At 54.6% G+C, this 47,732-nt stretch carries 43 protein-coding genes; 16 read left to right on the top strand and 27 right to left on the bottom strand.

Translation table 11 applies throughout. The annotated features are described in order from the left end of the window. Positions 1-311: 311 nt before the first annotated feature. Both tcmP and ACN0VM_RS14000 read right to left on the bottom strand, forming a co-directional pair. The gene (gene tcmP / locus ACN0VM_RS14005; protein WP_417451513.1) at positions 312-1,223 is read right to left on the bottom strand and encodes a three-Cys-motif partner protein TcmP; all 912 of its coding nucleotides are present in this window, start codon (positions 1,221-1,223) and stop codon (positions 312-314) included. Continuing rightward, a complete protein-coding gene (locus tag ACN0VM_RS14000; protein WP_417451512.1) occupies positions 1,220-1,975 on the bottom strand; it encodes a DUF5131 family protein in 756 nt (251 codons plus the stop codon). The genes tcmP and ACN0VM_RS14000 overlap by 4 nt, the downstream gene beginning before the upstream one ends. A 230-nt stretch (positions 1,976-2,205) precedes the next feature. On the opposite strand from ACN0VM_RS14000, the gene ACN0VM_RS13995 reads away from it, so the two are divergent. From ACN0VM_RS13995 to ACN0VM_RS13980, 4 genes are all read left to right on the top strand, one after another. Continuing rightward, positions 2,206-2,676: a MarR family winged helix-turn-helix transcriptional regulator gene (locus ACN0VM_RS13995; protein ID WP_417451511.1), complete on the top strand. Its 471-nt coding sequence runs from the start codon at positions 2,206-2,208 to the stop codon at positions 2,674-2,676. Positions 2,677-2,922: 246 nt separating this feature from the next. Further along, positions 2,923-3,348 carry an organic hydroperoxide resistance protein gene (locus ACN0VM_RS13990; RefSeq protein WP_417451510.1) on the top strand — a complete coding sequence of 142 codons (426 nt, stop codon included), beginning with the start codon at positions 2,923-2,925 and terminating at the stop codon, positions 3,346-3,348. Between the two features lie 385 nt (positions 3,349-3,733). Next, positions 3,734-4,663, top strand: coding sequence for an aldo/keto reductase (locus ACN0VM_RS13985; protein WP_417451509.1), 930 nt, complete (start codon positions 3,734-3,736; stop codon positions 4,661-4,663). Positions 4,664-4,764: 101 nt separating this feature from the next. Then, positions 4,765-5,631, top strand: coding sequence for an SMP-30/gluconolactonase/LRE family protein (locus ACN0VM_RS13980; RefSeq protein WP_417451508.1), 867 nt, complete (start codon positions 4,765-4,767; stop codon positions 5,629-5,631). A 172-nt stretch (positions 5,632-5,803) separates the two neighbouring features. Here ACN0VM_RS13980 and ACN0VM_RS13975 read toward each other — a convergent pair whose 3' ends face one another. Further along, the gene (locus ACN0VM_RS13975; protein WP_417451507.1) at positions 5,804-7,828 is read right to left on the bottom strand and encodes an ATP-binding protein; all 2,025 of its coding nucleotides are present in this window, start codon (positions 7,826-7,828) and stop codon (positions 5,804-5,806) included. 528 nt (positions 7,829-8,356) lie between these two features. Between ACN0VM_RS13975 and ACN0VM_RS13970 the strand changes: the two genes are divergently transcribed. Further along, positions 8,357-10,060 (top strand): peptidylprolyl isomerase, encoded by a 1,704-nt coding sequence (locus ACN0VM_RS13970; RefSeq protein ID WP_417451506.1) that lies wholly within the window; start codon positions 8,357-8,359, stop codon positions 10,058-10,060. Between the two features lie 2 nt (positions 10,061-10,062). On the opposite strand, the gene ACN0VM_RS13965 is transcribed toward ACN0VM_RS13970, so the two are convergent. Beyond that, positions 10,063-10,956 (bottom strand): LysR family transcriptional regulator, encoded by an 894-nt coding sequence (locus ACN0VM_RS13965; RefSeq protein WP_417451505.1) that lies wholly within the window; start codon positions 10,954-10,956, stop codon positions 10,063-10,065. Between the two features lie 113 nt (positions 10,957-11,069). Between ACN0VM_RS13965 and ACN0VM_RS13960 the strand changes: the two genes are divergently transcribed. After that, positions 11,070-11,369, top strand: a complete 300-nt coding sequence (locus tag ACN0VM_RS13960) for a hypothetical protein (RefSeq protein WP_417451504.1) — start codon at positions 11,070-11,072, stop codon at positions 11,367-11,369. Between the two features lie 13 nt (positions 11,370-11,382). Here the strand turns inward: ACN0VM_RS13960 and ACN0VM_RS13955 are convergent, their stop codons facing one another. The 5 genes from ACN0VM_RS13955 to ACN0VM_RS13935 form a co-directional block, all read right to left on the bottom strand. Next, a complete protein-coding gene (locus ACN0VM_RS13955; RefSeq protein WP_417451503.1) occupies positions 11,383-13,251 on the bottom strand; it encodes a methyl-accepting chemotaxis protein in 1,869 nt (622 codons plus the stop codon). A 202-nt stretch (positions 13,252-13,453) separates the two neighbouring features. Beyond that, on the bottom strand, positions 13,454-14,422 hold the full coding sequence (gene trxB, locus ACN0VM_RS13950) for a thioredoxin-disulfide reductase (RefSeq protein WP_417451502.1): 969 nt from the start codon (positions 14,420-14,422) through the stop codon (positions 13,454-13,456). 191 nt (positions 14,423-14,613) lie between these two features. Next, positions 14,614-15,447 (bottom strand): pyrroline-5-carboxylate reductase, encoded by an 834-nt coding sequence (gene proC / locus ACN0VM_RS13945; RefSeq protein ID WP_417451501.1) that lies wholly within the window; start codon positions 15,445-15,447, stop codon positions 14,614-14,616. A gap of 105 nt (positions 15,448-15,552) precedes the next feature. Next, complete coding sequence (locus tag ACN0VM_RS13940) at positions 15,553-16,068, bottom strand: YbjN domain-containing protein (protein ID WP_417451500.1); 516 nt, start codon at positions 16,066-16,068, stop codon at positions 15,553-15,555. Positions 16,069-16,375: 307 nt separating this feature from the next. Beyond that, entirely contained in the window at positions 16,376-16,627 is a 252-nt protein-coding gene (locus ACN0VM_RS13935; protein ID WP_417451499.1) for an accessory factor UbiK family protein, read from the bottom strand. A gap of 165 nt (positions 16,628-16,792) precedes the next feature. Here ACN0VM_RS13935 and lgt point away from each other — a divergent pair, with 165 nt between their 5' ends. The 7 genes from lgt (at position 16,793) to ychF (ending at position 23,490) form a co-directional block, all read left to right on the top strand. Further along, the gene (lgt, locus tag ACN0VM_RS13930; protein ID WP_417451498.1) at positions 16,793-17,617 is read left to right on the top strand and encodes a prolipoprotein diacylglyceryl transferase; all 825 of its coding nucleotides are present in this window, start codon (positions 16,793-16,795) and stop codon (positions 17,615-17,617) included. 4 nt (positions 17,618-17,621) lie between these two features. Next, positions 17,622-18,686, top strand: coding sequence for a class I SAM-dependent methyltransferase (locus ACN0VM_RS13925; protein ID WP_417451497.1), 1,065 nt, complete (start codon positions 17,622-17,624; stop codon positions 18,684-18,686). 155 nt (positions 18,687-18,841) lie between these two features. After that, on the top strand, positions 18,842-19,618 hold the full coding sequence (gene pgeF / locus ACN0VM_RS13920) for a peptidoglycan editing factor PgeF (RefSeq protein ID WP_417451496.1): 777 nt from the start codon (positions 18,842-18,844) through the stop codon (positions 19,616-19,618). 141 nt (positions 19,619-19,759) lie between these two features. Beyond that, a complete protein-coding gene (locus tag ACN0VM_RS13915) occupies positions 19,760-20,692 on the top strand; it encodes a ribose-phosphate pyrophosphokinase (protein WP_417451515.1) in 933 nt (310 codons plus the stop codon). Between the two features lie 282 nt (positions 20,693-20,974). Continuing rightward, the gene (locus tag ACN0VM_RS13910; RefSeq protein WP_417451495.1) at positions 20,975-21,613 is read left to right on the top strand and encodes a 50S ribosomal protein L25/general stress protein Ctc; all 639 of its coding nucleotides are present in this window, start codon (positions 20,975-20,977) and stop codon (positions 21,611-21,613) included. 54 nt (positions 21,614-21,667) lie between these two features. Continuing rightward, positions 21,668-22,387: an aminoacyl-tRNA hydrolase gene (gene pth, locus ACN0VM_RS13905; RefSeq protein WP_417451494.1), complete on the top strand. Its 720-nt coding sequence runs from the start codon at positions 21,668-21,670 to the stop codon at positions 22,385-22,387. Beyond that, entirely contained in the window at positions 22,387-23,490 is a 1,104-nt protein-coding gene (ychF, locus tag ACN0VM_RS13900) for a redox-regulated ATPase YchF (RefSeq protein WP_417451493.1), read from the top strand. Before pth ends, ychF begins: the two co-directional genes overlap by 1 nt. A 462-nt stretch (positions 23,491-23,952) precedes the next feature. Here ychF and ACN0VM_RS13895 read toward each other — a convergent pair whose 3' ends face one another. The 7 genes from ACN0VM_RS13895 to ACN0VM_RS13865 all read right to left on the bottom strand — a co-directional run bounded on the left by ACN0VM_RS13895 (position 23,953) and on the right by ACN0VM_RS13865 (position 30,342). Continuing rightward, entirely contained in the window at positions 23,953-24,585 is a 633-nt protein-coding gene (locus ACN0VM_RS13895; RefSeq protein ID WP_417451492.1) for a hypothetical protein, read from the bottom strand. Between the two features lie 56 nt (positions 24,586-24,641). Next, entirely contained in the window at positions 24,642-25,295 is a 654-nt protein-coding gene (locus tag ACN0VM_RS13890; protein WP_417451491.1) for a hypothetical protein, read from the bottom strand. Positions 25,296-25,362: 67 nt separating this feature from the next. Further along, positions 25,363-26,673, bottom strand: a complete 1,311-nt coding sequence (locus ACN0VM_RS13885) for an amidohydrolase family protein (protein ID WP_417451490.1) — start codon at positions 26,671-26,673, stop codon at positions 25,363-25,365. A gap of 96 nt (positions 26,674-26,769) precedes the next feature. Beyond that, a complete protein-coding gene (locus ACN0VM_RS13880; protein ID WP_417451489.1) occupies positions 26,770-27,657 on the bottom strand; it encodes a DUF3108 domain-containing protein in 888 nt (295 codons plus the stop codon). A gap of 66 nt (positions 27,658-27,723) precedes the next feature. Further along, a complete protein-coding gene (locus ACN0VM_RS13875) occupies positions 27,724-28,398 on the bottom strand; it encodes an LrgB family protein (protein WP_417451488.1) in 675 nt (224 codons plus the stop codon). After that, the gene (locus tag ACN0VM_RS13870; protein ID WP_417451487.1) at positions 28,398-28,793 is read right to left on the bottom strand and encodes a CidA/LrgA family protein; all 396 of its coding nucleotides are present in this window, start codon (positions 28,791-28,793) and stop codon (positions 28,398-28,400) included. Before ACN0VM_RS13870 ends, ACN0VM_RS13875 begins: the two co-directional genes overlap by 1 nt. Before the next feature lie 4 nt (positions 28,794-28,797). Beyond that, entirely contained in the window at positions 28,798-30,342 is a 1,545-nt protein-coding gene (locus ACN0VM_RS13865) for a methyl-accepting chemotaxis protein (RefSeq protein ID WP_417451486.1), read from the bottom strand. Between the two features lie 148 nt (positions 30,343-30,490). Here ACN0VM_RS13865 and ACN0VM_RS13860 point away from each other — a divergent pair, with 148 nt between their 5' ends. Continuing rightward, positions 30,491-30,943 carry a MaoC family dehydratase gene (locus tag ACN0VM_RS13860; RefSeq protein ID WP_417451485.1) on the top strand — a complete coding sequence of 151 codons (453 nt, stop codon included), beginning with the start codon at positions 30,491-30,493 and terminating at the stop codon, positions 30,941-30,943. 8 nt (positions 30,944-30,951) lie between these two features. Here the strand turns inward: ACN0VM_RS13860 and ACN0VM_RS13855 are convergent, their stop codons facing one another. Both ACN0VM_RS13855 and msrP read right to left on the bottom strand, forming a co-directional pair. Then, positions 30,952-31,581, bottom strand: a complete 630-nt coding sequence (locus ACN0VM_RS13855) for a sulfite oxidase heme-binding subunit YedZ (RefSeq protein ID WP_417451484.1) — start codon at positions 31,579-31,581, stop codon at positions 30,952-30,954. Further along, the gene (gene msrP, locus ACN0VM_RS13850) at positions 31,581-32,549 is read right to left on the bottom strand and encodes a protein-methionine-sulfoxide reductase catalytic subunit MsrP (RefSeq protein WP_417451483.1); all 969 of its coding nucleotides are present in this window, start codon (positions 32,547-32,549) and stop codon (positions 31,581-31,583) included. Before msrP ends, ACN0VM_RS13855 begins: the two co-directional genes overlap by 1 nt. Positions 32,550-32,897: 348 nt before the next feature. Between msrP and ACN0VM_RS13845 the strand changes: the two genes are divergently transcribed. Next, complete coding sequence (locus tag ACN0VM_RS13845) at positions 32,898-33,488, top strand: PAS domain-containing protein (protein ID WP_417451482.1); 591 nt, start codon at positions 32,898-32,900, stop codon at positions 33,486-33,488. A 21-nt stretch (positions 33,489-33,509) separates the two neighbouring features. Here ACN0VM_RS13845 and astB read toward each other — a convergent pair whose 3' ends face one another. The 4 genes from astB to ACN0VM_RS13825 all read right to left on the bottom strand — a co-directional run bounded on the left by astB (position 33,510) and on the right by ACN0VM_RS13825 (position 38,743). Further along, positions 33,510-34,844, bottom strand: a complete 1,335-nt coding sequence (gene astB, locus ACN0VM_RS13840; protein ID WP_417451481.1) for an N-succinylarginine dihydrolase — start codon at positions 34,842-34,844, stop codon at positions 33,510-33,512. Further along, a complete protein-coding gene (astD, locus tag ACN0VM_RS13835) occupies positions 34,844-36,319 on the bottom strand; it encodes a succinylglutamate-semialdehyde dehydrogenase (RefSeq protein WP_417451480.1) in 1,476 nt (491 codons plus the stop codon). The genes astB and astD overlap by 1 nt, the downstream gene beginning before the upstream one ends. Then, on the bottom strand, positions 36,316-37,374 hold the full coding sequence (locus tag ACN0VM_RS13830; RefSeq protein WP_417451479.1) for an arginine N-succinyltransferase: 1,059 nt from the start codon (positions 37,372-37,374) through the stop codon (positions 36,316-36,318). Before ACN0VM_RS13830 ends, astD begins: the two co-directional genes overlap by 4 nt. A gap of 109 nt (positions 37,375-37,483) precedes the next feature. After that, positions 37,484-38,743, bottom strand: coding sequence for a hydrolase (locus ACN0VM_RS13825; protein WP_417451478.1), 1,260 nt, complete (start codon positions 38,741-38,743; stop codon positions 37,484-37,486). A gap of 291 nt (positions 38,744-39,034) precedes the next feature. Between ACN0VM_RS13825 and ACN0VM_RS13820 the strand changes: the two genes are divergently transcribed. Continuing rightward, positions 39,035-39,757, top strand: a complete 723-nt coding sequence (locus tag ACN0VM_RS13820; protein ID WP_417451477.1) for a LuxR C-terminal-related transcriptional regulator — start codon at positions 39,035-39,037, stop codon at positions 39,755-39,757. Positions 39,758-39,824: 67 nt separating this feature from the next. Here ACN0VM_RS13820 and mmsB read toward each other — a convergent pair whose 3' ends face one another. The 5 genes from mmsB to ACN0VM_RS13795 form a co-directional block, all read right to left on the bottom strand. Beyond that, positions 39,825-40,748: a 3-hydroxyisobutyrate dehydrogenase gene (gene mmsB / locus ACN0VM_RS13815; protein ID WP_417451514.1), complete on the bottom strand. Its 924-nt coding sequence runs from the start codon at positions 40,746-40,748 to the stop codon at positions 39,825-39,827. Beyond that, positions 40,745-41,797 (bottom strand): enoyl-CoA hydratase/isomerase family protein, encoded by a 1,053-nt coding sequence (locus ACN0VM_RS13810; protein ID WP_417451476.1) that lies wholly within the window; start codon positions 41,795-41,797, stop codon positions 40,745-40,747. The genes mmsB and ACN0VM_RS13810 overlap by 4 nt, the downstream gene beginning before the upstream one ends. A 4-nt stretch (positions 41,798-41,801) precedes the next feature. Further along, on the bottom strand, positions 41,802-42,941 hold the full coding sequence (locus tag ACN0VM_RS13805) for an acyl-CoA dehydrogenase family protein (RefSeq protein WP_417451475.1): 1,140 nt from the start codon (positions 42,939-42,941) through the stop codon (positions 41,802-41,804). A gap of 92 nt (positions 42,942-43,033) precedes the next feature. Next, positions 43,034-45,841: a M16 family metallopeptidase gene (locus ACN0VM_RS13800; protein WP_417451474.1), complete on the bottom strand. Its 2,808-nt coding sequence runs from the start codon at positions 45,839-45,841 to the stop codon at positions 43,034-43,036. Positions 45,842-45,978: 137 nt separating this feature from the next. After that, positions 45,979-47,484 (bottom strand): CoA-acylating methylmalonate-semialdehyde dehydrogenase, encoded by a 1,506-nt coding sequence (locus ACN0VM_RS13795; RefSeq protein ID WP_417451473.1) that lies wholly within the window; start codon positions 47,482-47,484, stop codon positions 45,979-45,981. Positions 47,485-47,732: the final 248 nt, after the last annotated feature.

Raw genomic sequence — 47,732 nt, 5'->3', positions numbered from 1 at the left:
CCTCGTGCAGATGCCCGCCAGCCCGCTGAGCGTCGCCAGCGCCGCGCTGGCTGACATCAAGGTTCACGGCACCTGGATCGCAGGCCGCCCGACCGACCCCCGCAAAACCACCCGCCAAAACGCCGCGCTTTTGTGGCATATGCTGACGGCAATGTTTTAGCCGCAGCCTGCCCCAGTCAGCCGCGCGAACGCCTGTCATTCCCGCTTGGGCGGGAAGCAAGCCGTGATCACATCCAGCATGAGGGAAGCCCGCCTAGGCTCTCGCCTGCGCGGAAGCGACGGTTGTGGTGAGCACTGGCCTATCGGAGATGTCAGATGATCTCTCCTTGTCTCAGAACGTGCTCAGCGATACGCGCAGCAACCTTTTTAGGCCCCGCCCAAAGCAGATAATATAAATGAGCTCCCCGAGTATTTTTGATTAAACGGGGTTTAGGGCAATATCCATATTCAGCCCCCAACCTTTTTTGATACCATCTCGCCAGTTGTTCGCCAGAGTCACGCTTCTTCACAGTCTGGGTTCCAAAAAGGCTGGGCTGCTGCTCATAGACAATTTTTTCCCAAGCGCTAGACCCAAAATATTCATTTAGCATCAACTTATGTTTTGAAGAAAACTCTCCCGAATTTGGTAATAGCCTTTGAATCGCCATCCCAACTGGTAAATTTAAAATCAACTCTATCGCAGAAGTCCTGCCCAACAACTGCAACGTCTGCCATGGAACCTGCATGCCAAAGGGGTCCAAAAAAGCCACCGCTCTATGCGTTTCCCAATTATAATGACCGTTCTCAAAAAAATGAGATTTAATCAGCCTATTGGCATCCCCCTGCAAAATAGTAATATTTCGAGTATTTCCATATTGTTGCTTTAATTTCAGCAACTCTTCAATGCGGTTCGAGTTTTTTTCAATAAACACATACTCTGTGAAAGGGAAATCGACATCCAGTGCTACTCGAGGTGAGCCGATTACATATTGAGTGGCCTCAGTTTCTTCCTGCTGAACAAACTCAGCAACTTCGTCGAGGAGAGAAATACTTTCATCATCATTTGAATATGATCTGAGTGGCGCCTTACCTCCTCCGGCGAAAGCATCAACATATACATATCCGGAACACCATCGTGTCTGATTCTTCATTATTGTGGTGTATGCCTGCAGATAATCATGCAAACAGTCTAACTTTAGCTTAGCCCACGGACCAACGCTGCCGTCTGTTACATAACTAGTCAACCGGCAAGTACCCCACCTATATCAGGCTCTATAGGTTCAGGAAATTCATCCCAAATTCTGCCATCCAATTCGCGTCCACCCGTCTTGGGCCTGTACCCCCCCCACTGCTTAAAAAAGAAGGCAACACCTGCCCGGATGCATTCATCCCTTACCTCTCGCGCCCAATCTACACGCATTGGCCGATAGCCCGGACCACTTTCACCACCTACAATAACCCAGTGTATATCAGTCAGATCAAGTTTCCCGACAGGCCCGACAAGCGGCTCTACCGATAAAAACCTTACCAAAGCGTTGGTGTTTCTGAGATGTGCAACCCGTGACTTTCGTTTCCCGTCCTCAACAGAAACACCAAGCCAGATATGGGACGGCACGGGCTTATCAACGTATCTGGAATTAATGAACTTCTGCATCAAAGAGCTACGCTTAGTTAAAATCTGAAAAGTATGCCAATGCGCTTTTTCCATTGTGTCGAAAACACTATTGACGAACCCTGCAGGAACATCTTTGTGAAAAAGGTCACTCATGGAATTGACAAAGATCATTCTTGGGCGCTTCCATTGCAACGGCTGCTTAACCCGATCAGGGCGCAACATCAAATCGAAGCCGTATTCGAAAGGGTGCCCTTTCACCCCACGGAAACGTTCCGAAAAACGTTCTGCATAGCAATGGTCACAACCCGGACTGATCTTGGTACAACCTGTTACAGGGTTCCAAGTCGCGTTGGTCCATTCGATGCTAGTTTTGTCAGCCATGCAACCTCCATGAGAACAAATATAGTACATATCATCATGATACGCCATGATAAAAATCATGAAGGCTCAGCAAACTCAAGTAAGTGTAATGGGAAAAATTACCCGCCCCCGCGCGGGAGCGACATTACTGGCACAAGCTTTCGCGTCATCGCTTGCAATTACATCGTGCACGATTATATAAACTCACTACCGCTTGGCGTGATGCCCGGCACCAGAGAGAGGCAAAACAGATGGCGAAGCAGCCCGGTCAGCCCCAGCAACCAGAGACATTGTCTTTGAAGCTTGAAGACCAGCTTTGTTTTGCGCTCTATTCCGCCAGCAATGCGCTCAAGAAGGTGTATCGCCCCGCGCTCAGCACACTTGGCCTGACGTACCCGCAGTATCTGGTGATGATGGTGATGTGGCAGGATGACGGGCAAACCGTCAGCGACATTGGCGACAAGCTGTTCCTTGACAGCGCCACCCTCACGCCGCTGCTCAAACGCATGGAAGGCATGGGCCTGTTGTCGCGCAGGCGCGCACCGGAGGATGAACGGCAAGTGATTGTCAGCCTCACCGACAAGGGCAAGGCGCTTGAACAAGACGCGGGCATCGCCCCCCTTGAAGCCTTCCGTGCCACCGGCTGCACGCCCGATGAACTGATCGCGCTCAGGGACCAGCTCAAAAGCCTGCGGGCGCAGTTGATGCGCCACACGGCCTGAGCTGGCTCCGGCGCCCGGCTCATCGGCGGCTATACCACCCCGGGCCTGGCCGGGGCCTGACATTCGCTCGCCATACCCCTGCCACATAGGTCAGGCACCATAAAGTCGCACAGTGGGTGAACTGCCAAATGAGGTTCATAATGAGGTGCGGTGCTGTATACCTCTTGAACGAAATAAATCGTACACTATTTAATAGTAGACGATTTTAATGAAACACCCTGAGACGACAACCAAAGGAGACCATGCATGAAACTTGAGAAAACACTGTACACAGCCCATGCCACCGCCACTGGTGGCCGCGAAGGCAAGGCGTCATCAGACGACGGTGCACTTGATGTTAAACTCTCCACGCCCAAGGGCCTTGGCGGCGCGGGTGGTGACGGCAGCAATCCCGAGCAGCTTTTTGCCGCCGGTTACGCCGCCTGCTTCATCGGCGCGATGAAAGCGGTGGGCGGCAAAACCGGAATCAAGGTGCCGGACGATGTTTCCATCACTTCCAGCGTTGGCATTGGACCGATCCCATCAGGGTTTGGCATTGAGGTTGAACACAATATCTCGCTGCCCGGTCTCGACCGCGAGGTGGCCGAAAAACTTGTCGCCGCCGCGCACCAGGTTTGCCCCTACTCGAACGCGACACGCGGCAATATTGAGGTGACGCTGAACATCGTTTAGGGTATTATCAGGCATCTGCTGCGGCCCCCTGAGCCTGCGGCAGATGCCTGCCCAAGCGCTGCACAAATACTGCCCGGATTCTGCACAGACCGTTCACATATCCTGCACACAAATGGCGTTTTCCTGCACACCTCCTGCGCAGCTGTGCACGCACCGGACAACGGCGATATTCCTGCTTGGCACTGCTGCTGAAAGCCCACACCCGCCGCACATTCTGAGCCGCAATTCCACCTCTCAGCATCGCCATGTTTGACAGCGCTGTCAAATACGATGATACTCGCAGCCAAAGCGCCGCACCGCCGCAACGGCCCCATAAGGGGGTGGAAGATGATGCCTAACGCTTTGAAATATAATGTTAATTATTTAATTACGAGACCGGAATAAAATGCCAGAACCCTTGATGCAAGCCCGCCCGAAACATAACCTGGGCCAATCCGGCCTTTCGATCGGGCCTATCGCTTACGGATGCTGGCGTTTCGCCGGAAGCGACGTGGCGGCGGCGCAAAACAAGATAGAGACCGCCATTGCCTGCGGCATGAATCTCATTGATACCGCCGATATCTACGGCATAGACAATCCGGCGGGTTTCGGCAGTTCTGAAGCCCTGCTTGGCGACGTGTTCAAGGCGCAGCCAGCGCTCAGGTACGATATGGTTCTGGCCAGCAAGGGCGGGATTGAGCCCGGTGTGCCTTATAATTCCACCAAAACCTACCTGATGCGCGCCTGTGAAGCATCGCTCAAGCGGCTGCGCACCGACACCATTGATCTCTACCAGATTCATCGCCCCGACATGCTGGCGCCGTTTGAAGAAGTGGCCGATGCCCTCAGCACCCTGCGCGCCCAAGGCAAGATCCGTGAAGCAGGTGTCTCGAACTATAGCCCGAGCCAGTTTCGCGCGCTACAGGCCAACCTTGACGTTCCGCTGGCGTCGCACCAGCCGGAATTCTCCGCGCTGGAGCTTGGCCCCATGTTGGACGGCACCTTTGACCAGTGCCAGGAAACCGGTGCGCTGGCACTGGCGTGGTCACCGCTCGCCGGTGGCGCGCTGATCAACGGCAAGACCGACGATAAAGACCTTGCCACACGGCTCTATGCTGTTGCCGGCGTGCTGGACGCCATTGCAGCGCAGAACAGCGTGACCCGCGCAGCGGCAGCCCTCGCGTTCACCATGATGCACCCTGCCCGTGTTATTCCCATCGTGGGAACCCAGACGCCAGCCCGCATCAAGGAAGCCGCATCCGCGATCCGTGTCAAGATCACCCGGTCAGACTGGTACCGCGTTGTTGAGGCCAGCCTTGGCAGGCGATTACCCTGATCGCGTGACCCTGCCCGCTCATGCCACAACTGAGAAGGCGGCTTTTCAATTCGGGAGCGACCGCCTATGCTGGTGCACGGGAATCCAGTTTTGGGAAGATTATGTTTCGCTATATCTGCTTCGCGACGCTATGCGTCGCCTTATTCCTCGCGCCTCGCGCCGGGCTAAGCGCCGAGCAAGCCGTTATTCGCCACCTTTGGACCGTGAAAGAAGGTTTGTTTGAGCCAGAGTCCGTTGCGATAGATGAGGCGCGCGGCGTGATCTATGTCTCGAACGTCGTGGGCTACGGGTTAAACGGTCAAGGATACATAAGCCGGCTTTCCATGTCAGGCCGCATGATCGAGGAAAAATGGATGGAAGGCCTGAACGCCCCCACCGGCATGGCGCTTTATGGCGACACCCTTTATTTCGCGGACTTCAACCAACTGGTGGAGGCCGATGTCACCACTGGCAGGATCATCCGTCGGTACGAAGCCCCAGACGCCAGGCCATGCCTGAATGATGTTGCTGTCGCTACGGACGGCACTGTTTATGTATCAGCTAGTTGCCAAAACACGGTTTACTGGCTGGAGAGCGGCGTTTTAAAACCGTTGATCAACAATGCCCCGGCCCTCAATCTCGTCAATGGCCTATATGTCGCACGCGATATGCTGCTAACCGGTGGCTGGCAGATATGGATATGGGACCGCATCACCGGCCAAGCCCTTGCTGACGGGCCCGTCACCCGGCAAGATGCCATAAGGGATATCGATGGTGTTGCCTGGGATGGAGAGGCATTCATTTTTTCCATGGTGCATGACGACCGCATTTGGCGGCTGGATGCAAATGGAACAGCCACCCCCATATCTGCACAGACATTCAACGCTGTCGATTTCCAGTATGATTACCGCACGGGATTGCTGATTGTCCCGCGCATCCCGAAGGAAGGGGCCCACAAGGTATCGGCCTACCGCCTGACCTTCCAGTAAAACCCTAATGCCCCCACACATCTGAACGGAGCGTATCATGCGTATTTTTATCCTCGGTGCCATCATAAGGGCCTAGCGAGACACAATCAGCCTACAGGATAAAAGACGGTGAAATGCAGGGCTGGTCAAAGTTCAAGACCGACGGCAAGTGGGGCGAAAAAAGCGCGTTCCGCTATTCGGAAGCCCCCGACGCTGTGCCCGTGGTCGACTGAGCCGCCTGACGTGGATACACGATAGTGACGGTTGTTCCTACGCTGGGAATTGATTCAACCTGAAGCCTGCCGCCGACCCGAAGCAACAACTTGCTGACCAGCGGCAGCCCTACGCTCATACCAACGGAATGGTCGTCAGCAGTATAAGCGTCGCCCCGGCGGCCAAAAACGGACATAATCGCTTCGACATGCGCTTTTGACATACCAGCGCCGGTGTCCGTTATCCGGACAAAATACACATTTTCATCAGCCGTGCCACGAACGGTCACAACCCCATTCTCAGGGGCATATTTCACCGCATTTGCCAGCACCTTTATCACGGCCTGCCGCAGGATACGGATATCGCCTTCCATAACAGCGCTATCCGCCTGGACATCAAGAAACAGCTGCTTTTCGTGCGCCGCAGGTGCGAGCAGGTTCACGCTCATGCTGACAACGTCCTCCGGGGAGAATGTCTCATGCGCCACCTCGAACCGACCCGCGTCAAGGTCTGAAACGCTTAAGATGTCCGACATCAGAATGAGAAGCTCTTGTCCATTTCGCCGGATAAGCTGAAGGTAGTCGCGCACCTTCTGGCCATCAAGCGGGCTATGAGACTGGGAAATAAGCAAATCTGAAAAGCCGATGATCGCATTCAACGGTGTTCGTACCTCATGGCTTATATTGGCAAGAAAACTGGACTTTATCTGCAATGCTTCTTCGGCCCGAGCCTGCGCAATATCCAACTGTGTCGCGCGGGCTTCAAGTTCCGCGTTTGCTGCTTCCAAATGTGCCGAAAGCGCCAGCCGCTCCTTCTGTTCTTCGCGATAACGCATGGTGAAAAGCCACATCAATATCAACGCGAAGGAAACAGCAGCAACAGGTACGCTCTCAAGGCCCTCCAGAACTCCCGCTGCGGTAACAACAGCATCGGCAACCATCGCAGCAACAATTATAGACCAGCCAGCCACGGCGATACCCGCACCCGGCCGGCCACGAGATCGTGCACGCAGGAAAACCATCAGGACCATAATACCCGCGATACCCCCGACGACGATGTAAGCGTTGCGGGACGCGATCATCCAGTCAAGCGGCGCAAATAAAGCGACAAGTGCAAAAAGCCCACTTACCCCGGCCAGCGCGCCCACACTGCGTTTGCTTGCTTCTCGAGGAAAAAGGCCGTAGGCCAGCGCGTAAAACATGGTGACGATGACAAAAAACGTGAGGTATTCAAGTCGCAGCGATATCGCATAGGATAGATCTGGCAGGAAAAGCCATTCGTAGTCCTGCAGAAGGATGAGCCTTATCGCGATAACGACAAGTACAAAACCGCCACTGTAATAATAGCTCTCTCCGGCGTGCCAAAGGGCCAGCAAAACGGTATAGAGCCCCATTGCGATAAAAAGCCCGGCATATAGCATGACTGAGGCCAAACGACTGCTTTGGGCATCTGTCGCTTGGGACAGGTCCTGAACGCCAGGTGCTGTCAGCAACCCTCCCTGGAAATGGGAGGTGTTTGCAACATGTATCACCAACCAGAAGCGCTCTACGGGGGTGTGCACCCGCATGAGGCCTGGCGGGGCCATGGCATGCGCCTCCGGATCAGGCAAGGCGGGGTCCCCATTACCACCAAGCAGTTCGACACCATAACCGTCGGTACCATCAGGATATACCGCGTAATACCGGTAAACGCTGCGTATCTTGCCTGCAATCATGGCCCCGTTTTCATCCCAGCCACTTACGGCACGCACGTATGTCGTGGCGCCGAACGCCCCGTCTCCTCCTGCCTGACCGCGCATGAAGTCAGGCAGAGAAGCCACCTCGCGCCCATTGTCAAGGCGGGCGACGACGGAGGCGGGCGCTACGAGCTCTCCGTCAAACGCCACCCACCCATGGTCGAGACGTTGAACATTGTTCTGCCCGGAAATAAAGAACGTGAATGGCGAGATGACAGTCAGCACACCCAAGCCAAATACCAGTAAGAGCATAAGCCAAATTCTTGGCACGTTTTTCCCCTCGTTGCCTCGTGCTGAAAACTTATCGCGTACGCTAGTGAGGCACCAGCGTAAATGATGCTCAAGCTTTTCCCATGAAAGCAGATAAAAAAAGGCTCCGGCAATTTGCCTGAGCCTGAATAAAAAGTTTTTACCATAGGGAGGTTCGTGGTGTCTCTTCTCAAGAGAGAAAAGTAAAAGGGCCGGCCCCGGGGGGGAAGTGGGGGGAGGGGGGAGGAACCCCGGGACCGACCTTTATGACGGAAAACCGTCAAACTCTTTACTCTTCGCCGCCGAGCGCTGGCCTGGGGGGAGATCGGGGGGGAGTGATCAAGGCCCCGCTCGTTGGCGTTGATCGGTATATAGGCCTCGCCCGGTTTGTAGAAAACCCTTTTTTGTGTCGTGGCAGCTATGCGAAAAACGCATGTCACATAGCTGACACATGTTTGATTAACGAATGGCTCGTTGTGGCAAAAATATGTTACCGCGAGCCAAACCAAAAAGGCTATAGTCTACAAATAATTAGCGGGGGAGCTTACCATGAAACTCAAGTATGCTGCGGCGATTGCGCTGTTAACTTTCTCATGTCCATCGTTGTCATATACGCCGAAAAAAAATGCCAAGGTTAATAAAATTAACGCCCTTGAGGCGAGATTGCACATGGCAACGAACGCCCGCGACGGCCAGAATCCTGTTTTTGACGAAGCGCTGAACGCAGGAAATTATCAGGCGCTACTGATGCTGGGGCAAATTGGCGGCTTAGCCTGCCAAAAACTCATCCCCTACCTGACCGGCGAAGACAAAGCCCGCGCGGCAGCACGTGAAGGCGCCATGCTTTGCCACGACAAAAGCCTGAGCGATGCACTGATGACCTACACGGCGCCACTGCCTGCAAAACAGGGGCCTGACTATCTACTGCCTGCACTTGGGTTCTCCGGCGGGGACACCGCGCGGGCGTTTCTCATTGCACAGGTGAACGCCATAAAGCCTGGCAGACCCTTTAACGTCGGCTATCCCGATAACGCCCGCACGTTGCCGCTGTTTGGTCTGCTGCAGTCTGTTGTATATGACCGCCTGCCCCCGAGCGCAGTTGCCGGACTGGATTTCGACAACCTGCTCGCACTGACCGGAGAGATGGGGACGGCAGAGATGGCTGCATACCTGCTCACCCGCTTTAGCGACCTTGCCAGCGTGCTATCACAGGACAAGGTGGAGCATGCCATCGAAAGGGCAGACAATGACCCCGTCCGCATGTTGCTTGTGCGGGTGTTGCGACAGTTTGGCGATTCGGCCGCGCCAAAGATGATCGAGCTTGCGGAGGGCAAGGTGAAAGCCGTCGCGATTGAAGCCGTGCGTGCCATGGGGCAGTTCTCCGATGAGGCCACCTTGAAATATCTTGTGAAAGCAACAAGCCAGGGCGACGCGCACCGCCGCCAGGTTGCGCTGGCAGCTCTTGGAGGCCGTGATAAAGGCAGGCCAGTGGTGGTCAAAAAACTCAAGGAACTGGTGGCTGACCCTAATTCCTGGCTTGCCGCCACAGCGCTTGAAAGCCTTGTGTTTCATGCTAACAGTGAAGCGGTTCGCTTTGCGCAAGGTTGGCTCGCCTCAGACGAATATTACCGCGTTTTCAAAGCAATGGGCGTACTTTCTCGCTCGGATGAGGGCAAATCGGTGCTGCGGGCCTTCGCTGAGGAGAATGGGGGCACAGCGCACGGACGCGATGCCGCGATTGCGCTTGATCCATCGATTGAAGCTCAAACACCCCCGCGCGCAACGCCCGCCTTTGATAAGGCGCAGGCTTCCCTCAGCCGCGAACTCGTGCTTCAGACAACAAAGGGAACGATATGCATCGCACCTTCAGAGCAAGCGCGCTTTACCGCGCACAGTTTCATGGAACTAGCAGATGCAGGTAAAATGGACGGCATGATCTGGCTCCGGGTCATTCCTAACTTCGTTGCGCAGGGTGGGCTTGTGGCCGACACCTCAACCGATGACTGGGGTAGTATCCGCGAGGAATGGTTCGACAGCGACCACCGGATCGGCACGGTCGGACTGGCGACGGCGGGCAAAGACACCGGCAGCACGCAGTTCTTTATCAATACCGCAAACAATATTCATCTCAATAACCGGTATACTGTTTTTGGTCATGTGACGGGCGGGCTGGAAGTGGCATCTGCACTTGAAGAAGCCGATCTGATTGAAAAGGCCTGGACGACAGAAGCCCCTACCGCCGCTTGCAGGTAATCTCAGAGGATATTGCTCTCGGCCCTGATCTGACGGACCATGAAGTCGCGGAACAGGGCCACACGCAGCGAGCCCCTGAGTTCAGGTGCATAACAATAATAGGCATTAAACGGCGTGCCTTCGACCTTGGGCAGCACGCGCACAAGCTTTTTGCGGTCATGCACCAGATAATCCGGCAAGACGGCGATGCCCATACCAGCTTCCACGGCATGCAGTACGCCATAAAGGTTATCAATCTGCAGGCGCGGGATACGCGGTTTGCGCGGGTCACCGACAGTCAGCAACCAGTTAAGGCCGCGAATCGTGGGGACGTTGGTCAGACCAAAGGTAATCAGGTCGTGGCTATCGAGGTCATCGGTCGTGATTGGTGTGCCGCGCCGGTCCAGATACTCTGGGCTGGCGTAAATATGGCTGTGGAACGTCGCCAGCGGACGCTGGATAAGGTCGGCCTGCTCGGGCTCGTGCAGCCGGATGGCGGCATCGGCTTCACCAGCCGACAGGTCAAGGTCCGCATCGTCCAGAATCAGTTTGATATTGATGTCCGGGTATTCCGTCATGAATTGTTCAAGATGCGGAGTCAGCCAAACGGCGCCGAAGGTCACCATGGTAGTAACCCGCAAAAGGCCGGACGGCCGTTCGCGGCTTTCCATCAGGCTGCGTTCGGTTTCCTCGATCCTGAGCACAACCTCACGAGCGGTATTAAAAAGCTCCTGCCCTTCCTGGGTGAGGACAAGACCACGGGCGTGGCGGGTAAAAAGCGAGACATTCAGGCTTTCTTCCAAGGCCCTGATCTGCCGGCTAACGGCAGACTGACTGCAGTTCAGGCGTGCACCGGCGTTGGTGAAGCTGCCGCTTTCCGCCACTGTGTGAAATATCCGTAACCGGTCCCAGTCCATGCTGTCCCTCCCGCCTGCAGGGCTCATCGTAAATATTGCTGCAAGCCTTTGATTTGCATACTATATGATGCACCATAGGGAGCAAGCCCAGATTAAAGAAGCGGGAGCAAGCGGTGAGCAACAAGTCAATCCTTGAGCAGGCGTCGGCTTATTTCAAGAGCCATCACCCGGGGCTGACGGCAGAAGCTATTATATGCTTTCTGGTCATGATCGACCTTGGTGAACCGACGGTCGGCGAGGTGGGGCGTGCCGTGGGCATGACCGAACCGCAAGCCTATCAGCACATCTCCATGTTGACAGCGAGCGGCGCGGGGCTGATTACACTCGTCAATGCAGGCGACGGCAGAAACACCATTAGCCTGACCCCGCCGGGACAGGCTGCCAAGGCAGCGATTTTATCCGCCCTGGCCTGATTTTTCGGGAACTCTAGTGAACTTGGCTACGATAGAGGTTTATACCTTCCCGAGCGTGGTCGTCGGCAATACTGATATTATCCGACAAGTCTTTCAGGTTGTTGTTGATATCGGCAACAGCGCCAGCAGCCGTGTTCATATTGGCTGATATCTCGCGGGTTACGGCACTTTGCTCCTCAATCGCTCCGGCAATACCGGCCACGCTACCCTGTACGTTATTGACCGCACCATTGATCGATGTCAGGCGGGTTATCACATCTCCGGAGACATCCTGCATACGCGTAATCTCGCTTGATATCTGATTGGTTGCCGCCGCCACCTGACCAGCAAGGTTTTTCACTTCACTGGCCACCACAGCGAAGCCGCGCCCAGCTTCCCCTGCGCGCGCGGACTCAATCGTCGCGTTGAGGGCAAGAAGGTTGATCTGCGCGGCGATGTCATCAATCAGCGTGACGATCTGGTTCATGGCTTCTGCCGCCTCGCTCAGCGCCTTGGTTGATGTGTCTGCGGCGTTTGTTTCCTCAGCGGTTTTTTCCACTGCAGTTCGTGCCATACTGACGCTGCTGGCAATCTCCTGGAAAGAAGCGTCCAGTTCCTCAGCAGCCGCAGCAACGGTCTGAACCATAGCCTCCGTCTGGGTGGAGGCACTCGCTGCCGAACCCGACTTGAGGTTGGCCGCGCTGATGGACTGAACGATATTTTCCAACTTTTCATCTACGATGGACGCGATGCGCTCAGCCTCCAGACGGGACGTCACAGTATCGGTTATATTGGCAGCGAATTTAACAACCTTGAAAGGCTTGCCATTGGGGCCAATGATCGGATTGTAGGTTGCCTGCAACCAGACAGTATCGCCTTTTTTGCCAATGCGTTTATACTCGCCGCTCTGGAACTTGCCTTCACGCAGCGCTTTCCAGAACAGCTGGTATGCCTCACTTGCCTTCTCCTCTGCGGAAACAAAAACCTGGTGGTGTTTGCCGACAAGCTCGTCAAGCGAGTAACCAACGGCGCCAAGGAAGTTTTTGTTGGCGGTCAGGATATTGCCTTCAAGGTCAAATTCGATGATCGCCTGCGCTTTGTCCAGTGCAGCCAGTTTGCCAACAAAGTCGGCGTCACGAAGCTTGTCCGCGGTGATATCCGACGCAAACTTGACAACCTTTCGGGGCGTGCCATCGCGGTCGAGAACCGGGTTATAAGTCGCCTGCAACCACAGATCATCACCGTCCTTTTTCCTCCGGTGGTATTCACCGCTTTTGAACTCACCCTTCTTGAGGTCAGCCCAGAACTGTTTGTAGGCTGCTGCATTGGCCTCCTGGGGCTCGACAAAAATGCGGTGGTGTTTACCCGCGATCTCCTCGAGGCTATAACCAACAGCTTTCAGGAAGTTGTCATTAGCCGTGATGATGGTACCGTCCAGCTCAAATTCGATGATCGCCTGCGCCCGGTCAAGCGCCTTAAGCTTATTTTCCCCATCAATATTTTTGAGTTCGGTCGATGTCATGTCGGTGGCAAACTTGATCACCTTGCTGACATGGCCTGCCGAATCGGTGACCGGCACGTAGATAGCCTGCAGCCAATGCCGGTTGCCGCCTTTACCAAACCGGCGAAATACCCGTGACTGGAAAACACCTTTGCGAAGGCTCTCCCAGAACGTAGCGTACTCGGGGCTGTTTTTTTCCGCGTCCCCCACAAACATATTGTGGTGTTTGCCAATAATCTCACTGCGGGTGTACCCCATCAGGTCGAGAAACAGGTCATTGGCTGTGAGGATGGTGCCATCGGGCTTAAACTCAATCATCGCCTGTGATTGAGAAAGCGCCTTGATGGAAGCGTCAGCGCCGGAACCGGCACCGCGATTGATTTTTTTAATTGTGTCGAACACTGGCTTTTCTCCTATAGCGATAATTTTACAACCGCTTCATACACTTAGCCTGGTTCGACCCCCGTTCGTGAGCGCACGTTAGAACAAAAGTTCATAAAATGGCATTAATATTTATCTCAAATTTTAATGACTTTCCGACAGACATAAAAAAGGCGACCGTAGTCGCCTTGATAGTGTCTTGAACGCAATAATTGTATGTTGTTTACTCGGCAGCCTTCGCGGCACTGTGGTGAAGCTCCGCAATATATTTTTCCGCCTCAAGTGCTGCCATACAGCCCATGCCCGCAGCCGTTACGGCCTGACGGTAAACCTTGTCGGTCACATCACCTGCAGCATAGACGCCCGGGATATCGGTCTGGGTGCTGTCCGGTTTTTTGATCAGGTAACCCTCTTCATCCATCGGCAACTGGCCTTTGAACAATTCTGTCGACGGCGTGTGACCGATCGCGATAAAGACACCGTGAACGGCAAGGTCTTCAATTTCACCTGTTTTAACATTTTTCAGCTTCACACCGGTAACACCAAGTGGGTCTTCCGTCCCGACAACCTCGTCAAGAACTGTATCCCATTTCACTTCGACGTTTTTAGTTTCAAACAGACGTTCCTGAAGGATACGCTCCGCACGGAATTCATTGCGGCGATGGATCACGGTCACTTTGGAGCAGATGTTGGCCAGGTAAAGCGCTTCCTCCACAGCAGTATTGCCGCCGCCGACCACAACCACATCTTTACCACGGTAGAAAAAGCCGTCACATGTCGCACAAGCCGACACACCATATCCATTGAATTTATGCTCACTCTCAAGGCCAAGCCATTTGGCCTGTGCACCCGTTGAGATGACGATGGCATCGGCGGTGTATATAGTACCGCTGTCACCAACTGCACGCTTTGGTGTCGCCTTCAGGTCAACGTCGGTAATCAGGTCGTAAACAATCTCTGTGCCGACATTTTCAGCCTGCTGGCGCATGGCTTCCATCAACTCCGGGCCCTGAACGGCTTCTGCAAATCCGGGATAGTTTTCAACATCCGTCGTGATGGTCAGTTGTCCGCCAGCTTGCATGCCGGTCACAATCATAGGCGAAAGGCTGGCGCGAGCGGCATAAATTGCAGCGGTATAGCCCGCCGGGCCCGAACCGATAATAAGAAGGTTGGTGTGTTTTGTTTCAGCCATTTCTGGTCCCCTAAACATACTGGCGGGCAGCATCGCCCAGCGCAGGTTCAATCAACTCTTGGCCATTACATAAAAGCTGCGCCGGCTTTTGCCAAGCACAGGAAGTCCATTTATCAATGGAATGTTTCGATCGAATTGATCGGGAAAGCCAATAACAAACCCACACCATTCAGCCATAACCGGATTTAAACCTAACCGCCCAGTTCCTCGCTTCGGTCCCGGGCAGCGGTCATGGCCCTGACCATAAGGTCTACCAGTCCCCTATCGGGATTACGCAGCACCTTGAGCGCAGCTTCTGTGGTGCCGCCCGGGCTTGTCACCCTGCGGCGAAGTTCTGCCACGCTAACATCAGTTTCTTCGTCCATCAGCCGCGCCGCGCCAATAATCGTCTGTCTGGCGAGTTGCATTGAGACCTCGGCATCAAGCCCCAACTCCGCCCCGGCATACGCCATACATTCAGCCAGATGAAACACATAGGCTGGACCACTGCCCGACACAGCCGTGACGGCATTCATGTCGGCTTCATGTGCTATCCAGACAGTCTCGCCAACGGCATGGAGAAGTTCACGTGCCAGTGCCTTGTCTGCCTCCGCAATGTCATCCGCCGCCGTCAAGCCGGTGATCCCGGCACCAATCGCGGCTGGGGTGTTAGGCATCGCCCGCACATAGGTGGCATCCACGCCCATGCCTTCCTCCAGCACCCTGATCGGCACACCTGCGGCCACAGAGATCACCATGGTTTTATTGTCTGCAAAGGAAGACAGAAGGGGCAGTATGCCGCCCATGACTTGTGGTTTGACCGCAATCAGAATAACCCGCGCCTTGAGACCAGGCGGCAACTTGGCTGCATTTGTTACAAAGTGCCCATCGGCAACAGTCGGCACACAGCCAGGCTGTGCACCTGGGTCCACCACATACAAATGCTCAGGCGCTAGCCCGGCCCTGAGCCACCCCATAGCCAGCGCGTGGCCCATACGGCCACACCCCATAAGCAACAATGGTCTTTCTGCACTGAATCCCTGCACCGCCGGCCTCCTGCAACATATACGAAAACGGGAAGGACTCCCTCTCCCCGCATTCTAAGTCATAAGGCTATCACCGCCAAGGGGCACCAGAGGTGGTCGCTGAGATCAGGCCGAACCAGCACATTCAAGCATAGCGGCTTCGATGGCCTCCTCAGGCGACTGCCCACCCCACATTACAAATTGGAATACCGGATAGAAACGCTCACACTCCCCCACGGCGGTATCAACCATCGTGCTCATGTGATCTTCGCCAATCGCCCCCAGAAGTGGGTCATTCGCAAGGCTGGCATGACGGTATAGCAGCGCGTCCTCTTCGGCCCAATATTCAAAATGACCAATCCACATACGCTCGTTGATCAGTCCTATGGTGTGATAGATATCCGTGCGGCGCCCTTCAGGGACACGCAAGTCAAACAGGCAGGCAAATTGTAGTGTTTTGAAGTCCTCGCGCCAGAAGACCCGGAATTGCAGATCCGTATATTGGCCCGAGATGAACATCGTCAACTCGTCCTCACCGTGGCGTTCGACGCTCCATTCATTGGCGCCGGCCAGCTCTTCGGCGAGGTCAACCGGATTTTGGCTCAGAACTTCAGAATGCCCGGTGTTTAATGTCGTCGTCATCTCGTTTCCCCTTGAGATGAGACCGCCGAACTCATTTGAACCGGCGATCTCAGGTTTCGCCGGTTAGCGCTGTGGTCGTCTTAGTACCAGAATCACGAGATCTGGCTCCCTTAATCTGACTTAACACAAAATGTAGCGTGCCAAACACAGGACTCTGTGGCAAGGGCGAATTCAAGTTTTGGGGATATTTCTTGTCTATAGCCGTATGAAGCGACGTTCTAATATGGCGAATAATGCCCGCAAGACAGACCGTTAGTTTCCACTCTTCATGCAAATAATAGTTCGCAACATTGTTGCGTAAACGGAACTATTTTTTGACGGCCTTGCCTTTAAGCAGTTCAAGTTCGGCGCGCAGGTCCTCGTTTTCAGCCCGCGCCTTTTCCGCCATGTCGCGCACGGTCTCAAATTCTTCGCGGGTGACAAGGTCAAGGCCCGCCAACTGACGGTCAAGCCAAGCGCGAAAATGTTCTTCCATTTCGCCCTTAACACTGTGTGCTGCGCCGACGGCCCCGGTCGCCAGTTTCGCCATGTCGTCAAAGAATTTGTTGCTGGTCTGCATCTGCCGTTCCTTTGGTTTGGTGACTTTCATATGGGCGAAAACAGGCCTGATTGCAATGGGCGAGTTGCCGCATACTGTGTAGGCCCACATAAAGGCGCCTGCCTGTTGACTTGCGCGGCCAAGCGCGCCAAGCATGATGGCATATAACAGAATCAGGAATATTCCATGGCCTCTCTCGGCGCACTCGCGGTAATCGCCTACCCCGAAATCGACCCTATCCTCGTTGAGATAGGGCCACTTGCCATTCGTTGGTATAGCCTCGCCTATATTGCCGGGCTATTGTTTGGCTGGTGGTATATTCGTCGCCGCGCCGCTCGACCGGACGCGCCCATGTCGCCCGCCCATATGGACGACCTGCTTACCTGGGCCATCATTGGTGTGATCGCAGGTGGACGCCTGGGCTATGTCCTGTTTTATAACCTGCCAGCCTATATTGAAGAGCCGCTCGCCATTTTCCGGCTTTGGGATGGCGGCATGTCCTTCCATGGTGGTGCGCTGGGCGTGGTGCTTGCGATCATTCTGTTTTGCCGCAAGCACAAGCTAGACCTGATGCGCGTGGCTGACCTCGTCGCCATTGTTTCCCCCATTGGCTTGCTGACTGGGCGGATTGCCAATTTCATCAATGGTGAACTTTGGGGTCGCCCGACCGACGTGCCGTGGGCAATGGTTTTCCCTGCCGACCCACTGGGTTTACCGCGCCACCCCAGCCAGCTATATGAGGCATTCGGTGAGGGACTGGTGCTGTTCCTGATTCTGCAATTACTTTACCACAAAACACCGCTGGCCAAACGCGCACCCGGTGTCATCGCCGGGGTTTTCTTCCTCGGCTACGGACTTGCGCGCATTTTGGTTGAATTTGTCCGCGAACCGGACGCGCACCTTGGCCTCACAGCAGGCATTTCACGCGGCCAGATGTTAAGCGTTCCCCTGTTCCTGTTTGCCGCATGGCTGATATCAGTGGGTATACGCCGCGCACGGGCCAAAGACTGAACCTATGACCACACTAAAAGACATCCTGCTCAAGCGCATCGCGCATCAGGGGCCAATGAACATCGCCGACTATATGGCGGAATGCCTGATGCACCCCAAATATGGTTATTACCAGACCGCCAAGGTATTTGGCGCGGACGGTGACTTTATCACCGCGCCAGAGGTCAGCCAGATGTTCGGCGAAATGCTGGGCCTTTGGTGCGCTGTCCGCTGGGCCGCGATGGGCAAACCCGCCAGCTTTTACCTGATTGAGCTGGGCCCCGGGCGCGGTACCCTGATGGCCGATATGCTGCGCGCGGCAAATGCCGCGCCCGGCTTTGGTAACGCGGTCAAGGTCGCGTTTGTCGAAGCAAGCGACCAGCTTCGCGCCGTGCAGGCGGAAAAAGTCCCCCACGCCAAATGGTTTGACCGTCTCGCAGATGTGCCCGACGGACCCAGCATCATCGTCGCCAACGAGTTTTTTGACGCGCTACCGATCCATCAGTTTGAAAAGCGAAACGGAAAATGGCTTGAGCGCGCGGTCGCAGCGGAGGGTGAAACGCTTAAGCCAGTGCTTGTCCCCGCGAGTGCCAAACTTGCCCTGTTGCCCGCGCGTGTGCGCGCTGCGGCAGACGGCAGCATTGCCGAAGTATGCCCCGCTGGTCTCTCGGTCGCCGGGGATATAGCCGCGCGCTTCACCCACCATACCGGGACAGCGCTTGTCATAGACTATGGTTACGCAATTTCAGCGCCCGGCGACAGCTTTCAGGCGCTCAAAGCCCACGCCTATGTCGACCCGCTCAGCGAGCCCGGCCTCGCCGACCTCACGGCCCATGTCGCATTCGACCAGATTGCCCTGGCCGCCGAAAGCAAAGGCGGTGTTTGTTCCCGCATTACCCAACAAGGCCAGTTTCTGATGAGGCTTGGCATCGGGGCCCGCGCACAACAGTTGGCGACCTCTGTTGAGGCGAACGGTCAAGAACGCATCCTTGGCGAGTTGAAACGCCTCACCGCGCCAGATGAAATGGGTGAACTGTTCAAAGTATTGGCTATTCAGTCTCCCAACCTGCCATCCCCCCCTGGCCTTTAAACTGCGACCCGTTTGAGCATGGCCCGACTGTACACAACAACCCCGCACAGCAACCAGCGTAAGCCTTGGGGGAAATCACGATACCGCGCTTTGTCATAGACACCACCTTCCTATGATGCAAACTAGCCTTGTTGATGCAACAGTAAAGGTTCCTCATGAGAGCGCATATCAAGGTTTCAGACTTGCACTACCCCCACGCCTTTTTTAGCCGGAAGGGCGGTGTGTCTGACGGCATCTATCTTGGGCTGAACTGTGGGCCCGGCTCAGATGACCTGCCTGCCAACGTAAGCGAAAACCGCCGAATTGCCGCAAAGCTCATTTCCGGGGACACGGAAACGCCTGTGCTAAGTTGCTATCAAATCCATGGCCGGGAGGTTGCTGTTGCCACTGGCGATTGGCGGGAAAACCGACCCAAGGCAGATGCCATGGTTACAAAAACACCGGGCCTGATCCTTGGCATCCTGACCGCCGACTGCTGTCCTGTGCTGTTTGAAGACCATAAAGCCGGTGTAGTGGGTGCTGCCCATGCCGGCTGGCAAGGGGCAATCGGCGGCGTGTTGGCAAGCACTGTCGCCGCCATGGAAGCCCTTGGCGCGCGCCGCAATGACATAACAGCCGCCATCGGCCCGACCATTGCGCAGGCAAGCTATGAGGTCGGAACTGACTTCCGGGAGCGGTTTCTTAAAAAAAATCAAGAGTTTGATGCCTTTTTTGTTGATGGCAAAGACAGCGGGCATTTCCAGTTTGACCTGCCCGGCTTTGTGCGGGCTGGACTTAAGGCAGTGAAGGTCGGTTCGATCAGGGACACAAACACTGACACCTACACCAGCGAGAGCCACTTCTCTTACCGGCGCACGACTCACCGGCGCGAGCCGGATTACGGTCGTCAACTGTCGGCAATCATGCTGCCGCAGGGAGGCACAGTTTTGTAATTTTAGGTTTGTGATGTGTTATTTTACGCCAATCATCACTCAAAAGCGCATAGGTAGCTCCTCGCGCCTTTACAGTCCCGCCCCACGCTGTTAAACGAACCGCACACGCAACATCTTCATTGCACGGAGGCCTTTATGGGCATGAAGATCCTGACCGGGAACGCAAACCCGGAACTGGCGGAAGCTATTGCCGCCTATCTCAACATGCCGCTTGCCAAGGCGGCGGTTAAACGTTTTTCCGATCAGGAAGTCTTTGTTGAAATTCATGAAAACGTTCGCGGTGAAGACGTTTTCCTGATCCAACCGACCAACTTTCCGGCCAACGACCATATGATGGAGCTTCTGGTGTGCATCGACGCACTGAAGCGGGCATCGGCGCGCCGCATCACGGCGGTGATCCCTTACTTCGGCTATGCGCGGCAGGACCGGAAACCCGGCCCGCGCACCCCGATTTCAGCAAAGCTGGTCGCTAACCTCATCACCACGGCGGGCGCTGACCGCGTGCTGACGATGGACCTGCACGCTGGCCAGATTCAGGGTTTCTTCGATATTCCAACAGATAACCTCTATGCGATGCCAGTGCTCGTTCGCGACCTCAAAGAAAAATACGCAGGCAAAAAAACCATGATCGTATCGCCTGATGTTGGCGGCGTGGTAAGGGCGCGAGCTTACGCTAAACGCCTTGACGCACCAATCGCCATCATCGACAAACGCCGCGAACGTGCTGGCATGTCCGAGGTGATGCACATTGTAGGTGACGTGAAGGATTATCACTGTGTGCTGGTGGACGACATCGTCGACAGCGCAGGCACGCTTTGCAATGCCGCCAAGGCGCTGCATGCCTCTGGCGCCAGCTCGGTATCGGCCTATGTGGCGCACGGTGTCTTGTCTGGCCCCGCCTATGAGCGCATTGAGAACAGCGTGATGGACGAGCTTGTCATAACCGACAGCATTCGCCCCACCGAAACATGTTCTTCGAACCCCAAAATACGCGTTGTAACCGTGGCCCCTTTGCTCGCGGAAGCCATGAACCGCATCGCGCACGAGACCAGCGTTTCAAGCCTGTTCGACTAACCGCACTCACAAAACAGTTTTAAAAGCCCCGACCATCTGGCCGGGGCTTTTTTTTCACAATTTACGCCGCGACGGCTCAAGAAACCAACAAATCCCCCACTTTACGAGCCGAGAGAGCATATCACAGCGTTTGTGCCTTGCATTCAACGCCATTTCGCGGTAAATCGCGCCCGACCGTTGTGGGATCGCCTGCATCGGGAACCCCGCCCTTGCATCCCTGGAGGAAGTGGCGGTCTCTTGGCCAGATGGTCTGGCCCAGAGTTCATAGTTTGGAGAAATAGAATGGCAAAAGCTGTTACTATCGTTGCTGAGCCGCGCGAACGGATTGGTAAGGGAGCCTCCCGCGCCGCGCGTCGTGCAGGTAAAGTGCCTGCTGTAATCTACGGCGACAATAAAGACCCGGAATCAATCCAGATTGCGCAGAACGAAATCATCCGCTTGCTCAACCGTGGTGGCTTTATGTCACACACGTTTGAAGTTCAGGTTGGCAAGAAAAAGACCACCGTTCTGCCACGTGACCTGCAACTGCACCCTGTAACCGACCTGCCTATGCACATCGACTTCCTTCGTCTGGGCAAAGGCACAGAGGTTGTGATGGAAGTGCCGGTTAAAGTTGTCGGCGAAGAGAAGTGCCCAGGCCTGCGTCGCGGCGGTGTGATCAACCACACCCGTCACGAAATCGAACTGCATGTTCCTGCTGACGCAATCCCGGAATATATTGAGGCGGATATTTCCGAGCTCGACATCAACGACTCCGTGAAAATCAGCAACGTCAAACTGCCGAAAGGCTGCACGCCTACGATTACTGATCGTGATTTCGTTATCTGCGCTATCGTAGCTCCTTCTGGCCTGAAGTCTGCTGAAAATGCAGCTGAGGACGAGGCTGAAGGCGAAGGCGAAGAAGCCGCACGCGAAGAGTAACGGGAACGGGGAGCGTTTAAACGGTCCCCTTCCACCTGCCGGAGGGAATTTCCCATGCTGCTATTTGTCGGTTTAGGCAACCCCGGCAGCGCTTATGAGAAACACCGGCACAATGTTGGTTTCATGGCGCTCGACAGGATTGTTGGGCGCCATAATTTTTCGGCCGGTCCCAAACGTTGGCAAGCTGAAACCTTTGAAGGTCGGCTGGGCGGCGAAAGAGTCCTGCTTCTAAAGCCGCAAACCTTCATGAACAACTCAGGCCAGTCAGTGGGTGAAGCCATGCGCTTTTTCAAACTCACCCCGGCCGATGTGGTTGTCTTCTATGATGAACTTGACCTGGCTTTTGGCAAGATCAAGGTCAAGGCTGGCGGGGGAGCAGCGGGTCATAACGGGATAAGGTCCATCACCTCGCATATTGGCGCCGATTTTGTGCGTGTGCGTATAGGCATTGGACACCCGGGCGATAAAACCCGGGTCCATGGGCACGTGCTTGGTGACTTTGCCAAGGCGGAACAAGAGCCGTTAGCGGAGATGCTCGATGCTATCGCCAATGAAGTGCCCTTTCTGGCGAACCGCGATAACCCGCGTTTCATGACCGAGGTTGCTCGCCGTCTGCAGCCACAGCGCCCTGGTGGCAGCAGTAAAAAAGCGGCGGAAATAGATAAAACCGCAGAGGCCTCCCCTTCTAAAGCCAAAGCGACAAAAACGAATGATGGCCCGATGGCCGCCGCGCTGAAAGCCCTGATGGGCCGCGCGGGTAAAGGAGACAAATAATGGGTTTCAAATGTGGCATTGTCGGCTTGCCGAACGTTGGCAAATCGACACTTTTCAACGCGCTTACCAACACGGCGAATGCCGCGGCTGCCAATTACCCGTTTTGCACTATCGAACCAAACGTGGGTCAGGTACCAGTGCCGGATGAACGCCTTTACAAGCTCGCCGCGATCGCTGGTTCAAAAGAGGTTATCCCGACACAACTGTCGTTTGTGGATATCGCAGGCCTTGTACGCGGTGCATCCAAGGGGGAAGGTCTCGGCAACCAGTTTCTAGCCAATATCCGCGAGACAGACGCCATCTGCCACGTGTTGCGCTGCTTTGAGGACGACGACATCACCCATGTGGATGGCCGTGTAGATCCCGTTGCCGACGCAGAAACGATTGAGACTGAGCTTATGCTTGCAGACCTCGAAAGCCTTGAAGGCCGCATTCACGGCCTCGGCCGCAGGGTCCGTGGCGGCGATAAAGAAGCCAAGCTTACCATGGATATGATAGAACGTGTCATACCGCTGTTGAAAGAGGGCAAACCCGCCCGCCTTGTGGCCGTTAACAACGAGGAAGAAGCGCAAACCCTGCATGGCATGCAGCTTCTGACCTCAAAGCCAATCCTTTATATCTGCAACGTAGACGAAGACAACGCCGCCTCCGGCAACGAATTCTCCAAAGCTGTAGAAGACATGGCGGCCAAGCAAGGCGCAGGCTGCGTTGTTATTTCAGCGGCTGTTGAGGCAGAGATTGCCCAGCTTGAAGACGAAGACGAAAAAGGCGAATTTCTGGAGACGCTTGGTCTTGGGCAAACGGGTCTGGCGCGCGTGATCCGTGCAGGCTACGATCTGCTCGAACTCATCACCTACTTCACTGTCGGCCCCAAAGAAGCCCGTGCATGGACGATCACCAAAGGCACGAAGGCACCACAAGCCGCTGGCGTTATCCACACCGACTTTGAAAAAGGCTTCATCAGGGCTGAAACCACAGCCTATGATGATTTCGTCGGCCTTGGCGGAGAGCAGGGAGCCAAGGACGGTGGCAAAATGCGCCTGGAAGGCAAAGAATATATCGTCGTCGACGGCGACGTTTTGCACTTCCGCTTCGCAAACTAAAGCTGCGCCCAATAACACATCCACAGCGTCAGCAAAGAGGCTACTACAATCAAGGCCGCGAGCCGCTTGTTTAAATCTGGGCCGCCCAACTGAGGCCTGTGCCCAAAAAACCTGCATTTGCGGTGTCTACCGCCCGGCGCAGGCATGAACAGATGAAACAGCACAAGAAGTGGTGCCCATAAAACAGAGCGATAGCGGACTTCATCCGCTGCGCGCAGTTCTCGCAGGCATCGGTCATGTCGGCAGCGGGAAGGTCACAGGCTACACAGTGATCAAGCAGGCTATGTGCGAGCCCCACCTCTCTATCGCCCCCCATTAACGGCATCGCGCGGAAAAGCCGAGATGGGGCATGATGCTTCCAGTCTATAATTCTCCATATGAACAGGAATACCCTGCTGTGGGAGAAGTGCCCTTCTCACCAAACCGTCAGTATAATCGCTGGTTTCATGAAATATCTTCATATCATGACCGAACCAGCCGGACCGATCGTATCACGTAAGTCAGGGCACCCTGAAGATACAGGAGAAAGGGGGAATAGATATAGTGTGTCAAGCCACCTCGCCATTGCTCGAACAATACAAGAGCGATGACCAGAAGAAACGGCCATAACCGCACAAAGAATGACATAACCCCGGGAAAGCGAACATAGGGAGGTATCTCCCAATGGCCTTCAAGAAGGCGTCTTACAACAATTGGTAAAGCCAAGCCCGACCACCACAGCAGGAGGCAGGCAATGATCAACAGATTGAGAGAGGCAATATCGGGACGTTTTTCAAACCAGCCCATTGCAATACCAGCAAAGCCGATCAGTGCCGGGAGCAATACAGCCACGAGAGCGACCAGAAACTGGGCAACGCGAATGTAATATATATGGCCGGTCGCGGATTTTATACGTTCCACGAAGGAAAACCAGACAAGCGCTCCGCACAGGATCTGCAGGTTCAGCACAATTTCCCACCACAGGCGAGACCGACTGAGGCCGACGTCATGCAGGCTTTGAAAAAAAGACATGCTCATGGAACTAAGGATACAGCCGGTAATCAGCATCGCGATCGCGGTCAGGATTGCACGGTTATATGATACCTTGATGGCCACGTCTTTCACCTTTCCATACCAAACGAAGTTTAGCAAGGCGGGCGCAATTCCGGTAACTAAATATCACTATCGCGCGGCGAGCCGTGTTTAGCTTTCTTAAGATAAGGCAATGCACCTTGCCAGTACATGAAAAGCGGTACGAACATATAAAGCACTGTGCTGTCCCGCAGGATTTCAACTATAATAATCGCGGCCACTACGAAACCAGGCCAAAAAGATTTTATCCATGCGACCGGTTCCAAACCAAGCGCACGCCCTGAATCGCCCAAATTCTGATTGCCTACCAATAGTATTGTGAATATGGGCACGACGAATGCCCCAAGAGCCCAAAGGCCTAAAGCTAAAAGCATCAGGCGCACGACCGAAGCTTCCGGCGGTGGCACGCGGAACCAGTCGTAATACGCCCCTATCACCAACAACATGACCGGATAGGAAACCGATATCATACCAACAATGAAATTCACTACGGCCCGCAGGCGCCACCTGCCCGAAGACTGCAGCAGCCTATTGTGATGACAGAACCACATGAAGGCGAGACAGAGTATTTGTAGATTGAGAACAATTTCCCACCACCAGCGCGACGTAAGCATGCCAGTACCAAAGATTTCGGGCGAGAAGAAAAAGCCAACTTTAAAGCCCATAATGACGCCCACGATCAACAACGCCAACGCGCCGAGGAAAGCTCTGGAGTCCTGAATTTTCGTCAGCAAATGGTTTAATCTCCGTGCTGGGAGGGCTCATTCCAACAACCAACCGCCCTCCCTTTGTATTGAATGACTAGTTTTTGTTTTTAAGGGTTTTACCTGCCTTCATGACAAAGTCTACGTCAAGCAGCTCATCCAAGTTTTCCAGCGGACTGCCATGCATTGCGATGATATCAGCATGTTTTCCTGCTTCGATCGTGCCCAAGCTTTCCGACATACCGACAAGATCAGCAGCATTCACTGTTGCAGACACAAGAATCTCCATAGGCTCCATGCCACCTTTGGCCATCAGCAGCGCTTCCTCTGCATTGATGCCGTGCCGAGACACGCCGCTATCGGTGCCAAACGCGATTTTAACGCCCGCTTTGTGTGCAACCTCAAAATGGCTCAGCATGTCTCCGCCGACACGCAAGGCTTTTGCCTTGATCGCGGGCGACATGAAATCACTGCTTTTTGCCATCTGCACCACGGTATCACCTGCGATCAACGTCGGAACCAGATAGGCACCAGACTTCTTGAAAAGCTTGATGGATTCAGCATCAGCGTAGGAGCCGTGTTCGATACTGTCCACACCGGCACGAAGCGCTGCATTGATGCCTTCCGCCGCATGAGCATGTGCCGCAACTTTACGACCCAGGCTATGTGCCGTATCCATAATCTCCTTAAGTTCGTCATCGGTCATCTGCTGACCCGTACCCGTATTGGTATCAGAGAGCACGCCACCCGTTGCCGTAATCTTGATAACATCGGCGCCGTACTTGACCGCTTCGCGCACCGCGCGGCGGCAATCATATGGTCCGTTGCAGATGGTTTTACTTGTGTATTTCTCCAACAGGTCATGACGCATGCCATCAACATCGCCATGGCCACCGGTAGGAGACACGCCGCCCGACGCAACAATGCGCGGCCCGTCCACCCAACCACGATCAATGGCATTGCGCAGGGCATAAACATGTTGCGGTGACCCTGCGCCAAGGTCGCGTACTGTCGTAAAGCCTGCCATCAGTGTTTTTTTGGCGAAATATACGCTGTGCATGCCCACTTCCTCGGACGACCAGCGCAGTGTCTCGCTATCGCCAGATGGACTTAGCTCACCCTGTATGTGCACATGCATATCCATCAGGCCGGGCATGACAAAACTGTCCTTAAGATCGACAACGGTGGCGTCGTCTCCATACTGAGCAGCATCAATATAACCTGCTTGCACGGCTTTGATTTTGCCGTTCTCAATCACGACGGTCTGCTCTTTTTTGGGCGCCTTGCCGGGTGTCGCCAACAACTCGCCAGCATGGATCACCGTAACCTCAGCGATTGCACTGCCTGCAAAACTTCCCGCTGCAGCAAGCGCGAGCCCGGCTACGGCATTTTTCAATATACTTTTCATTACTCTCCCCTTCACAGAAATTCGTGACGTTTCATTTGTGCGCAGTCTGTCATAAGCAAATTGAAATTCAAAGTGGTGTCACACCTCAATCCGAGCTTATGGCTTCAGATGCACACCATCTGACGTTTTCAATTCTTTCAGATACATGCGTATGGTACCCCAATCCGACTTGAAGCTGGCCCTTACCGGCAGAGTATAACCCAGCTCTTCAATCTGCTGTAACCAGATGGGAATACCCGCCTCATCCTCTTCGGCGTCTTCGTCTTCGCCCTGATGTCTACGGGCGTATCGCTCAGCCTTCTTTCGTGCCTTTTCTTCTTCTTTCAATCGTTTTTGTTGTTGCTCTTCGGTCTCAATCAATTCCCCTGCGACAGTTTCAGATTCAAACTGGCATTTGGTTGCTGCCCCCTTGATCGGTGAATGGCGGCTATCCTTTAATTCGCTCCCCCGCGCGCACGCTAACCTGATTTCCATTACATGATCACCGTCAAAAACACGGGTTGCTGCCGGGGGGCTTTCCGTAAGGAGTAACATTAAAAACGATAAGCCGTCGGGGCCATACTGCATGATCTCGGGAACAGCTGCCCGTTCGTAATCTTCGAGCCACTCATCTGGCCAGTCGCGTTCCCAGCGTATGAATTTTCCCGTCTCGTCAAAAAATAATTCCTTGCGATAATCATCGCCGCTCCAACGCCCCTTCGAGACATAATGCCGAGCCACTATTTGCCCGTCCGGGCCAATAGTGCCCACGGCACTTAGGTCGCCCTCTCCTCGGTTAAAAAGCCGCATGACGCCACGGGTTCTAACATTCATATTGATGGCATAACTGGCGGAGGACTGTTCAAGGACGGCCTCTGCAGTAAAAACTACAAAGCCATTCCAGATAAAATTATAGGTCGCCTCTACACGCTCCGCTGTTGCGTTAGCTGCCATTGAAATGATGGCAATCAAAGATGCCAGGGTTCGTATAATGAATGCCGTCATATGGCCCTCGCCTTGTTTTTCTTACGCGGCAAATCTGCCGCAACTCCGGCAAGCCACAAAGCGAATTCATAACACACGCCACAAAAGAGGCAGCACAATTGCCGTCACCAGCCCATTGGCCGCCATCGCAAAAGCCGCGGCAGCCCCCATCAACTCGCTACGCCGTATACCCTCGGCCATGCCAATGGCATGCCCTGCAGTGCCGAGAGCTATCCCGGTCAGGATATCATCGTCCGTGCCAAGTTTGCGTATAATCGCAGGGCCGAAAATGGCCGCCATTAAGCCAGTGACGATCACGATGGAGGCCGCTAGCGGTGCTGAGCCGCCGATATTTTCCGCTACGGTCACAGCAATAGGTGTCGTAACCGACTTGGTAACCACGCTTGCATACAGACTGTTCGCGCCATCAAGCAGATATATACAGCCCAATGCGGTACCAACACCTGTAACCGAGCCCGCGATGATAGCCGCCATAATCGCCGTTTTTTCTGCCTTCATAACCGCCAGATTTCGAAACAGCGGAACGGAAAGCGCAGCCACGGCAGCCAGAAGCCCCATATCGAGCACGCGAGTATCTGCCACAAAGTTTTCGTATGAAAGGTCCGTCAGCATAAAAGCCGCGATCAATACCGACGTGGGCAAAATCGTTGGGTGTAACCACGCCGGGGTGTCGCACCTCCGGTAAACCCAATCTGCCAAACCAAAAAGTACCACCGTGAACACCAGCCAGATACCCGGCATTATTTCCCTTCCTGGCCGCGGGCAGCGACCATCCTGTAGACCAGCACTGAGGCAACCAAGCCAGCGAAGGTGCTGAAGGTCACTATCAACAACAAAACTACCCACTGCTGTGCAATAAAGTTCCGTATTTCAACCGTTGACACCAAGGCTGGGATGAACAGAAGCGGAAATATCCGAAAAAGCCCGCGCGCACCGGCATCGAGAAATCCCGGTACTCCCTTGTTCCAAATAAAAAAAACTGTCAGCGCGGCCATTGCCAGCACCGTAGCAGGCAATGGCAGGGCGAACCCCTTCACGAGACCATCAAGAGCAAGCACCAAGAGCAACATAAAACCGATGCCTACAGCGGTTTGTAGAATGCGCTGCCTGCCTGCTCCTGACGTTTTTTTCATCATAGCCTCAGGCGCCCGCCCTGATCTGAACAAGGAAACTATCGGTCTGACCTGAGAGGCTGTCTGCCAATGTCTCAAGTTGCTCAATAGCGGCGAGAACTGTCATTGCGCCCATCTCGGACTGACGGGCCTTTTCCTCGACCCGCTTGGCATTCTCCGCCGCTGAACGTGAACCGTCCGATGCTTTCTGGACCGACTGCGCAATGTCCCGCGTTGCGGCGTCCTGTTCCTCAACCGCTGCGGCAATCGCTGTCGCGCCGGCATTGATGTTGCGGATCACTTCATTGATGGCACTGATTGCATCCACCGCTGCATTGGTAGCTTCCTGCACCGCAGCTATACGTTCATGAATGCCATCTGCGGCTCGCGCAGATTCACCTGCAAGGTTTTTCACCTCCGTCGCCACAACCGCAAAGCCCCGCCCCACTTCACCCGCGCGAGCTGCTTCGATTGTTGCGTTCAAAGCAAGCAAATTTGTTTGCTCCGCGATTTCAGTGATAAGGGAAACGACTGACTCGATTTCCCGTGCACGTTCCGACAATATGCTGATCCGCTCAGCGACGCTTTCCGATTGAGAAACCGCATCATAGGTTAGCTGGTTGGTTTTATCCACTTGCTGGGCAATCTCGGACGTCGAGCCAGACAGCTCCGTTGCTGCGCCAGAGACTGCGTCAACGTTTGAAGAAGCATCTTCGGTTGCCCAACTGATTTTCTCCGCGCTTTGCATACCCTCCTGAGCATGCCCTTGCAGCGACGATGCCGTTGACTTCATATCCTTTGACATTGAAACTACCTCGTGCACGATCTGCTGCACGGTTAGCTCGAATTCCTGCGCAATTCCTTCTAGAATAGCGCGCTTGTCCAGCGATGCCTGTTTTTCATTTTCCGCCTGCTGGGCGCGCAAGCTTTCCGCCTCATGCCGTGCTGATTCTGCAGCAACAGCAGCCTCTTGCGCTTCCTTGGCCGCATACTCTGCCCGTGAGCCGGCTTCCCGGGCGCGCTCAGCTTCGCTCAATGCATTTTCATGTTCTTTAGCTGCCGTCTGAAAAAGGTCTCGCACCAAATTTGTTACCCAGAGCAGACCAACACTTAATACCCCAAAGGCGAGTGTTTCAAAGCCCACTTCGAGAATACTACCCTCAGTACCATATAGATAATGGGGAGCAGCCAGATTCATTACAAACAGATAGAGCATCGTGGTTCCCGACGCTACAGCAAGGGTACGCCAGCAAAAAGTAGACGACATCAAGGCGATCACTGTCGCGAAATACAAATGTACATCTTTCTGCCAAGGATGCCCGGCATATAGCGACACCAATGCCCCGACGGTCAACACCATTAGAAATGCCAACCCCATACGCCCTGCGGCTTCACCACTTGTGCGTACAACGAGGGTTGCCAGAAGCGCAAACAACGCGATTGTGCCAGCCACCCAAAGCGTATTTCCGCTATCTGCCCACCAGCCATGAACAAAGGCTGCCGGAACGTGTGCCCATAAAAAAGAAAGAAGAACCTTAACCACTTTGGTTCGAATTGTTGAAAGATTATCCATACGACCCCCAGGTACATAATTAACGGCGCAATAACATCGACAACCGCCGCGACATGCAAGCATACTGGCTTGAGATTGTCTAATAGTTAACTGCTTGACTTCACCGGTAAACCGGCCCAATTCACATAAGAATCAGGGAGCCTATTTTATGTTTGAAATTTTTTATGAAGACCTTGTCATTGGTCAAAAAGAGACGTTTGGCCATTACGAAGTCACTCGTGAAGAAGTAATTGAATTTGCCGGTAAATACGACCCACAACCGTTCCATCTTGATGAAGAAGCTGCAAAGGATTCCGTTTTTGGCGGCCTTTGCGCCAGCGGCTGGCACACATGCGCTATGATGATGCGCATGATGGTGGATCATATGAAAGAGCGCGGCCTGGCCAGCCTTGGCTCCCCTGGCATCGACGGAATCGAATGGAAACGCCCCGTTTTTCCCGGCGATATTTTGTCGGCAGAAGGGGAGACCACAGCTAAGCGGGATTCCGCATCACGGCCAAAGCTCGGGCTTGTCAAATCAACCTATCATATCAAAAACCAGCGGGGCGAAACCGTAATGATCATGCGCGGCAACGCCATGGTGGCCAAACGTCCGGCCTAAGCATCAAGTTACGCCTCTATGGATTTTCGCTTGCGCTTTGAGACAAGCCTGAGCGCAAGCAGAGCAAATAGTATCGCACCATATACAAGTGGCTCCAACTGGAAGCCTTTTCGCATCATAAAAAAGTGGATGATGGCTAACGGCGCGGCGATATAAACTAGCTTATGAAGGCGCTGCCACCGTTTGGCGCCAAGGCGCTTTATCATGCCCTTGGTGCTGGTCACCGCCAGTGGCGTCAGCATGATGAAAGCGACCATGCCAACCGTAATATACACGCGCTTCAGCACATCAGCCCACAACTCCGGCCAGTTAAACAGCATATCAAGCCAGATATAACTCAGCATATGCAAGCACACATAAAAATAGGCAAACAGCCCTAGCATGCGCCGGAATAACAATGGCTTTGACGACTTCAACAGGCGCGACAAAGGAGTGAGCGCAAGAGTTAGCAACAGCATCCTGAGCGCCCAGTCCCCCGAGAACCGGTTGGATGTCTCATTCGGGTTAAAACCTAGCGAACTAGGGTGCCCTTGGAACGCAAGCGTCCACTCATGCACCAACCACAAGGCAGGGAACAAGGCAGCGATAAAGACAACTGGCTTGACCCCAAAGCGCCAGACGCGCAACGGCACCACCATCAATAGTTTTTCCTCAGGTCCATATCTGCATAAAGATGTGCGACCTCTTCTCCGTAACCGTTAAACATCATGGTTTCACGGCGACCAAACTCTCCAATCCGTCGTTCCTGCTTCTGGCTCCAACGCGGGTGGTCCACCTCAGGGTTCACGTTGGAATAGAAGCCATATTCACTAGGGGCAGATTTTTTCCAGCTAGTCTTTGGCTGACCTTCAACAAAGTTCATCCGCACAATAGACTTGATAGACTTGAAACCATATTTCCATGGCACCACCAACCGGAGCGGAGCGCCATTCTGATTCGGCAACTCCTTGCCATATAACCCAACCGCAATGAACGTGAGATCGTTCATGGCTTCATCCATTCGCAAGCCTTCGCGGTACGGCCAGTCCAGCACATTGAAAAAACTTTTCACGCCCGGCATCTGTTTCTTGTCGGCCAAAGTTTCAAACGCCACATATTTCGCACCAGATGTGGGCCCAACCTTTTTAATAATCGAAGACAGCGGAACTCCAATCCACGGAATGACCATCGACCATGCTTCAACGCAACGCAGCCTATAGATACGCTCCTCAAGTGCAGCCATATCGATGAGGTCCTCAAAGTCATAGATGCCTGGACGTGACACATGCCCCTCAACTTTAACCGACCAAGGCTTCGGCTGAAGCCGCCATGCATTCTCCGCCGGATCAGACTTGCCGGTGCCGAACTCATAAAAATTATTATATGATGTCACAGCCTCTTCCGGGGTCCGAGGTTCAGCCGTTCCGTAGCCCGAATCCCTGAACGGGAGCGGCGCAAGAATACGGTCATTTTTGGCAAAAGCTGCATTTCCGGCGCCCATCCCCACCGAGGCGGTGACAGCTAAACTTGCTGTCCCGGCAATGAATGACCGGCGGTTCAGATAAAGCTTCTCCGGCGTCACATCATTTTCTGAGGTGTACCAGGACTTCTGAGACTTAATTATCATGCGAATACTCTCCTTGCCTTCAAGCTTAACATGGGCAATCGCAAGTTCCAGTCACGTCTGGATGTCAACTGCGTGAGCAAAATGAGAGCACCGTTATCGCGCGGATGATGTCACGGGGGGTTGCTAAATTTGATGACATGTTTGACTATTCTCGGAGTGAGCGAAAACTGCCAGCGCAGTGACGTTTTCAGGTTTCTTTATTGTGTTTTCTAAAACAGCGGCAGAATGCCTCATTCCAGTATATGATCAGGACATATAGATACCCGAAAAATTGTTGGCTCATAAAAACACGCGATAGCCAAAATGCATTGGCCTGGAAGTGGAGACAAAGTGAAGGCCCCGGCGTTGATGAAAAACGTTCTTGAAACGCTACACCACTCGAAAGCGACGCAGGAGCTTGTCCGTTTTTGGCTCAATCTGCCACGCCCGGAGGGGCATGTGTGCCCAAAACGAGCCGACTTCTCCTCAGCCCGAATCAATGGATCCTTGCCTGAAGTATTTCTAAGCGAATGGTACGGCGACGACGCCCTTGTCGTTGTGCAGGCGGGCACAGTCCTTGACCGACTTATCGGGCTGGATATGACCGGGAAAAATATTTTCGACATGACACCGCCCGAACTGGTGGCCGAGGAAAGAGCCTATTATCAGTCGCTGCGAGATCAACCATGCGCGGGCCTCATCACACGTTCCATGATCAATTTTGCAGACAAGCCTTTCGTCTATCGCACCGTGCAAATGCCCTTGCTGGATCCCTTTCATAACGTCCGCTACTTCGTCGGAACAGGCTTTGTGATTCAAGGGAAACAGATGGAAGAAGAATTCGCCGCCGTGGACTTCAAGAAAGCCAAACTCGTAGAGCGCCGCTTTTTCGATATTGGTGCAGGCATACCGGAATCGGATAAAAAGGGCGCCAACGACAACGCTGACGCCCACAGTTAGGCTGCACTGAACCGCTCGCACTTACTGCTGAAAATCGTATATACTGCCGAGCTGCAGTATACGCGTCAGCTCATCCAGCGCTGTAAAACCTTCCACCATCAGCGCGGGATCGCCAAGATCTTCCGGCATCACACGGTCTCTATAGTGTTTTTGCACCCAGGCCTGTAATGTTGCGATCAAACCCTCATCCAACACCGTTCGCGCGCCCAGCGCCGCCATGTCGTCATCCGACAATGCAATGCGCAGGCGCAAGCAGGCGGGGCCGCCACCGTTGCGCATACTTTGCCTTACATCGAGATAATCGGCGTGTGTAATAGGGCCAGCGCTCTCGACGAGGTCCTCCACACAGGCTTTGGTTGAGGCGACCTCGGCAACCTCACCTGGCAGTATGAGGGTCATGCCCTCCCGGCCCGGCACAGAGACGAGTTGGCTGTTGAACAGATACGTCTTTACCGCGTCAGCTAGCGGCACCCGCGCGCGCGGTACACGTATAAAACGCATATCAACCCCCGCCATAGTGTCCTTGATGTCGCGCTCCAACTGATCTGGGTGCAAGAAAGCATCCTCATGATAGAAAAACACATTTTGATTAGCGACAGCCACAACATCATTATGGAAGGCGCCTGCATTAATAGCCGCAGGGTTCTGGCGCACAAACAGTGCTTTTGCAGGCTTCAGGCCATGCTGACGGGCCACAGCCCGACTAGCTTCCAGCGTCTGCCTGCCCGGATAGACCAGGTCATCCGCCTTTTCAAATGCGCCGCGGCCATAAACAAACAAGGCGACACCGGCGTCGCCATAATCCGCGCAAAAGCGGTTATGGTTGGCGGCGCCTTCGTCCCCCATATGGGTGCCACCCTCAAGGGCTTCGTGATGCGCAAACCGGTCCCCTTCCGGGAAAATCGTCTTGAGCACACGCGCGGTCACGGGCCATTCGATCGACCGGTGGTACATGGCCGCCAGGTTTGCAGGCGTAAAATGGGTACGCCCGTCTGCAGTATCCGCTGACGGCGATATCGTTGCAGCATTTGCAGTCCACATGGTGGCCGATGATGTCACATTTGCTACAAGCGCGGGGCTTGCCTCCCACGCCTTCGCCAGCATCGCTGCATCGCTGCCCGTAAAGCCATGGGCCCGCAGTGCCCGCAGGCTTGGCCGGTCATGGGGCGGCAAGACCCCCTGCGTCATGCCGAGCCCCATGAGGTGCGTGGCTTTCTCGAGCCCCTGAAGCGCGCCTTCGCGCGGGTTGGCGATGTGGCCCTTGTTGCTGGCAGAAGCGACATTGCCATAAGACAGGCCTGCATAGTTGTGGGTTGGCCCGACGATGCCGTCAAAATTCACTTCGCGCCATGCCATTATTTCTCTCCTTTGAGCGTGAGGCCGACAGGCAGAGCGCCCACGGCAACCTTGCCCTCAGCCTGCTCCATCGTCGCAACACCATACGCGCAATAGTCCGCCGCATAATAGGCGCTGGGCCGGTGGTTGCCGGACAGGCCTATACCGCCAAAGGGGGCGGTGGATGCCGCCCCGGTAAGCTGTTGGTTCCAGTTTACGATACCTGCTTTTGCGCGCGGGTAGAAGGCGTCATAAAGTGCACGACTGTCAGATAAAAGCCCTGAAGCAAGGCCAAAGCGCGTATTATTCGCCTCCTTGATTGCTGCATCAAAGTCAGGCACGCGAATGAGCTGCAGGAAGGGTCCAAAGACCTCTTCGTCTGGCCTGTCCTCCACATGCGTGACATCCATCAGCCCCGGCGTGATAAAGGCATCACCGCGGCCAAGTTTTTCACATTTGCGCAGCGGTACCCCGCCTTTTGCCATCAGGCTATCCTGCGCGCGCAGCACCGCTTCAGCCGCACCAACGCTGGCAAGCGGGCCCATGAAAGCGTGTTCCGCATCATTCCAGGCGCCAACGGAAATGCCGTCCATGACCTCGGTAAGGCAGTTGACAAAAGCGTCTCCATCCGCACCCTCAGGGACAATCAGGCGGCGGGCACACGTGCAGCGCTGGCCCGAACTGATAAAGGCAGACAATACGGTAATCAGTGCTGCAGCCTGCTTGTCTTTCACCTCATGCACAATAAGCGGGTTGTTGCCGCCCATCTCCAGCGCCTGAATAACCTCAGGCCGATCAACAAGTTGTCGCGAAATCGCAAGGCCTGTGCGGGCGCTGCCGGTAAAGAGAAGCCCGTCAATGCCTTCCGCAGCCACAAGCGCCGCACCGGTTTCGCGCCCACCCTGTACAAGGTTGATCACACCCTTGGGCAAGCCTGCCTCCACCCATATTTTCACCATGAATTCGGCCACTGCCGGGGTTTGTTCGCTCGGCTTGAAGACAATCGTGTTGCCAGCGATAAGCGCGGGTACAATATGACCATTTGGCAGGTGTCCCGGAAAATTGTAGGGGCCAAACACCGCCATCACACCATGGGCGCGGTGTGTTAGCTTTGAACGGACTGCTCCGTTGACCGCTTCCTTGAAGCCGGTACGCTCCGCGTAGGCGGTAAGCGATATTTCGATTTTATTGGCCATCGCCGTGGCCTCACCGGTGGCATCCCAAAGCGTTTTGCCCGCGTCTTGGGCAATGAGCTTCGCAAGCTCGCTTTTGCGTTCGGTCAACAGTTCGGCATAACGACGGATAACCGTAATCCGGGCCTCAAATGGCGCCATGACCCAGTCGTCAAAGGCGAGGCGCGCCGCATTTACAGCACCTTCCACCTGAGCCCCGGTTGCTTCGTTGCCCGACCATATCGCCGTACCTGACGATGGATCAACCGAACGAAATTCAGCACCTAAGCCTTGTGTCCATTCACCTGCGATATAATGCGTCATGCCGAACCTCCCGTCATGTCTGTACCTTCTTTGGGAGGCTCCACCGGGCTGTAGCGCACACTATCCCCTTCCTTGAGTTCAAGCGCATCCGCTGCGCTCTTTGGCAGCCAGACACCGCTGGCTCCCTCTATCACATTGGTCAGCACGACCCGGAATGTATCAATGGACGGGTTACAGACCAGATGGGTCGGGTCCTGACGGTCGCCGTCAACAAGACCACCGATTGTGGCCTGCACACTCACACGTGCTGTCCAGAGGTCGCGCTTGTTGACCTCCAGCTCCGGTCCGCCGTCGAAAATATCGACCGCGCCGGAAAACCTAAACCCTTCCTTCTCTAAAAGATGGATCGCAGGCCTTGCCCCATCATGCGGTTTGCCAATCACGTTACGGGCAGCCTCAGGCAACAGCGCCGTGTAAATAGGAAACTTGGGCATCAGGTCCGCGATAAACTGGCTATTACCACGGCCGTTGATCTCATCTGCTTCCTTGAAACTCATGCCAAAGAAATGCCTGCCAATTGCCTCCCAGAACGGGGAGTGATGCTTCTCATCGACCCAGCCCCTTATTTCTGCAATCAGTTGATCGGAAAAACGGTTCGGATGCGCCGCAATCATCATGTAGCGCGATTTTGCCAGAAGCTTACCCAGTTTGCCGATGCGGTAGTCTGGATCAAGAAACAAAGTCGCCACTTCGGTTGCGCCAATGAAATCGTTCGACAACTGCATCAGTTCTGTATCAACACGCATCTCCGGGTCGTGGCTGACTTGTGTCAGATGCAAAAGACGGTAGCTGTAGAAGGGTTTATCAAGCCCGAGACCAACGATAAGGGCGCTGGTTCCGGCAATCTTGCCTGTGGTCAGGTCCTCGAGTATCAGCAGATAACTGTGCTGCTCACCGGAGTTTTCCGGATCATCGAACGCCTCAATGGACGCCTTAATTTTAGCTTCAAGGGTTGGTCGGTGATCAGGCAGTGTTGTCAGGCCGGTTCCCGTTTTTCGGGCAAGCGCCTGCAATCCATCAAGATCTTGCAATCGTGCTGGTCGCACCACAAACATGAGTTAATCCTCATTTTAGATCCGGGCAGCATGTGAGGGCCCCGGTTGCCTCATGGCCGCTCGGCCATGAAGGGAGTGATACGCGCGTCCTAGTCTCCTCCTGCGCGTCTCATCCCTTGGCCTTTATGACGTTGTCAAGCTGTCCGCTTGCAAAGGCCATCAGAATCAGTGCAGACAGCTTAGCTCTTTCTTTGAAGCTGTCCACGCAAACAAATTCATCCGCGCTATGAATCATTCCGCCCCTCACGCCCAGTGTGTCCACATTGGGCAAACCGGCGGCTGCAAGGTTGTTGCCTTCACAGCAACCACCCGTGGGCACATAGTCCACTTTGATGCCCAACTCAGCGCCACAATCCCGGATCGCGTCCATCAGCATGATATTAGCGTCAGACAGCGCCTTGGGCGGGCGATTGATGCCACCGTGTAGCGTCACGCTATAGCCATCCACACCGTCCCACGCTGCGACAATTTCACCGACCTTGCGCTCAAAATATGCCGCATGTTCCGGCTCCTTCAGGCGAACGTTAAACCGGCACCACGCCATATCCGGCACAACATTGGGAGCGACACCGCCTTTGATCACCGCTGGGTTTACCGTCATATCCTCTCGTTCCCCGCTAAGGGACGCTAGCGCAGTGATCATGCTGGAAAGCGCAACCACCGCATTACGACCATTGTGGAATTCCCGCCCGGCGTGGGCTGCCTTGCCGCGCACCACCAGTGTATAGTTGCCACTGCCTTTACGCGCGCCCGCAAGTGTGCCGTCTGCCAGCGCAGGTTCATACGTCAAGCCTATGTCCGCTGATTTCGCCCGGTCCGCCAGAATTTTTGCGCTGGCGAGTGAGCCGGTTTCCTCGTCGGGCGATAACAGCACCTCCCAACCCACATGCTCAGCCAGCGGTGTTTCTTCAAACGCCATTAGCGCATTGAGTATAACAAGAATACCGCCCTTCATGTCAGCGACACCAGGACCGTTCAGGGTATTGCCATCCAGCCAGACAGGTTCCTGAAACTTGTGGTCTGTTGCAAACACGGTGTCGGTGTGACCGGTCATCAAGACACGCCGGTTTGCAGTCGGACGTTTGAACAGGTGGATAGTGCGGCCATTTTTCATCGTTACCACCTCGCCCACTTCATTGACCATTTCGCCGTCTTCAAGGTCGATCAGCTCCACTTCAGGCGCCAGAACTGCGAACGCATCCAGTACCCGGCGCTCCATTTCAGCGAGACCTTTCAGGTTACGGCTACCACTATTGACCCGCGACCATTCAAGCACCGTGTCGACCATCTCGCACTGCCGCGCATCAATGTTGGAAAGTGCGGTTTGCACCGCAAGGTTTTCTTTCAGCGCAGCAATTGGTGAGGACATGAAAGCTCCCTGTCGTCATGCATGAATCCGGGTATCCATTGCCCTGAGGATTAAGGGAGCACCCCCTCCGCGTCAAGCGCTGCTAAACTTAGGGGGTATACCGCCAGAAACCTCAGAACTTCACCGCAAAGGCTGCTCGCCTCATCGCATTCGACCAAAGTTCAAGCACTTTATTGCTAATCTTTTTTCACAAAAATTCAAAAGAAACATGAGGAGGTTATCTTGACCAGTTGTCCTAAGAGAGAACCGAAAAGGTCGACGGGACGAAAAACAACAGCGAGGATGTATAAAATGAAAGCACTAATTGTAGACGGCGAAGAACTGATCCGCCTTTCCCTGAAGGAAGTCATCTCAGTATCAAGTAACTTTGGTGAGGTGATGGAGGCAGGTAGCCAGCACGAGTTTCTGGCCAAAACTGCCAGCCACGACAAACTGTCCCTGATCGTTATCCACCCAACCAGCCTTGGGGCAGACGGCACGGACTGCCTGCGCCTTGTGCAGAGGCTTTACCCTGACGCCGCAGTGGTTGCGATTATGGACCGCGAAGGGCAGAACATCGGCGATACCGGCAATATTGTCACCGTACTTCGTAACGCCAGCGTCGGCCAGATGGTAACAGCTATCCGCCGCGCGCTGAAACTGCCGCTTGACGGTTTTGGTTCCGTAGCAAACAAACCTTCCCGCCCGGACGTTCGCGGCGCGCTGAAGCATGAATTTGAACGCTTCAGCGAAAACACAGCGTCCAGTCGCCCGGCGATTGAAGGCGTTGATCTCGGTCGTCTGTCATATCGCCAGAAACAAATTCTCGCGATGGCAGCCGACGGCCTTCCCAACAAAGAGATCGCAGCAAGGCTTTCAATTGCCGAAGGCACTGTGAAGGCGCATATGCACGCCATCTTCAAGGTGCTGGGTGTTTCAAACCGCACGCAAGCGGTTATCCGCTATGGCGCGGTGGGAAACGCAAGCCAAAAGCCCGGCGCGCACAGTGATTGGGCATATGCTGCCGCGAGCTAAGGGATATCAAGTTTCGAGTAGAAAAAGGGCTGCCTCCGGCAGCCCTTTTTCTGTGTGTGGGTTCGTCTTAAAGCTTACCCGCCAGATGCTTGAGTACACCGGAAAAATCGACACCGCCGTGGCCAGCATTGTCCATCGCCGTATAAATCTCTGCCGCTTTTTCCCCCATGGGAGTATTCGCGCCAGATGACTGCACGGCCTGCATGGCAAGGCGCAAATCTTTGAGCATCAGGGCCGTTGCAAAACCTGGTTTATAGTCATTGTTGGCGGGCGATGTCGCGACAGGACCGGGAACGGGGCAATAGGAGGTCAGCGACCAGCACTGGCCGGACGCATTAGACGCCACGTCAAAAAACACCTGATCATCCAATCCCAGCGCGCGACCAAGGTTAAAGGCTTCCGACACACCAATCATTGAGATCGCCAGCAGCATATTGTTACACACTTTGGCCGCCTGACCATTGCCGGACTGGCCACAATGCACAATTTTGCCTGCCATGGGTTCGAGCACCGGTGTGGCGCGTTCAAAGGCTTCTGCTGTACCGCCCACCATAAAGGCAAGAGTGCCCGCGGCGGCACCACCCACACCACCAGAGACTGGCGCATCGACCATTTCAAAGCCTTTTTCCGCTGCGGCGGTCGCAACTGCCCGCGCAGTGTCCACATCGATGGTGGAACTGTCGATCAGCAATGCACCTTTCTTGGCATTGGCAAACACGCCGTCATCGCCTTCATAAACGCCCTTAACAATAGCGCCGGATGGCAGCATGGTTATCACCACGTCCGCTTCCCTCACCGCGTCGCCAACATCGGTGAAAGGCTTGCCGCTGGCTTCCGAGAATGCCGCGAGCGCGCCCGCCGACAGATCGAAGCCAAAAACGCGGTAGCCGGCGCCCAGCAGGTTTTTGGCCATGGGCAAGCCCATATTGCCAAGACCAATGAATGCGATTGTTTGCGGCATGATAGTCTTCCCTCTCGAATAAAAACTCAGATATTCAGCTCTTGCGAACCAAGATTTTCAAAATAGGCTTCGATGTCCCTGTCCGACACGGTGTCCAACCTGGCCGGTTTCCAGACAGGCGCATTGTCCTTGTCTATAAGAATGGCCCGGACGCCCTCATAGAAGTCGTTGCCTCGCATCACATGGTTCACCATGCGGTATTCCATGCGCATATTGTCGCGGAAGTTGTCATGTGCTTCACCGCGCTTGAGCTGTGCATAGGTCAGTTTGAGGCTGGTGGGTGACTTACTCATCAGTATCTTGAACTGTTTTGCCGACCACTCGTCCGGGTTATTAGCCAAGGTTTCCAGAATTTCCTCAACGGAAATACCCGCGAAAGCCGCGTCAATGTCGTCCATCACTTCGGCAAGTGGTGCAGGGGCGGGATCATTGTGGAACCCGTCAAGTATCGCACGCACGTCATCAAGGTCCTTGATGTCTGCGTTCGCAAGGGCCGCAATCACATCGCCCATTTTGTCCGACGCCACAACATGGCTGGCGATACCAAGCGCATAAAGGTCCGGAGCCTTGATGCGCGCGCCGGTGAGCGCAAGATACATGCCCGTCTCGCCCGGCAACCTCGGCAGAAACCAGCCGCCACCCACATCAGGGAACAAGCCAAGCCCGGTTTCCGGCATGGCGAACATGGTTTTCTCGGTTGCAACCCATAGGTCACCGGGAATTGAAACCCCCACACCGCCCCCCATGGCGATACCGTCCACAAGGCTGATGTACGGCTTCGGGAATTCAGCAATGGCGATGTTCATGAGATATTCGTCATGGAAGAAATCACGCCACTCGCTAGTGCCTGCCTTGTAGGACTGGGTGACCTTCACCACATCCCCGCCGGCGCAGAAGGCCTTTTCGCCCGCGCCCACAACCACGACAGCCTGCACCGAAGGCGATATCGCCCATTCGTCAAGCTGACGCTTCACCTCAACGCACATCCCGTGGGTGAGGCTATTGAGTGCCTTCGGGCGGTTAAGCGTAATCAGGCCAATAGTGCCGCGAGTTTCAAACAATACTTCAGCGTCGGTCATATAATCAGTCCTTCAACAGCGCGCGGGAGATTACCACGCGCATGATCTCGTTTGTGCCCTCAAGTATCTGGTGCACCCGAAGGTCGCGCAGGATACGCTCAATGGGATAATCCTGCAGGTAGCCATACCCGCCATGTAGCTGGAGCGCGGCATTGGTAACGTCAAAGCCGGTGTCGGTGACAAAACGCTTGGCCATGGCGGCAGCGCTTGCGGCATCTGGTGTTTTGTTGCTCACTTTCTGCGCAGCGGCATACAGCAACAGGCGAGCTGCCTCAAGCTCCGTTGCCATATCTGCGAGACGAAACTGGGTAGCCTGAAAATCTGCAATCGCCTTGCCAAACTGTTTGCGGTCTTTGGTATATGTTACGGCTTCATTCAGCGCGCGCTGAGCCCCCCCAAGTGAGCAAGCCGCAATGTTCAACCTACCGCCATCAAGGCCCTGCATCGCGATTTTGAAACCCTGCCCTTCTTCGCCTATGAGGTTCGCAGCCGGAATGCGGCAGTCGTCGAACATGACGGCAGCCGTGGGTTGGCTGTGCCAGCCCATTTTTTTCTCCTGCGCGCCAAATGACAGTCCTGGCGTGTCTTTCTCAACAATGAAACAGCTGATACCCTTGGCACCATCATCAGACGTGCGCGCCATCACGATATAAACGTCGCTTTCACCACCACCCGAGATAAAGGCCTTTGAGCCATTGAGCACATAGTCGTCGCCGTTTTTCACAGCTTTGGTCTTGAGTCCCGCAGCATCTGAGCCGGCCCCAGGTTCGGTCAGGCAATAGCTTGCCATCTTTTCAAGTGTTGCCAACTCACCCACAAAACGAGCGCGTTGCTCATCATTGCCGAAACAATCGATCATCCATGTCGCCATATTGTGGATAGAGATCATGGCCGCTGTGGACGGACACCCCATGGAAAGCTGCTCAAAGATCAACACACTTTCCACTCGACTGAGGCCACAGCCCCCGGCCTCTTCCGACACGTAGATACTGCCAAAACCGAGTTCACCCGCGGCACGCGCGACATCACGTGGCCAGACTTTATCTTCATCCCATACATGCGCGTCTGGCGTGATCATGTCTGCCGTGAAAGAACGCGCCATATCCTGAATGGCACGTTGGTCTTCATTGAGTGAAAAGTCCAAGACGGTCCCCTTGCGTAATCATAACTTCCAAAACCGCCACCCCAGTTGGCGGATGTGGCGGGCCACAGCTGCGACCCGCCATACATTTTTCTCTAGTCGAGCTTGTTGCCGTTCTGGTCCCAAACCTCGACCTCGCCGAGGTTGAGAGACCGGATACCGTCCTCGATCTGGTCACGGTCACCGACCACAAGCCAAAGCACCCTGCCCGGCATGATATGAGCGTTCGCTTCAGCCTTGATGGCGTCGATATTCAGCCCCTGGTACTTCGCCTTCAGACTTGGCACATAACCGTTTGACCGGCCAAATCGCTGGTTGGACAACAGACTGCCTAGCACAGAACCCGAGGTCTCAAACTGCCCGGGCAGGCTGTTGGTCTGGTTTTTCACCATACGGCTCAGCTCTTCTTGCGTTGCCGGACGCGCGCCAAGATAGTCGCTGAACTCTTTACCGAGTTCCGCGAGCGACTCTTTGGTCTTGTCGGTCTGCACAGGGGCATAGACAAGCCACATGCGCTGGCCGCGCGCATCGGTCGTGAAGGTATAGGCACCATACGCCCAGCCTTTGTCCTCGCGCAGGTTCATGTTTACCCGCGCGGTGAACTCACCACCCAAAATGCTGTTGGCCATTTCCTGTGTCAGATAGCCTTCGTCTCCCGTAGACGGGAACAGGTGTCCGCCAAGAATAAGCGACTGCGGCGAGCCCGGCTTGTGCATGATAATCACCCGGCCTTTTTCAGGCAGCGCAACCTCGGCAATGTTCTTCTCAGGCATCACGGTTTCTGGCGCAGTCCAGTTGCCAAACGCCTTGTTGAGTGCGGGGATCGCCTCCTCCATGGTGATATCACCCACCACAAAGACCGTGGCGTTATCGGGCCTGATCCAGTCCGTGTGGAACTTCACAAGGTCATCTCGGGTCAGCCCTTCGATTGCGTTTTCTGTCCCCGAGCCGGTGTAAGGGATACCGTAGGCGTGGCCGTCGCCATATAGCAGTGGCGGCAGCGTGCGCAGTGCAAGCTGCACAGGCTGCGACTTCTCCTGCGCAATGGTCGCGATCCAGCGCTGCCGCAGGCGGTCCATCTCTTCCTGATCAAAGGCAGGGTTGCGCACAATGTCAGCAAAGAGAGCCAGGGATTCCGACAGCTTGGGCTTGAGCGCAGACAAAGTCGCCGTGCTCATATCCAGATTAGACCCGGTTGAAATATTGGCACCCAACTTCTCGGACTCGGCGGAAATTTCCAGCGCCGAACGATTTTTGGTGCCTTCATCCATCATATTGAGAGCAAAACTGGAAGTGCCCAGCGGGCGGCCGATGTCCGCAGCGTAACCTGCGTCAAACTGCAACGCCACATTAACTACCGGCACGGTTGAGCGCGTGGCAAGTACCACCTTCATCCCATTTTCAAGTTCGCCTTCCTCAATAGCCGGGAACGTAAGGTCAGGCATTTCACCTACGGTAGGGATACCGGTGGAACGGTCTATGCTTGACGTCACCGTTTCATACTTGGGATAGGGGCGTACCGTCAGCTGGTAATAGCCCTGCCCCAGCCATTTGCTGGATGCAGCCTTAACGGCGTCAGCCGACGCTGAGTTCAATTCTTCGATCTGGCGGCCATAATGGCCGGGATCACCGGCATATAGCTCAGACCGCGCAAGCGCCGTGGCCTTGCCGCCAAAGCCGCCGATTTGCTCAAGACCGCGCACCTGGCTTGCCATAATGCTGGCTTTGGCACGGGAAAGTTCCTCGCCGGTTGGACCATTTTCGAGATAATCTGCCATCACCTCGTTAATCAGCCGCTCTGCTTCCTTCTCGTCCGCATCCGGTTTGAGGGTCACGTCAATTTCGAACATGGATGCAAGTTCAAACGGCTGCATGGACACATTCACATTCACCGCAAGCTGGTTTTTGTAGACAAGCGCCTGATACAGGCGGGAGTTCTTACCGCCACCCAGAACCTCAGCCGCGAGGAACATCATCGGCGCATCATCTGACGTGCGGGGCGCAACCGCCCAGTCCCGGTAAATACGACGCTGTGGAGCGCTTTGATCAACCATTTCTTCAATGGTGTTGTTGGTGCGGGTTGGTACCCACGCCTTATGCTGCTTGAGCGCTGGCCCGGCCTCAATGTCACCGAAGTATTTTTCCATCAGTGGCTTAGCTGTTTCGGCATCTATGTCGCCCGCGAGCACAATAACCGTGTTGGCCGCACCGTAATATTCCTTGAACCAGCCTTTCACGTCATCAAGCGAGGCGGCATCAAGATCCTCCATCGAGCCAATGGTGGAATGACGGTAAGGATGCCCAACAGGGAACAGGCCTTCAAGCTGGCGGTATTCCACAAGGCCGTATGGTTGGTTGTCGCCCTGACGTTTCTCATTTTGCACAACACCGCGCTGCTCATCCAGCTTTTCCTGTGTGACAGCACCCAAGAGATGCCCCATGCGGTCCGATTCCATCCACAGCGCCATATCAAGGGCTGGTGTCGGCACGTTCTGGAAATAATTGGTGCGGTCAAACCAAGTGGTGCCGTTCATGTTTGTGGAGCCGACTTCCTCGAACGGTTTGAAATATTCGTCGTTATAATTCTCAGACCCGTTGAACATCAGGTGTTCAAACAGGTGGGCGAAGCCGGTTTTGCCCTCGGGCTCATCCTTTGAGCCCACATGATACCAAACGCTGACGGCAACAATCGGTGCCTTGCGGTCTTCGTGCACCACCACACGCAGACCATTGCTCAATGTAAATTTCTCGTACGGAATATTCACTTCCATATCGAGGCCCGGGGCCTCGACCATTTTTTGTGCGTCTGCTTTATTGGTCGCCGACTGTTCCGGCTGACAAGCCACGAGCGCTGTCGCAGCGACAGCACCTAGGAACAAATGTTTGATCTTCATGAGAATCATCTCCCCGCGTCATAAAGGGTGGACGCAAACTGCCCACCACAAAAATCGTCGCAAAGGCGCTGAATACTTGAGACTATTCTTATCGTGCCCCCGCAACGGATGAACCCGGAAAGCATGTGCCTTCCGGGCTCTGTAATTTAACCGTTGAGCGTGGGAATTACAAATTCTGCGCCTGAGCGGATACCCGTAGGCCAGCGCGAAGTGACAGTTTTGGTTTTGGTGTAGAAACGCACACCTTCCATACCGTGCTGGTTGATGTCGCCAAAGGCTGAATTTTTCCAGCCACCAAAGGTGTGGAACGCAAGCGGCACAGGGATTGGAACGTTTACACCAACCATGCCCACTTCAACCCGGTTCACATATTCACGCGCGGTATCGCCGTCACGGGTATAAATTGATGTGCCGTTGCCAAACTCATGGATCGAAGGCAGGCTCGCGGCTTCGTCAAAGCTTTCGGTGCGCAGGATTTGCAATGTCGGACCGAAAATCTCTTCCTTGTAGGTGCGCATCTCTGGTTTGACGTGATCAAACAAAGAACCGCCCATATAGTAGCCATTCTCATAGCCCTGCATATTATATTGGAAATCGCGTCCATCAACGACGACATCCGCGCCTTCCTGCTCAGCCAGATCAAGATACCCACGAACCTTTTTCATATGGTCGGCAGTAACCAGGGGCCCCATTTCGGCAAGCGGGTCCATAGAATGACCAACCTTAAGCGCTTCTACCCGAGGCTTCAGCATTTCAACCATCTTGTCGGCGACAGCCTGGCCAACCGGTACAGCCACTGAAATCGCCATGCAGCGCTCACCAGCAGAGCCATAGGCCGCACCCATGAGAGCATCTGTGACCTGCTCCAGGTCAGCATCCGGCATAACGATCATATGGTTCTTGGCACCGCCCATGGCCTGACAGCGTTTACCGTGCGCTGTGGCCGTGGCGTAGACATATTGCGCAATAGGGGTGGAGCCCACAAAAGACACAGCCTTCACACGCGGGTCCGTACAAACCGTATCTACTGCTTCCTTGTCACCGTTGACCACATTGAACACACCGTCTGGAAGCCCGGCTTCTTTCCAGCAATCGGCCAGCATCAGCGGCACAGTTGGGTCTTTCTCCGACGGCTTCAGAATGTAGGTGTTACCACAGGCAATCGCCATGCAGCTCATCCACAGCGGGATCATTGCCGGGAAGTTAAAAGGGGTGATTCCAGCCACAACACCTAGTGGTTTGCGCATCGAATACATATCGATACCGGTGGAGACATTATCAGAAAACTCACCTTTGATAAGGTGCGGGATTCCTTGGGCGAACTCCGCCACTTCCAGACCACGCTGCACATCACCTTGCGCATCTGAGAATACTTTGCCGTGCTCCGCCGACAAAGCTTCAGCCAGCTTGTCTTTTTCGCGGTAAAGGATATGCACGAGGTTTTGTAGTACGCGAGCGCGCTTCACCACAGATGTGTTAGCCCATTCAGGGAAGGCGGCTTCAGCTGTTGCGATCGCGGCTTCCACTTCACCCTTGTTCGCAAGCGCAACCTTGCCAGCCTCTTCACCCGTGGACGGGTTGAAGATTGGCCCAAAACGGCCACTGGTGCCTTCGACTGCCTTACCGCCAATGTAATGATGACGTTCGTACATAGAAAATCCTCCAAATATAAATTCAAGCACCCAGCAACCTTGGTGCTCATCTGCTGCACTCCACCCAAATTCGAGCGCAGCATAGTTCATGCAAAATTGCAGGTCACTAAGAAGTTTTGCACTATCTTATGTGCATTTATGCAGAAAATTAAACAATCAGGCTTCGCACCGATTCAAAGGGATATGTGAGCTGGCAGTTCAGAGTTCACAATTAGTTATATAACTAAAGGTTATCTGTCGCGGCTTCG

Source organism: Kordiimonas sp., assembly GCF_048260245.1.
Taxonomy (GTDB): domain Bacteria; phylum Pseudomonadota; class Alphaproteobacteria; order Sphingomonadales; family Kordiimonadaceae; genus Kordiimonas.
Note: the sequence above shows the minus strand (reverse complement) of the source record. Positions and strands in the feature narration are given on the sequence as shown.

What these genes read in the sequence shown, in the direction of transcription:
- pgeF (WP_417451496.1), top strand. Translation starts at nt 18,842, where the DNA reads ATGAGAGCGCATATCAAGGTTTCAGACTTGCACTACCCCCACGCCTTT.
- ACN0VM_RS13820 (WP_417451477.1), top strand. Translation starts at nt 39,035, where the DNA reads ATGAAAGCACTAATTGTAGACGGCGAAGAACTGATCCGCCTTTCCCTG.
- ACN0VM_RS13800 (WP_417451474.1), bottom strand. Translation starts at nt 45,841, where the DNA reads ATGATTCTCATGAAGATCAAACATTTGTTCCTAGGTGCTGTCGCTGCG.
- ACN0VM_RS13825 (WP_417451478.1), bottom strand. Translation starts at nt 38,743, where the DNA reads ATGTCCTCACCAATTGCTGCGCTGAAAGAAAACCTTGCGGTGCAAACC.
- ACN0VM_RS13830 (WP_417451479.1), bottom strand. Translation starts at nt 37,374, where the DNA reads ATGTTTGTGGTGCGACCAGCACGATTGCAAGATCTTGATGGATTGCAG.
- ACN0VM_RS13910 (WP_417451495.1), top strand. Translation starts at nt 20,975, where the DNA reads ATGGCAAAAGCTGTTACTATCGTTGCTGAGCCGCGCGAACGGATTGGT.
- ACN0VM_RS13810 (WP_417451476.1), bottom strand. Translation starts at nt 41,797, where the DNA reads ATGACCGACGCTGAAGTATTGTTTGAAACTCGCGGCACTATTGGCCTG.
- astD (WP_417451480.1), bottom strand. Translation starts at nt 36,319, where the DNA reads ATGACGCATTATATCGCAGGTGAATGGACACAAGGCTTAGGTGCTGAA.
- ACN0VM_RS13865 (WP_417451486.1), bottom strand. Translation starts at nt 30,342, where the DNA reads ATGGATAATCTTTCAACAATTCGAACCAAAGTGGTTAAGGTTCTTCTT.
- msrP (WP_417451483.1), bottom strand. Translation starts at nt 32,549, where the DNA reads ATGATAATTAAGTCTCAGAAGTCCTGGTACACCTCAGAAAATGATGTG.
- ACN0VM_RS13885 (WP_417451490.1), bottom strand. Translation starts at nt 26,673, where the DNA reads ATGAAAAGTATATTGAAAAATGCCGTAGCCGGGCTCGCGCTTGCTGCA.
- pth (WP_417451494.1), top strand. Translation starts at nt 21,668, where the DNA reads ATGCTGCTATTTGTCGGTTTAGGCAACCCCGGCAGCGCTTATGAGAAA.
- ACN0VM_RS13965 (WP_417451505.1), bottom strand. Translation starts at nt 10,956, where the DNA reads ATGGACTGGGACCGGTTACGGATATTTCACACAGTGGCGGAAAGCGGC.
- ACN0VM_RS14000 (WP_417451512.1), bottom strand. Translation starts at nt 1,975, where the DNA reads ATGGCTGACAAAACTAGCATCGAATGGACCAACGCGACTTGGAACCCT.
- ACN0VM_RS13970 (WP_417451506.1), top strand. Translation starts at nt 8,357, where the DNA reads ATGAAACTCAAGTATGCTGCGGCGATTGCGCTGTTAACTTTCTCATGT.
- ychF (WP_417451493.1), top strand. Translation starts at nt 22,387, where the DNA reads ATGGGTTTCAAATGTGGCATTGTCGGCTTGCCGAACGTTGGCAAATCG.
- ACN0VM_RS13995 (WP_417451511.1), top strand. Translation starts at nt 2,206, where the DNA reads ATGGCGAAGCAGCCCGGTCAGCCCCAGCAACCAGAGACATTGTCTTTG.
- trxB (WP_417451502.1), bottom strand. Translation starts at nt 14,422, where the DNA reads ATGGCTGAAACAAAACACACCAACCTTCTTATTATCGGTTCGGGCCCG.
- astB (WP_417451481.1), bottom strand. Translation starts at nt 34,844, where the DNA reads ATGGCATGGCGCGAAGTGAATTTTGACGGCATCGTCGGGCCAACCCAC.
- ACN0VM_RS13860 (WP_417451485.1), top strand. Translation starts at nt 30,491, where the DNA reads ATGTTTGAAATTTTTTATGAAGACCTTGTCATTGGTCAAAAAGAGACG.
- lgt (WP_417451498.1), top strand. Translation starts at nt 16,793, where the DNA reads ATGGCCTCTCTCGGCGCACTCGCGGTAATCGCCTACCCCGAAATCGAC.
- ACN0VM_RS13875 (WP_417451488.1), bottom strand. Translation starts at nt 28,398, where the DNA reads ATGCCGGGTATCTGGCTGGTGTTCACGGTGGTACTTTTTGGTTTGGCA.
- ACN0VM_RS13935 (WP_417451499.1), bottom strand. Translation starts at nt 16,627, where the DNA reads ATGCAGACCAGCAACAAATTCTTTGACGACATGGCGAAACTGGCGACC.
- ACN0VM_RS13985 (WP_417451509.1), top strand. Translation starts at nt 3,734, where the DNA reads ATGCCAGAACCCTTGATGCAAGCCCGCCCGAAACATAACCTGGGCCAA.
- ACN0VM_RS13990 (WP_417451510.1), top strand. Translation starts at nt 2,923, where the DNA reads ATGAAACTTGAGAAAACACTGTACACAGCCCATGCCACCGCCACTGGT.
- ACN0VM_RS13845 (WP_417451482.1), top strand. Translation starts at nt 32,898, where the DNA reads ATGAAAAACGTTCTTGAAACGCTACACCACTCGAAAGCGACGCAGGAG.
- ACN0VM_RS13940 (WP_417451500.1), bottom strand. Translation starts at nt 16,068, where the DNA reads ATGACGACGACATTAAACACCGGGCATTCTGAAGTTCTGAGCCAAAAT.
- ACN0VM_RS13880 (WP_417451489.1), bottom strand. Translation starts at nt 27,657, where the DNA reads ATGACGGCATTCATTATACGAACCCTGGCATCTTTGATTGCCATCATT.
- ACN0VM_RS13915 (WP_417451515.1), top strand. Translation starts at nt 19,760, where the DNA reads ATGAAGATCCTGACCGGGAACGCAAACCCGGAACTGGCGGAAGCTATT.
- ACN0VM_RS13870 (WP_417451487.1), bottom strand. Translation starts at nt 28,793, where the DNA reads ATGATGAAAAAAACGTCAGGAGCAGGCAGGCAGCGCATTCTACAAACC.
- ACN0VM_RS13980 (WP_417451508.1), top strand. Translation starts at nt 4,765, where the DNA reads ATGTTTCGCTATATCTGCTTCGCGACGCTATGCGTCGCCTTATTCCTC.
- ACN0VM_RS13795 (WP_417451473.1), bottom strand. Translation starts at nt 47,484, where the DNA reads ATGTACGAACGTCATCATTACATTGGCGGTAAGGCAGTCGAAGGCACC.
- ACN0VM_RS13855 (WP_417451484.1), bottom strand. Translation starts at nt 31,581, where the DNA reads ATGGTGGTGCCGTTGCGCGTCTGGCGCTTTGGGGTCAAGCCAGTTGTC.
- ACN0VM_RS13925 (WP_417451497.1), top strand. Translation starts at nt 17,622, where the DNA reads ATGACCACACTAAAAGACATCCTGCTCAAGCGCATCGCGCATCAGGGG.